The 57,671-nt window shown below is 37.1% G+C and carries 56 protein-coding genes; 27 read left to right on the top strand and 29 right to left on the bottom strand.

Going from position 1 to position 57,671, the window contains the following annotated elements:
- Nucleotides 1–200: 200 nt before the first annotated feature.
- Genes LW139_RS00280 through LW139_RS00240 form a run of 9 tightly spaced genes read left to right on the top strand, consistent with a single transcriptional unit; the run spans nt 201 to nt 8,975 of the window.
- Entirely contained in the window at nt 201–1,373 is a 1,173-nt protein-coding gene (locus tag LW139_RS00280; RefSeq protein WP_247850488.1) for a hypothetical protein, read from the top strand.
- Complete coding sequence (locus LW139_RS00275; RefSeq protein ID WP_247851239.1) at nt 1,366–2,496, top strand: glycosyltransferase family 4 protein; 1,131 nt, start codon at nt 1,366–1,368, stop codon at nt 2,494–2,496. The genes LW139_RS00280 and LW139_RS00275 overlap by 8 nt, the downstream gene beginning before the upstream one ends.
- 18 nt (nt 2,497–2,514) lie before the next feature.
- A complete protein-coding gene (locus tag LW139_RS00270; RefSeq protein ID WP_247850487.1) occupies nt 2,515–3,681 on the top strand; it encodes a nucleotide sugar dehydrogenase in 1,167 nt (388 codons plus the stop codon).
- A 25-nt stretch (nt 3,682–3,706) separates the two neighbouring features.
- Nucleotides 3,707–4,717, top strand: coding sequence for an NAD-dependent epimerase (locus LW139_RS00265; protein WP_247850486.1), 1,011 nt, complete (start codon nt 3,707–3,709; stop codon nt 4,715–4,717).
- A gap of 3 nt (nt 4,718–4,720) precedes the next feature.
- Entirely contained in the window at nt 4,721–5,221 is a 501-nt protein-coding gene (gene trmL / locus LW139_RS00260; RefSeq protein ID WP_247850485.1) for a tRNA (uridine(34)/cytosine(34)/5-carboxymethylaminomethyluridine(34)-2'-O)-methyltransferase TrmL, read from the top strand.
- Between the two features lie 5 nt (nt 5,222–5,226).
- Nucleotides 5,227–5,691 (top strand): acyltransferase, encoded by a 465-nt coding sequence (locus LW139_RS00255; protein WP_247850484.1) that lies wholly within the window; start codon nt 5,227–5,229, stop codon nt 5,689–5,691.
- Nucleotides 5,692–5,698: 7 nt separating this feature from the next.
- Complete coding sequence (locus LW139_RS00250) at nt 5,699–6,925, top strand: oligosaccharide flippase family protein (protein WP_247850483.1); 1,227 nt, start codon at nt 5,699–5,701, stop codon at nt 6,923–6,925.
- Nucleotides 6,922–8,019 carry a glycosyltransferase gene (locus LW139_RS00245; RefSeq protein ID WP_247850482.1) on the top strand — a complete coding sequence of 366 codons (1,098 nt, stop codon included), beginning with the start codon at nt 6,922–6,924 and terminating at the stop codon, nt 8,017–8,019. Before LW139_RS00250 ends, LW139_RS00245 begins: the two co-directional genes overlap by 4 nt.
- Nucleotides 8,020–8,024: 5 nt before the next feature.
- Nucleotides 8,025–8,975 (top strand): glycosyltransferase, encoded by a 951-nt coding sequence (locus LW139_RS00240; protein ID WP_247850481.1) that lies wholly within the window; start codon nt 8,025–8,027, stop codon nt 8,973–8,975.
- Between the two features lie 155 nt (nt 8,976–9,130).
- Here LW139_RS00240 and LW139_RS00235 read toward each other — a convergent pair whose 3' ends face one another.
- From LW139_RS00235 to LW139_RS00215, 5 genes are all read right to left on the bottom strand, one after another.
- Nucleotides 9,131–9,688, bottom strand: a complete 558-nt coding sequence (locus LW139_RS00235; RefSeq protein WP_247850480.1) for a serine acetyltransferase — start codon at nt 9,686–9,688, stop codon at nt 9,131–9,133.
- The gene (cysE, locus tag LW139_RS00230; RefSeq protein WP_072064676.1) at nt 9,688–10,509 is read right to left on the bottom strand and encodes a serine O-acetyltransferase; all 822 of its coding nucleotides are present in this window, start codon (nt 10,507–10,509) and stop codon (nt 9,688–9,690) included. Before cysE ends, LW139_RS00235 begins: the two co-directional genes overlap by 1 nt.
- 90 nt (nt 10,510–10,599) lie before the next feature.
- Nucleotides 10,600–11,616, bottom strand: a complete 1,017-nt coding sequence (gene gpsA, locus LW139_RS00225) for an NAD(P)H-dependent glycerol-3-phosphate dehydrogenase (RefSeq protein ID WP_088494106.1) — start codon at nt 11,614–11,616, stop codon at nt 10,600–10,602.
- On the bottom strand, nt 11,616–12,086 hold the full coding sequence (gene secB, locus LW139_RS00220; protein ID WP_006534205.1) for a protein-export chaperone SecB: 471 nt from the start codon (nt 12,084–12,086) through the stop codon (nt 11,616–11,618). The genes gpsA and secB overlap by 1 nt, the downstream gene beginning before the upstream one ends.
- A 69-nt stretch (nt 12,087–12,155) precedes the next feature.
- Nucleotides 12,156–12,593: a rhodanese-like domain-containing protein gene (locus LW139_RS00215; protein ID WP_023583406.1), complete on the bottom strand. Its 438-nt coding sequence runs from the start codon at nt 12,591–12,593 to the stop codon at nt 12,156–12,158.
- Nucleotides 12,594–12,946: 353 nt separating this feature from the next.
- Here LW139_RS00215 and rimO point away from each other — a divergent pair, with 353 nt between their 5' ends.
- The 3 genes from rimO to LW139_RS00200 all read left to right on the top strand — a co-directional run bounded on the left by rimO (nt 12,947) and on the right by LW139_RS00200 (nt 16,751).
- On the top strand, nt 12,947–14,275 hold the full coding sequence (gene rimO / locus LW139_RS00210; RefSeq protein WP_072070442.1) for a 30S ribosomal protein S12 methylthiotransferase RimO: 1,329 nt from the start codon (nt 12,947–12,949) through the stop codon (nt 14,273–14,275).
- A gap of 215 nt (nt 14,276–14,490) precedes the next feature.
- The gene (gene envC / locus LW139_RS00205) at nt 14,491–15,783 is read left to right on the top strand and encodes a murein hydrolase activator EnvC (protein WP_109409876.1); all 1,293 of its coding nucleotides are present in this window, start codon (nt 14,491–14,493) and stop codon (nt 15,781–15,783) included.
- A 2-nt stretch (nt 15,784–15,785) separates the two neighbouring features.
- Entirely contained in the window at nt 15,786–16,751 is a 966-nt protein-coding gene (locus LW139_RS00200; protein WP_166539311.1) for a divergent polysaccharide deacetylase family protein, read from the top strand.
- Nucleotides 16,752–16,801: 50 nt separating this feature from the next.
- Here LW139_RS00200 and tdh read toward each other — a convergent pair whose 3' ends face one another.
- Together tdh and kbl are read right to left on the bottom strand one after the other, a co-directional pair.
- Nucleotides 16,802–17,827, bottom strand: coding sequence for an L-threonine 3-dehydrogenase (tdh, locus tag LW139_RS00195; RefSeq protein ID WP_247850479.1), 1,026 nt, complete (start codon nt 17,825–17,827; stop codon nt 16,802–16,804).
- A 9-nt stretch (nt 17,828–17,836) separates the two neighbouring features.
- Nucleotides 17,837–19,036 (bottom strand): glycine C-acetyltransferase, encoded by a 1,200-nt coding sequence (kbl, locus tag LW139_RS00190; protein WP_247850478.1) that lies wholly within the window; start codon nt 19,034–19,036, stop codon nt 17,837–17,839.
- 271 nt (nt 19,037–19,307) lie between these two features.
- On the opposite strand from kbl, the gene rfaD reads away from it, so the two are divergent.
- The 4 genes from rfaD (at nt 19,308) to LW139_RS00170 (ending at nt 23,290) form a co-directional block, all read left to right on the top strand.
- Nucleotides 19,308–20,246: an ADP-glyceromanno-heptose 6-epimerase gene (rfaD, locus tag LW139_RS00185; protein ID WP_247850477.1), complete on the top strand. Its 939-nt coding sequence runs from the start codon at nt 19,308–19,310 to the stop codon at nt 20,244–20,246.
- Between the two features lie 9 nt (nt 20,247–20,255).
- Nucleotides 20,256–21,308, top strand: a complete 1,053-nt coding sequence (gene rfaF, locus LW139_RS00180; RefSeq protein ID WP_247850476.1) for an ADP-heptose--LPS heptosyltransferase RfaF — start codon at nt 20,256–20,258, stop codon at nt 21,306–21,308.
- Nucleotides 21,305–22,261, top strand: coding sequence for a lipopolysaccharide heptosyltransferase RfaC (rfaC, locus tag LW139_RS00175; protein ID WP_247850475.1), 957 nt, complete (start codon nt 21,305–21,307; stop codon nt 22,259–22,261). The genes rfaF and rfaC overlap by 4 nt, the downstream gene beginning before the upstream one ends.
- Before the next feature lie 123 nt (nt 22,262–22,384).
- Nucleotides 22,385–23,290, top strand: a complete 906-nt coding sequence (locus LW139_RS00170; protein WP_247850474.1) for a glycosyltransferase family 2 protein — start codon at nt 22,385–22,387, stop codon at nt 23,288–23,290.
- Between the two features lie 434 nt (nt 23,291–23,724).
- Here the strand turns inward: LW139_RS00170 and LW139_RS00165 are convergent, their stop codons facing one another.
- From LW139_RS00165 to rfaQ, 5 genes are read right to left on the bottom strand one after another with little or no spacing between them, the layout of a single operon-like run.
- Nucleotides 23,725–24,600, bottom strand: a complete 876-nt coding sequence (locus LW139_RS00165) for an antimicrobial resistance protein Mig-14 (protein WP_247850473.1) — start codon at nt 24,598–24,600, stop codon at nt 23,725–23,727.
- A gap of 11 nt (nt 24,601–24,611) precedes the next feature.
- Nucleotides 24,612–25,577 (bottom strand): polysaccharide deacetylase family protein, encoded by a 966-nt coding sequence (locus LW139_RS00160; RefSeq protein WP_247850472.1) that lies wholly within the window; start codon nt 25,575–25,577, stop codon nt 24,612–24,614.
- 39 nt (nt 25,578–25,616) lie between these two features.
- Nucleotides 25,617–26,717 carry a glycosyltransferase gene (locus LW139_RS00155; protein ID WP_166539303.1) on the bottom strand — a complete coding sequence of 367 codons (1,101 nt, stop codon included), beginning with the start codon at nt 26,715–26,717 and terminating at the stop codon, nt 25,617–25,619.
- Nucleotides 26,714–27,844 (bottom strand): glycosyltransferase family 4 protein, encoded by a 1,131-nt coding sequence (locus tag LW139_RS00150; RefSeq protein ID WP_210813263.1) that lies wholly within the window; start codon nt 27,842–27,844, stop codon nt 26,714–26,716. The genes LW139_RS00155 and LW139_RS00150 overlap by 4 nt, the downstream gene beginning before the upstream one ends.
- The gene (gene rfaQ, locus LW139_RS00145; RefSeq protein WP_210813264.1) at nt 27,841–28,905 is read right to left on the bottom strand and encodes a putative lipopolysaccharide heptosyltransferase III; all 1,065 of its coding nucleotides are present in this window, start codon (nt 28,903–28,905) and stop codon (nt 27,841–27,843) included. The genes LW139_RS00150 and rfaQ overlap by 4 nt, the downstream gene beginning before the upstream one ends.
- 201 nt (nt 28,906–29,106) lie before the next feature.
- On the opposite strand from rfaQ, the gene waaA reads away from it, so the two are divergent.
- The 3 genes from waaA to coaD are packed head-to-tail and all read left to right on the top strand — an operon-like array spanning nt 29,107 to nt 31,638.
- The gene (gene waaA / locus LW139_RS00140) at nt 29,107–30,384 is read left to right on the top strand and encodes a lipid IV(A) 3-deoxy-D-manno-octulosonic acid transferase (RefSeq protein WP_247850471.1); all 1,278 of its coding nucleotides are present in this window, start codon (nt 29,107–29,109) and stop codon (nt 30,382–30,384) included.
- Nucleotides 30,384–31,163 (top strand): glycosyltransferase family 2 protein, encoded by a 780-nt coding sequence (locus LW139_RS00135; RefSeq protein WP_247850470.1) that lies wholly within the window; start codon nt 30,384–30,386, stop codon nt 31,161–31,163. Before waaA ends, LW139_RS00135 begins: the two co-directional genes overlap by 1 nt.
- The gene (coaD, locus tag LW139_RS00130; protein WP_210813267.1) at nt 31,153–31,638 is read left to right on the top strand and encodes a pantetheine-phosphate adenylyltransferase; all 486 of its coding nucleotides are present in this window, start codon (nt 31,153–31,155) and stop codon (nt 31,636–31,638) included. Before LW139_RS00135 ends, coaD begins: the two co-directional genes overlap by 11 nt.
- On the opposite strand, the gene mutM is transcribed toward coaD, so the two are convergent.
- The gene (gene mutM, locus LW139_RS00125; protein ID WP_247850469.1) at nt 31,635–32,459 is read right to left on the bottom strand and encodes a bifunctional DNA-formamidopyrimidine glycosylase/DNA-(apurinic or apyrimidinic site) lyase; all 825 of its coding nucleotides are present in this window, start codon (nt 32,457–32,459) and stop codon (nt 31,635–31,637) included. The two genes, coaD and mutM, sit on opposite strands and share 4 nt — an antisense overlap.
- 99 nt (nt 32,460–32,558) lie before the next feature.
- On the opposite strand from mutM, the gene rfaL reads away from it, so the two are divergent.
- Nucleotides 32,559–33,815, top strand: a complete 1,257-nt coding sequence (rfaL, locus tag LW139_RS00120) for an O-antigen ligase RfaL (protein WP_247850468.1) — start codon at nt 32,559–32,561, stop codon at nt 33,813–33,815.
- A gap of 1 nt (nt 33,816) precedes the next feature.
- Here the strand turns inward: rfaL and LW139_RS00115 are convergent, their stop codons facing one another.
- The 7 genes from LW139_RS00115 to radC form a co-directional block, all read right to left on the bottom strand.
- Nucleotides 33,817–34,986: a glycosyltransferase family 4 protein gene (locus LW139_RS00115; RefSeq protein ID WP_247851238.1), complete on the bottom strand. Its 1,170-nt coding sequence runs from the start codon at nt 34,984–34,986 to the stop codon at nt 33,817–33,819.
- On the bottom strand, nt 34,986–36,089 hold the full coding sequence (locus LW139_RS00110) for a glycosyltransferase family 4 protein (protein ID WP_247850467.1): 1,104 nt from the start codon (nt 36,087–36,089) through the stop codon (nt 34,986–34,988). The genes LW139_RS00115 and LW139_RS00110 overlap by 1 nt, the downstream gene beginning before the upstream one ends.
- Nucleotides 36,090–36,092: 3 nt before the next feature.
- Nucleotides 36,093–37,094: a glycosyltransferase family 9 protein gene (locus tag LW139_RS00105; protein ID WP_247850466.1), complete on the bottom strand. Its 1,002-nt coding sequence runs from the start codon at nt 37,092–37,094 to the stop codon at nt 36,093–36,095.
- Between the two features lie 215 nt (nt 37,095–37,309).
- Nucleotides 37,310–38,437, bottom strand: coding sequence for a glycosyltransferase family 4 protein (locus tag LW139_RS00100; protein WP_247850465.1), 1,128 nt, complete (start codon nt 38,435–38,437; stop codon nt 37,310–37,312).
- A gap of 149 nt (nt 38,438–38,586) precedes the next feature.
- Nucleotides 38,587–38,754, bottom strand: coding sequence for a 50S ribosomal protein L33 (gene rpmG / locus LW139_RS00095; RefSeq protein ID WP_006534250.1), 168 nt, complete (start codon nt 38,752–38,754; stop codon nt 38,587–38,589).
- An 11-nt stretch (nt 38,755–38,765) separates the two neighbouring features.
- Nucleotides 38,766–39,002 carry a 50S ribosomal protein L28 gene (gene rpmB, locus LW139_RS00090; protein ID WP_036914542.1) on the bottom strand — a complete coding sequence of 79 codons (237 nt, stop codon included), beginning with the start codon at nt 39,000–39,002 and terminating at the stop codon, nt 38,766–38,768.
- 247 nt (nt 39,003–39,249) lie between these two features.
- The gene (radC, locus tag LW139_RS00085; RefSeq protein WP_247850464.1) at nt 39,250–39,921 is read right to left on the bottom strand and encodes a RadC family protein; all 672 of its coding nucleotides are present in this window, start codon (nt 39,919–39,921) and stop codon (nt 39,250–39,252) included.
- Between the two features lie 296 nt (nt 39,922–40,217).
- Between radC and coaBC the strand changes: the two genes are divergently transcribed.
- The 3 genes from coaBC to slmA all read left to right on the top strand — a co-directional run bounded on the left by coaBC (nt 40,218) and on the right by slmA (nt 42,586).
- Nucleotides 40,218–41,429 (top strand): bifunctional phosphopantothenoylcysteine decarboxylase/phosphopantothenate--cysteine ligase CoaBC, encoded by a 1,212-nt coding sequence (coaBC, locus tag LW139_RS00080; protein WP_166539291.1) that lies wholly within the window; start codon nt 40,218–40,220, stop codon nt 41,427–41,429.
- Nucleotides 41,413–41,871, top strand: coding sequence for a dUTP diphosphatase (dut, locus tag LW139_RS00075; RefSeq protein ID WP_109409849.1), 459 nt, complete (start codon nt 41,413–41,415; stop codon nt 41,869–41,871). Before coaBC ends, dut begins: the two co-directional genes overlap by 17 nt.
- Nucleotides 41,872–41,983: 112 nt before the next feature.
- Entirely contained in the window at nt 41,984–42,586 is a 603-nt protein-coding gene (slmA, locus tag LW139_RS00070) for a nucleoid occlusion factor SlmA (protein ID WP_166539290.1), read from the top strand.
- A gap of 307 nt (nt 42,587–42,893) precedes the next feature.
- On the opposite strand, the gene pyrE is transcribed toward slmA, so the two are convergent.
- Both pyrE and rph read right to left on the bottom strand, forming a co-directional pair.
- Nucleotides 42,894–43,538, bottom strand: coding sequence for an orotate phosphoribosyltransferase (gene pyrE, locus LW139_RS00065; protein ID WP_166539289.1), 645 nt, complete (start codon nt 43,536–43,538; stop codon nt 42,894–42,896).
- 80 nt (nt 43,539–43,618) lie between these two features.
- Complete coding sequence (rph, locus tag LW139_RS00060; protein ID WP_072070469.1) at nt 43,619–44,335, bottom strand: ribonuclease PH; 717 nt, start codon at nt 44,333–44,335, stop codon at nt 43,619–43,621.
- A gap of 125 nt (nt 44,336–44,460) precedes the next feature.
- Between rph and LW139_RS00055 the strand changes: the two genes are divergently transcribed.
- A complete protein-coding gene (locus LW139_RS00055; RefSeq protein ID WP_247850463.1) occupies nt 44,461–45,324 on the top strand; it encodes a YicC/YloC family endoribonuclease in 864 nt (287 codons plus the stop codon).
- Between the two features lie 102 nt (nt 45,325–45,426).
- On the opposite strand, the gene murQ is transcribed toward LW139_RS00055, so the two are convergent.
- Nucleotides 45,427–46,326 (bottom strand): N-acetylmuramic acid 6-phosphate etherase, encoded by a 900-nt coding sequence (murQ, locus tag LW139_RS00050; RefSeq protein WP_247850462.1) that lies wholly within the window; start codon nt 46,324–46,326, stop codon nt 45,427–45,429.
- Nucleotides 46,327–46,431: 105 nt separating this feature from the next.
- On the opposite strand from murQ, the gene LW139_RS00045 reads away from it, so the two are divergent.
- Nucleotides 46,432–47,169 (top strand): tetratricopeptide repeat protein, encoded by a 738-nt coding sequence (locus LW139_RS00045; RefSeq protein ID WP_247850461.1) that lies wholly within the window; start codon nt 46,432–46,434, stop codon nt 47,167–47,169.
- Between the two features lie 90 nt (nt 47,170–47,259).
- On the opposite strand, the gene LW139_RS00040 is transcribed toward LW139_RS00045, so the two are convergent.
- Nucleotides 47,260–47,718 (bottom strand): GNAT family N-acetyltransferase, encoded by a 459-nt coding sequence (locus tag LW139_RS00040; protein WP_247850460.1) that lies wholly within the window; start codon nt 47,716–47,718, stop codon nt 47,260–47,262.
- Nucleotides 47,719–47,845: 127 nt separating this feature from the next.
- Here LW139_RS00040 and LW139_RS00035 point away from each other — a divergent pair, with 127 nt between their 5' ends.
- On the top strand, nt 47,846–49,333 hold the full coding sequence (locus LW139_RS00035; protein WP_247850459.1) for a PLP-dependent aminotransferase family protein: 1,488 nt from the start codon (nt 47,846–47,848) through the stop codon (nt 49,331–49,333).
- Nucleotides 49,334–49,388: 55 nt separating this feature from the next.
- Here LW139_RS00035 and LW139_RS00030 read toward each other — a convergent pair whose 3' ends face one another.
- Nucleotides 49,389–49,958 (bottom strand): class I SAM-dependent methyltransferase, encoded by a 570-nt coding sequence (locus tag LW139_RS00030; protein WP_166539283.1) that lies wholly within the window; start codon nt 49,956–49,958, stop codon nt 49,389–49,391.
- 473 nt (nt 49,959–50,431) lie between these two features.
- Here LW139_RS00030 and asd point away from each other — a divergent pair, with 473 nt between their 5' ends.
- Entirely contained in the window at nt 50,432–51,538 is a 1,107-nt protein-coding gene (gene asd, locus LW139_RS00025) for an aspartate-semialdehyde dehydrogenase (protein WP_247850458.1), read from the top strand.
- Nucleotides 51,539–51,627: 89 nt separating this feature from the next.
- On the opposite strand, the gene gyrB is transcribed toward asd, so the two are convergent.
- Genes gyrB through dnaA form a run of 4 tightly spaced genes read right to left on the bottom strand, consistent with a single transcriptional unit; the run spans nt 51,628 to nt 57,671 of the window.
- The gene (gene gyrB / locus LW139_RS00020) at nt 51,628–54,042 is read right to left on the bottom strand and encodes a DNA topoisomerase (ATP-hydrolyzing) subunit B (protein WP_166539282.1); all 2,415 of its coding nucleotides are present in this window, start codon (nt 54,040–54,042) and stop codon (nt 51,628–51,630) included.
- A gap of 20 nt (nt 54,043–54,062) precedes the next feature.
- Nucleotides 54,063–55,151, bottom strand: coding sequence for a DNA replication/repair protein RecF (gene recF, locus LW139_RS00015; RefSeq protein ID WP_072070479.1), 1,089 nt, complete (start codon nt 55,149–55,151; stop codon nt 54,063–54,065).
- Nucleotides 55,152–55,162: 11 nt separating this feature from the next.
- Nucleotides 55,163–56,266: a DNA polymerase III subunit beta gene (dnaN, locus tag LW139_RS00010; protein ID WP_166539281.1), complete on the bottom strand. Its 1,104-nt coding sequence runs from the start codon at nt 56,264–56,266 to the stop codon at nt 55,163–55,165.
- 4 nt (nt 56,267–56,270) lie between these two features.
- On the bottom strand, nt 56,271–57,671 hold the full coding sequence (gene dnaA, locus LW139_RS00005) for a chromosomal replication initiator protein DnaA (RefSeq protein WP_247850457.1): 1,401 nt from the start codon (nt 57,669–57,671) through the stop codon (nt 56,271–56,273).

Here is a 57,671-nt window from a genome sequence, read left to right as displayed (position 1 = left end):
GTTTTTAGCATATTGATAAAGTATGCTTATATAATAAAATCCTTATATTACAGATAGATAAGGTTTTTTGAGATGGATTTTGGCGCTCTGGGGGCCGTAAACCCAGTGCGGTAGCTTTGTTATAATACCAATATAATATTCTTTATAGTTATAAAATTAGTTATCAATCTATATTACATTATGAGAAATATATCTACATTATGGAAAAAACACAGAAAAAGAATAGCATTTTTATATTTCTTATTATCCTATCTTTAATTTATTTCCCTAAAATAGGAGTGTTGGATTTTACTGTTTTTTTATTAGCTCCGCTTTCATTATTTTTATTTATTACAAAAAAAATACATATAAAAAAAGAAATAATATTTGCTACTATAATTCTATTATTGATTCAATCATATGTTATTATAACAAGCACAGTAAATGGAGTATTTATATCAAATGTAGTTTTGATTCCAATTAGAAATATAATCATCATTATTTCATTATATATAATAATATTATATTATAAGTTAAATTTTGATAAATTTATTAAAATAATATTATATGCACTCCTTATTAATACTATTTTAATATTTATCCAATTTATTCTTCACCTTAACTTTGGAATTATTGATTATTTATATAACCCTCAATTTCCTTTAGAAATGATAAATACTGTTAGAAAACCCGGGTATTTTACGGGATATCCAGTTGCTGGTTTCATTTCCAACATGGGAGCAATATTTTCTATATATATATATAGCAACAATAAAAAATTAATATACATAAATATATATATATTATTTTTCATTACATCATTAATTACTGCCAGAACAGCGCTTCTATTCAACATTTTAATACTTCCATTTGTTATTTTATCTTTAAATAAAAGACATTTCTTTTATCTAATAATTATATGTATAACATCAGTTTCCTTATTTGTTATTTATAGTAATAATTATACGATAGCTATATTTAACAAATTTAAAGTTGTATTTGAATTTCTAATAGAACAAAAAGGCGATCATAGTACTAATGATTTAATAAAAAACCATTATAAACTGCCTAATGATTTACTAACTTTTTCTTTTGGAAATGCCTTAGACCCTCAAGAGTTCTCAGATGTAGGATATGTTCAAGCGATATTTAAAGGTGGAATGACTCTATTTACAATTACTTTGTTTTTCTATTTCTATTTGTTTACATCAATATTCAAAAGCATATCAAAGAATAAAAAAGATATGTTTTTCATTCTTTCAATAATATTATGTTTTATTTTTTATAACTTTAAAGGTCCTTATTTACTATCAAGAACTGTAGGTGATTTTATTATAATCATTTTTACTTCCTTACTTGTATACAAAGCGTCAAAAAATGAAAATCATGAATAGTAAAAAAGCTATTAGAACGATCGCAATAACATCAAATACTAGTTGGTATTTATATAACTTTAGAAAAAACACCATTATTTCATTAATTAACACTGGTTTTGATGTATATACAATATCACCACTTGATGATTACTCAGAAAAATTAGTTAATTTAGGTGCAAAACATATCAATATAAAAATTGATTCAGCAAGTAAGAATCCTTTTATTGACCTCTATACATTAATTTCTTTCTATAAAATATGTAATCAATTTAAATTTGATGTAGTACTTAATTTTACACCTAAAAATAATATTTATGGAACTTTAGCTGCCAAGTTAAATAAAATAAAAGTCATAAATAATATTGCAGGATTAGGAACGCTTTTTATAAATGATAATCTCAGTTCTAAGCTTGCACGCAATCTATATCGCTATAGCCAAAAATATGCTAACAAAATATTTTTCCAAAACAATGATGACTTAACTCTATTTTTGGAAAGAAATTATGTAAAAGAATCACAAATAGATAGGCTACCAGGTTCTGGTGTGGACTTATCGCGTTTTACTCTTTCATTATCTGAAAATAAAGAGAAATTAAGATTTATTTTAATTGCAAGAATGTTATATGAGAAAGGAATTACTTTTTATATTGATGCAGCTCGTATTTTGAAAGAAAAGTATGACAACAAGGTTGAATTTTGTCTCTTAGGTTTCGTTGGTATTAATAACCCATCAGCTATAACTAATGAACAAATGAATAACTGGGTTTCTGAAGGTATTATTAATTATTTAGGTACCTCGGATACTGTGGAGCAAGAAATAGCTAAAGCTGACTGTATAGTATTACCTTCTTTTTATCGAGAAGGTGTACCTAAAACATTACTAGAAGCAGGAGCTATGGGAAAACCGATAATTACTACTGATAATGTTGGTTGTCGAGAAACTGTTACCCATGGATTAAATGGATACTTATGCCAACCTAAATCTGTATCAAGTTTAGTTGATGCAATAGATACATTCATTAAATTACCCTATGAGAAGAAATTAGAAATGGGTAAAAATAGTAGAAAAAAAATCGAAACTGAATTTGATGAAAAAATTGTTATTAATAAATATCTAGATGCTTTAAAAGAAATTTTATAAAATTAGGATTAAGAAAAAATGAAAATCACAATCTCTGGTACCGGCTATGTCGGTCTATCTAACGGGGTACTTCTTTCCCAAAACAACACAGTTGTTGCGTTAGATATCAATAAAGAAAAAGTTGAATTACTTAACAAAAAAATCTCTCCTATTTCTGATAAAGAGATTGAAGAATTTTTAGCCACCAAAGAGCTCGATTTTACTGCAACCTTAGATAAAGAATTCGCTTATAAAGATGCTGATTTTGTTATCATTGCAACACCTACTGATTACGATCCTAAAACAAACTATTTTAACACCTCTTCTGTAGAGTCTGTTATCCGTGATGTTTTAGAATATAATCCAAACACGACAATGATTATTAAATCAACTATCCCTGTTGGTTTTACAAAAGAAATGAGAGAAAAATATAATACGGATAATATTATTTTCTCCCCAGAATTCTTACGTGAAGGTCGTGCACTTTACGATAACTTATACCCTTCTCGTATTGTGATTGGCGAGCAATCAGAAAGAGCACAAAAATTTGCAGACCTTTTACAACAAGGCGCACTGAAAAAAGATATTGATGTTCTGTTCACTGACTCCACAGAAGCAGAAGCGATTAAACTATTTGCTAATACTTATTTAGCACTGCGTGTTGCTTACTTTAATGAGTTAGATAGCTACGCTCAAGCTTATGGCTTAAATGCAAAACAAATTATTGAAGGCGTCTGTTTGGATCCTCGTATCGGTAACCATTATAATAACCCATCATTCGGTTATGGCGGTTACTGCTTACCAAAAGATACTAAGCAGCTATTAGCAAACTACGACTCGGTGCCTAATAATATTATTAGTGCCATCGTTGAAGCAAACCGCACACGTAAAGACTTTATTGCCGACTCAATTATCGCTAAATCGCCAAAAATCGTGGGTGTTTATCGTTTAATTATGAAATCTGGTTCTGATAATTTCCGCTCTTCTTCTATCCAAGGCATTATGAAACGTATTAAGGCCAAAGGTATTGAAGTAGTGATTTATGAGCCTGAAATGCAAGAAGAAGCCTTCTTTAATTCAAAATTAGTTCGTGATTTAAATGAATTTAAATCAATCTCTGATGTTATTATTACCAATAGAATGTCATCAGTGCTAAACGACGTTGAAGAAAAAGTTTATACTCGAGACCTATTTGGTAACGATTAATTAATAAATACGGGTTAATTACGTAATGAAATATTTAGTCACTGGCGCTGCAGGATTCATTGGTTTTCATCTAATAAAAAAACTAATCCAACAAGGTGAAATTGTTGTTGGTATCGATAATCTCAATGATTATTATGATGTCTCCTTAAAAGAATCTAGGCTTAACATTCTGAATAAACTACATAATTTCTCATTTTCTCTTATTGATCTAGCAGATAGAGAGAAAATGGCTCATCTATTTGCAACTGAGAAATTTGATAAAGTTATTCATTTAGCTGCACAAGCTGGGGTTAGATATTCACTAATTAACCCATTTTCTTACGCTGATAGTAATTTAACTGGCTTTCTGACAATCTTAGAAGGTTGTCGTCACAATAATATTAAACATCTTGTTTATGCTTCTTCCAGTTCTGTTTATGGCTTAAATGATGAATTGCCATTTTCACCTCATGATCAAGCTAATCACCCTGTTTCTTTATATGCAGCAACGAAAAAAGCCAATGAATTAATGGCTCATAGCTATTCCCATTTATATGGTATACCAACAACAGGATTACGCTTTTTCACCGTCTATGGTCCTTGGGGTCGCCCTGATATGGCATTATTTAAATTTACAAAAGCTATTATCAACGATGAGCCTATTGATATTTATAATAATGGTGAAATGAAACGAGACTTTACTTATGTTGAAGATATTGTGGAAGGTGTTGCTCGTATTGCGGATGTAATACCAACACCACAACAAGATTGGAAAGTCAGTACAGGCACTCCTGCTAATAGTTCAGCACCTTATAAAGTCTATAATATTGGTAATGGTTCTCCAGTTAATTTAATGGATTATATTAGAGCATTAGAAGCTCACTTAGGAAAAACTGCAGATAAAAATATGTTACCAATGCAACCTGGTGATGTTTACACCACATGGGCAGACACTGAGGATTTATTTAAAGCAACTGGCTATAAACCTCAAACAAGTGTAGATGAAGGCGTAAAACAGTTCGTTGATTGGTATAAAAATTATTATCAAGTTAAATAAACCATGCTCAATATTGTCTTATTTGAACCCGAAATTCCACCGAATACGGGTAATATTATCCGCCTGTGTGCTAACACAGGCTTTCATCTTCATCTAATCCAACCATTGGGTTTTACTTGGGATGATAAACGTCTGCGTCGTGCAGGGCTTGATTATCGTGAATTTGCTGATATTAAACAGCACCACGATTACTATGCTTTTTTAGAAAGTGAAGGTTTAAACCCTGATAATGCACAATCACCAACAGGTGCGCGTGTATTTGCGTTAACAACAAAAGGCACACCAGCACATAGTAATGTGAGTTACCAAGATGGAGATTACCTCCTTTTTGGACCTGAAACTCGTGGCTTACCACCTTATGTGTTAGATAATATGTCAACGCAGCAGAAAATCAGAGTTCCGATGCTTGCTGATAGTCGTAGTATGAATCTGTCAAATACCGTTGCCGTTGTCGTTTTTGAAGCATGGCGTCAACTAGGCTACCCAGGTGCATTACTGAAATAATTTTCATGAAAACATTTTTCCTAAAAAAACTAAGTTCTCTTATAGTAAAAATTTATGTCTTCATTTTTTACAATGAATTAATTTACAACAAAAATATTATATATTTTGGTTTTTTTACTATTAAAAACATAAAGAAATTATCTATCAAAGGCAGAGTAAATATTAATGATCATGTATATATTAATGCCAAAGGAGGTATTACTCTCGGTAATAAAGTAACACTCTCAGCCGGTTCAAAATTAATTTCAACAGGGTTGTTGATTAATGATAATGGAATCACTACTGAACATATAGATAAAGAAATTATAATTTCAGATAATGTACAAATAGGCGCTGGTGCCATCATACTCGCTGGTGTCTCTATATGTGAAAATGTTATTGTAGGGGCTGGCTCTATTGTAACTCGAAATATTGAAAAACCTGGTGTTTATGTAGGAAACCCAGCTAAATGTATAAGACTATTTAAATAACTAAAGAATGATTATTAAAAATGTTTTTTATCTACAATTCATTAAAGCAATCGAACTACTAATTCCCTTAATTGCAATTCCTATAGTTATAAAGTATCTTGGTATATCTAACTATGGCATTATAGCTTTGCTTCAAGCTATTTCAGCGTATATAATTCTTATCGGTGAATGGGGATATAATGCTAATGCAACAAGGGAATTTTCATCTAAAATTTCCACCTTTAAAAAAACATTGTTATATATAGAAATACAAAAAATAAAGATTTTATTCTGTATATTAATATTTATCTTTTTGATCTTATTGAAATTTATTGTTGAATTGACTTACTTACAAACACTCATATTATTTGTATGGTTTTCTACTTCAATACTTCAATGCAAATGGTATTTTCAAGCCACATATAAATTAATAAATTTAGTCGTTATATCTTTATTTTCTAAAATAATATATGTTATTTATGTTTTTCTATTTGTTAATTATGATACAAACATAGAGGAATACCTTCTTTTTTTAATACTCCCTAATATAATTTTATTTATATACTCTAATTGTTATATAATTAAGAGACTACCTATAAATAAAATAAAAAACAAAAAATACTTTAATCTATCAAAAAAAAGTAAGTTATTATTGAAAGAAGGTTGGCATCTCACATCAATGAGACTGATTACAGGTGCTATAAACCCCGTAGCACTAATTATAGCAAAATCAATATATGGCATTGAATTTGTTGGTTTTATTGGTGTAGCACAACGCATTGTATCAGCATCAGTATCTATATTAACACCAGTCATCGATGTTACTTTTCCCAAAATGAATTATTTTTATTTAAATAATAAAAATAATTTTTATAAATTTACAAACATTATCTTATTATTTTTCATATTTGTTCAATTTACAGGCATGTTAATCTATGAAATATTAGACCAATATATTTTTCATATATTAAACATTAAATACTCTGAAGAATTATCACTGATATTATTCTTTTATTTATTAATTATATTCTTTAGCCTTGCAAACTCTTTTTTAGTACATATGTTAGTTATAATGAAAAGATCAAAGTATATAAGCCCATTTTCTTTACTAAGTGGGATATTAACAATATCATTTATGTTATCAATTGAAAACTTCAATCATTCTCAATACAATTTTGTTTTTTCTATTTTGTTAGGTCAACTATTCTTATTTATCTCAATATTATATTTAAAAGGTAAAAATAATATTTCATGAAAAAAATTTTAATTTTATCAAACTCTCTTTCTAATGGTGGTGGTGAGAGAATAGCTTGTAACTTAGCCAATGGACTAAAAGAAAATAATTATAAAGTATACTTCTATATAATAGAAAACAATATCAGTTATGCTTTACATAAAGATATAATATTAATAAAAAACCCTATAAATATCAAAGTCCCTTTTATTGGAAATATAATAAATAATTTTTCCGCGGCTATCCATTTATTTTTTATTCTTAGAAAAGAAAAAATAAATACAATTATTAGTCATTTATTTAGAGCAAACTATATTAATATATCCTTATCACTATTTAAAAATCATAAAAGTATAGTTGTTACACATGGCTCAATTTTAAAATATTCCAATAAAAGTTTAAAATCAAAAATAAATCTATTTATAATAAAGAATATATTTAAATACGCCACTAAAAAAGTATTTCTTACTCAGAGAATGTTAAATGATTATTTACCTATTGTTGGAGAAAAAAACAACTTTGTTATCCCCAATTGTTATAACTTAGATAATATACTTGAATTATCTAAAGTAATTGTAGATGACAATCCGTTTTCTTCTGGTGAGTACTTCATCTTTGTAGGAAGATTTCACCCTGTTAAAAATATCTCTTTCTTATTAGATACATTTAAAAAAACCAATTATAAACTACTGTTAATTGGAGATGGAGCTCTATATGAAGATTATAAAGAAAAATATAAGAATAAAAACATAAAATTCCTAGGAAATAAAGAAAACCCTTACCCTTATATAAAACATGCTAAATATACAGTACTTACATCTATATCAGAAGGTTTTCCAAATGTATTAATTGAATCTCTTTATCTTGGTGTACCTATTATTAGTTCAGATTGTAGAACTGGCCCAAGAGAGATATTAAAAATAGATAATGAAATTATATCAGGAAGTATTGCATCTAATCAACTTGGTATATTATTTAACATAAATGATGAAAAAGGATTGATATTATCATTACAGGAAACAAATACTAAGGTAATAGAACCTAATTATTTAACAAAAGAAACAAAGCAATATAATATAAATCACATTGTTAGAAAATATATTGAGTTAATTTAAAAAACATGAAAAACGATAAAATATCTGTATTATTTTCCATATATAATGAAATCGATGAATGGATTATACTATCTATTAATTCGATAGTCGCTCAAAATACATATGGTAAATTTGAAATTCAATTAGTTATTGTTATCGATAACCCTAATAAATGTGAACATTATAAAAATATAATTAATAATCTAGAAATAAAAAACATTGAAATAATAATTGTAGAAAATAGCATAAATCTTGGATTAGCAAGTTCATTAAACAAAGCATTTGAACATAGCGATGGTAATTTTATTGCTCGGTTAGATGCTGATGATATTGCCGATCCAGAACGCTTAAATGTACAACTAAAATATTATAAATCTAATTCTTTTGCATTAATTGGTACAGGCATAAATAGAATTGATGAGCATGGTAAATTTATATCTACTTCCTGTTTGTCAAATGATTTTTTAAAACTAAAAAGTACCTTAGGTTATAAATCTGTTTGTTATCACCCCACATGGTTCATGTCGAGAGATATTTTTGAAAAAATGCAAGGATATCGAAATTACCCCAACTCACAAGATTTTGATTTTATTTCGAGGCTTATTGCTAAAAACTATACAATTTCAAATATTGAAAAACCATTAGTAATGTATAGAATAAATACGCAATCTTTATCTTTTAAAAATTCATTAAGACAAAGAAAATGCCAATATCACATAATAAAAATGAATAAAATTAGAAAAAAATATGGTATAGATAATTACAATGAACAAAGAATGTTAGATTATATAAAAGTGAATAAAATCATAAATGAATTACATTTTAAAAGTCAACTATTACTAGTAAGAGCACTTAGGATGAATAATGTAAATCCTAATAAATACCTACTTTTATTATGTTCAACATTTCTTTCTCCATACCAAACAAAACATATTTTAAGAATGAGTTATTTTAAAATTAAAAATTATTTTATATAAATATTTATTAGTTTTTATAACTACTATTGTGGTTTTTGAAGCATGGCGTCAACTTGGTTATCCTGGTGCATTACTAAGAGACTGAAATGTAAAAAGCGCTGATCATAAATAATGACTAGCGCTTTTTTTATTTCAAATGACTAAAATTTAATTTATTACACTGATGATTGTCTGATTTCGGCGACAACTTTAGTAATATACCGACACCCTTCCCCCACATCCTTTAATACCAATGCGTGAGCACCAATCACCGCATTATCACCAATCTCTATCTCTCCGCCGATAATCGAAGAATTACAACCAATATAAACATGGTTGCCAACTCGAATATCTGCTTTGCCATCCTTCTCTTTTACTCCAATGGTGACACCTTGCATTAACGTCACATTCTCACCTAACTGACAGTAATTAGTCAGTACAATCCCAATGGGATGAGGTAATGAAAGGCCTTTACCTATACGCGTTCTTAATGAGATATCGTTGCAATATTTACGATTGTTTTTAGCACCAATACGAATACCTAATTTTTTAAGAAAACGATTTTTAGAAAAATAAAAGAATTGGGCGACACGCCACCAAAATAGATAACGTGAACGTTGACAGAAAAAGACGCGATGAAATAGTCTTATCCAACTAAAAGGCTTGTTATCACCAATATACTCGACGTGTAAACAAGCCTTAAGTTCAGAGAGCATAACTTCAGTTAATGCCATTAAATGCCATCACCACATTCAAAACCAGGCACCACACCATTAAAGTGTTGATCCATATCGAGTGAAGGCTTGTCACTCGTTGGCTTACCGACAATACGGGCAGGAACACCAGCAACTGTAGTGTGTGCAGGAACTTCATGTAAAACGACTGATCCCGCACCAATTTTGGCACCGCGACCAATCTCAATATTACCGAGTATTTTAGCACCCGCACCAATCATCACACCTTCACGTACTTTGGGATGACGATCACCACAAGTTTTACCTGTTCCACCTAAAGTCACGGATTGTAAAATAGAAACATCGTTCTCTACGATAGCCGTTTCACCAATGACAATGCCCGTTGCGTGATCAAGCATAATACCGTGACCAATACGTGCAGCAGGGTGAATATCGACACCAAAAGTCACAGAGATTTGATTTTGCAGATAAACGGCAAGCGCTTTACGATCTTGGTTCCATAACCAATGGGCTATACGATAAGCTTGTAGCGCATGAAATCCTTTTAAATAAAGTAGTGGCGTAGAGTATTTATCAACTGCAGGGTCGCGTAAACGAACGGCTGAAATATCATAAGCCGCTGATTCAATCATAGAATTATCGCTACGATATGCTTCTTCAACAATCTCACGAACAGCGATCGCAGGCATCGTCTGGGTTGCCAGCTTATTCGCCAACATATAACTTAAGGCGCTACCTAAGTTTTCATGTTTGAGTAATGTCGCATGGAAGAAACTCGCCAAAATTGGCTCACAATCTGCCAAACATCTTGCTTCATTTTTAATATGATCCCAGACTCTTTTTAGCTCTTCTAGCGACATACTCACTCTCATTCTTTTTACATTGAAGCCTAAGTAAAAACTTAGGCTTTTTATGTTTAAAACAGAAATAAATAACTATCTAAAATAGACTTAGAAAAGATTGCTGTCTATCTCATCTTTAGTGGCTCGACCTAATAAAGATAATGCGGCTTCTTTCGCGTCTTTATGCTGATATAAAATTTGGTAGATCTGCTCTGTAATAGGCATTTCAACACCGACTTGTTCTGCTAATGCGCGAACTTCTTTGGTATTGCGATAACCTTCAACGACTTGCCCAATTTTTTCTTGGGCAGTATCAACATCAAAACCTTGGCCTAGCATCATACCAAATCGACGATTACGAGATTGGTTATCGGTACAGGTTAAAACTAAATCTCCCAATCCTGCCATTCCCATAAACGTTGCGGCATCTGCACCTAATGCTTTACCTAAACGGCTCATTTCAGCAAGGCCACGAGTGATTAGTGCTGTACGTGCATTCGCACCAAACCCCATACCATCAGACATACCTGCGCCAATAGCAATCACGTTTTTTACCGCGCCACCTAATTGCACACCGATAAAGTCAGGATTTTTATACACACGGAAACTTTTGCCACAATGGAACAACTGCTGTAACTCTTCAGAGAAGGTATTGTCCGTTGATGCAACTGAAATAGCAGTAGGCAGACCTGCTGCAAGCTCTTTGGCAAAAGTAGGGCCTGATAAAACTGCTAGCGGGATTTCATTACCTAATACTTCACGCGCTACATCTTGCAACAAGCGACCAGTATGAGCCTCAAGTCCTTTTGTCGCCCAAACAACACGTGCATCCTGACGTAAAAAGGGTTTGATCTGTTGTAATACATCACCAAAAACATGGCTTGGGATCACAACAAGAATATTACGGCTGGCTTCAATGGCTTTTTGCAAAGAAGCTTCCATGTATAAACTATCAGGAAAGGAAACATCGGGCAGAAATGCCTGATTACAGCGTGCTTGCTCTAATGCAGCAACATGCTCAGGATCATGACCCCAAAGTACAACATCATGACCATTGCGCGCTAAGGTAATCGCTAAAGCGGTGCCGTATGAACCGGCACCGATAACTGTCATAGAAGCGTTCATTAAGCTTCTTCAGCCCCTTCATTAGCGGCATCAGTTTGTTGCTGTTGTAAATAGTTCATAAACAACGCATCAAAGTTAACTGGTGCTAAGTTCAGTTGTGGGAAAGTACCACGGCTGACTAAGTTAGTGATACATTCACGAGCATAAGGGAACAGAACATTAGGGCAATATGCACCTAAGCAATGTGCTAATTGAGTGCCTTCAATACCTTCAACAGTGAAGATACCTGCTTGTTGCACTTCGCACAGGAATGCAGTTTCGTTATCCATAGTTGCAGTTACAGTGACACGCAAAATAACTTCATACACGTTTTCAGCTAAAGTATTAGAAGATGTATCTAAATCTAATTTAACTTCTGGTTGCCACTCTTTTTGGAAAACTTGTGGAGCATTAGGTGCTTCAAAAGAGATATCTTTTGTATAGATACGCTGAATTTGAAAAGTCATCTCTTGGTTTTGCTGTTCTGACATAATAATCTTACCTTTTTATATCCTTATTAATTGAATAGCAGTAAGTATAGAACTCAATCTGCTCGCTCGTTATTTTTTACCCTTAGCCAGTGGTAAATTTTCACCACTCCAGCCTGAAAGACCATCTTTTAAGATAAAGACTTTTTCAAAACCGAGTTTAATTAGGCTTTCAGCAGGTTTTGCACCTTCAATGCCTGACGGTGATACAACAATAACTGGCTGTGATTTATATTTCTCCAGCTCAGCAATATTATTATTTTTGATTTCAGAAGGCGTTAAATTGATAGAATCAATGATGTGTCCTTTACGGAATTCATCACGGCTACGGATATCAACACATACCGCATTCTCTTTATTTATCAAAGAAATCGCTTCTGTACGGGAAATATTTTTCGTCTTAGAAAAAAGCCCTTTAAAGGTCAATACAATGACCGCCACCAGCAGCGCAACCCAAACAAAACTTAACAGGGTGTGCCGGTTGAAAAATTGCATTACTTCTTGCAGCATAGGATGCAATCACTCTCGTTAGTTAAAAATAGTATCAAAGAGCCAAAGTATACCTTTGTCATGGCGCAATTACAGCCTATTCCTGCGTTTCTCTTTCAGTTTTTGCGGAAAGTTTCTCAACAATCATTTTTTTTATTGACGGATTTATGTACCATTAGCATCGGATTTATGAAAAATGATGAATTAAAAAGGTCACCCCTTTTTACTCTACAAGATCCCTCTTCAGGCAAGCTATTAATAAATCAGCATCCCTTATAATGGCTATTTACGTAGAAATCACCCTTTGCGTAAAATTCACACCTGTCTGAGAAACAACAATCTGTTATTTATTTAAAAGTATTGAGAACACGAGCATGTCGCAAACAAATCAAGTGCCTAAAATTGGATTCGTTTCGTTAGGTTGTCCTAAAAATTTAGTGGACTCTGAACGTATCCTAACCGAACTGCGTACAGAAGGTTATCAAGTTGTTCCTACCTATAATGATGCTGATTTAGTCATCGTCAACACCTGTGGGTTTATTGACAGCGCAGTACAAGAATCACTAGAAGCAATTGGTGAAGCACTCGATGAAAACGGTAAAGTCATTGTTACTGGTTGTTTAGGTGCAAAAGAGAATCAAATTCGTGAAGTGCACCCAAAGGTACTCGAAATCACAGGACCTCATAGTTACGAACAAGTTTTATCACATATTCATCACTATGTACCAAAACCTGATCACAACCCTTTTATCAGCCTTGTACCCGAACAAGGTGTCAAGTTAACACCTCGTCATTACGCCTATTTGAAAATTTCTGAAGGTTGTAATCATCGTTGTACATTCTGCATCATCCCATCAATGCGTGGTGATTTAGACAGTCGTCCAATTGGTGAAGTATTAAATGAAGCCAAAAGATTAGTCAACGCAGGGGTAAAAGAATTACTGGTTATCTCACAAGATACGTCTGCTTATGGTGTTGATACTAAGCATCAAACAGGATTTTGGGATGGAATGCCAGTTAAAACCAGTATGGTGAGTCTATGTGAACAGCTTGCAAAATTAGGGATTTGGGTTCGTTTGCATTATGTTTATCCGTATCCACATGTTGATGATGTTATTCCTTTAATGGCTGAAGGCAAAATTTTGCCTTATTTAGATATTCCATTACAACACGCAAGCCCGAAAGTTTTAAAACTGATGAAACGCCCAGGCTCTGTTGAGCGCACCTTAGAGCGTGTAAAACGCTGGCGTGAAATTTGCCCCGAATTAACCTTACGTTCTACTTTTATTGTTGGTTTCCCGGGTGAAACAGAAGAAGATTTCCAAATGTTATTGGATTTCCTCACCGAAGCACGCTTAGATCGTGTTGGTTGCTTTAAATACAGCCCTGTTGATGGCGCGAAAGCGAATGAATTAGCCGATCAAGTACCTGAAGAAGTGAAAGAAGAACGCTATCACCGTTTTATGAAACTACAACAACAAATTTCGACTGAACGCTTACAAGAGAAAATTGGTAAAGTGCTACTTGTTATGATTGATGAAGTCGATGAAGAAGGCGCTATTGGTCGAAGTATGGCTGATGCACCTGAAATTGATGGTGCGGTTTACCTTAATGAGCAGTTTGATGTTGAACCAGGACAAATCGTTCGTGTTCTTATTGAACATGCAGATGAATATGACCTTTGGGGTACTATCGTCGAATAATATCTCTCGTGGACAGCGTGATATTTTATTGCGCTGTCACACGGATTGCCTCTTTTTTCCTCTCTCCTTCTATTATTGCTTTATAATCTCTTATTAATTGAATAGATTACCTGTTAGGTATTATCTGAAATTTCGGCTTTATTTCATGTTAGCTGGTCAGTTGTTTTGTGGCATGAAATAATCTTACAAACTGTTATGAAAGGTACGTTGGTCAGATGGCAGAGAAAATGGATCTTCAAAAAAAAACACATCAGTCTTATCGTGTATTTTCTTTACCGTTAATCACGTTGCTTATTAGTACAACTCTCTTTTCAGCCGCACCTGTTTTTGCCAATTCATTAACAGATAATCGCAATCAATTAAAAGATCTACAAACCACGATTGCGGAAAAAGAGAAACAAGTTCAAGAGCAACAAAAACAACGTACTGCGCTTCTTAATCAATTAAAAACGCAAGAAACACAAATCTCTAATGCAGGTCGTTCAGTGCATGAAACTCAAAGTCGCTTACAAACTTTAGGTAAAGAGATCAAAACCATCACCGCGAATATTGCACGTCTACAAAAACAATATCATTCACAACAAGAGTTATTAGCCCGCCAAATGGACGCCGCTTATCGTCAGGGTAAACACCAAGGTATTGAACTTCTATTTCGTGGGGAAGAAGGCCAGCGTGAAGAGCGTATTCTAGCGTATTACAGCTATATCAACGACGCACGAAAAGAGACAATGGCCGAACTGGCTCAAACCTCAAAAGAACTTGAGGCTGAAAAAACCGCACAGCAAGCAAAACAGAACGAACAAAAACAAGTCTTAACTAAACAGCAGCAAGAAAAACAAAAGCTTGATAACGCATTAGCAGCTCGACAAAAAACACTAACTCAACTTGAATCCACCTTAAAAGCGGATCAGAAAAATTTAGCCACTATGCGAGCTAACGAAGCCCAATTAAGAAATAAAATCGCTCAAGCAGAGCGAGAAGCTAAGGCCCGTGCAGAGCGAGAAGCTCGAGAAGCTGCCCGCATCGCCGCCAAACAACGTGAAGCCCAACAGCGAGGTTCAACCTATAAACCAACGGCTGAAGAACAATCATTGATGTCACGTACAGGCGGTTTAGGTAAACCTGCAGGACAAGCTATTTGGCCAATTAGGGGCTCTTTATTACACCGTTTTGGTGAATCTATTTCTGGCTCTGGTGAATTACGTTGGAAAGGAATTGTGATACCTGCAGCTCAAGGCACAGAGGTAAAAGCCATTGCTGATGGTCGTGTATTACTTGCAGATTGGCTTCAAGGTTATGGTTTAGTTGTCGTGGTTGAACATGGGAAAGGAGATATGAGCCTTTACGGTTATAACCAAAGTGCTTTAGTGAATGTCGGTCAGCAAGTAAAAGCGGGCCAATCTATTGCTTTAGTCGGTAATAGTGGTGGACAAGAGCGTTCAGCACTCTATTTTGAAATTAGACGTCAAGGAAAAGCAGTAAACCCTGTTCCTTGGCTTGGGAGGTAGGTTTGAAATTACTTGGCACATTACAACGCAAGAGTGCTTTTTTACTTAGTTTAATGTTGCTAAGTCTGGTTGTGAGCACACCTGCATTTGCGGCCAAATTAGCTATTGTGATTGATGATTTTGGGTATCGTAAAAAAGAAGATAACCAAATTTTGCAACTTCCAACTGCGGTTTCTATCGCCATTTTGCCTGATTCACCTCATGGAAAAGAAGTGGCGACTAAAGCCCATGCACAAGGACGGGAAATTCTTATCCATATGCCCATGGCCCCCATTAGTAAACAACCTCTAGAGCGCGACACACTAAAACCGTCAATGGATCAGGCTGAAATTAACCGTATTATTCAACATGCTATTAATAATGTCCCTTACGCTGTCGGTATGAATAACCATATGGGCAGTGCGATGACATCAGATAGACAAGCGATGGATAGAGTTATTAAAGCGCTTAATCACTCAAACCTCTATTTTTTAGATAGCGTAACCATTGGTAATACACAAGCTGCCATTGCTGCTAAAGCCGCAGGAGTTCCTTCTTTGCGTCGCCATGTCTTTCTCGATAACGTACAAACAGAAGCTGAGACTCGCCAACAACTTGCTCGTGCAATTGCTTTAGCGCGAAAAAATGGCTCAGCCATCGCTATTGGACACCCTCACCCTTCTACCGTCAGAGCATTGCAACAACAGCTGCCTTTACTACCTGCTGATATTCAATTAGTCGCACCAAGTAGCTTATTAAAACCACAAACAGAAAAACCAGCACAGCCTGAACCACCAAAAGTTGTACCACCAACAGAACAACCCAAAGAGCCAAAACCTGCGTCTTGGCTAAAGCCAGCACAAGAAGCCATTATTTCGATGAAAAAAAGTACACTGATTAATACGTTATCCAATGGATTTGACTCATCAGAAAAAAAGAAATTACCCTCTCCTCCTAATCCTAATTCAATGGATGAATTTGAAAAGTGACGCAATAAAAAAGAGCCTTAGAAGGCTCTTTTTTGCTTAATGATCACTCATTACTGCCAATCAAGAATCACTTTACCTGATTGACCGGAACGCATGATATCAAAGCCTTTTTGGAATTCATCGATTGGAAATTGATGAGTAATAATCGGAGAGAGATCAAGGCCAGACTGAATAAGTGCTGCCATCTTATACCACGTTTCAAACATTTCACGACCATAGATACCTTTAATAAACAGCCCCTTAAAGATAACTTGTCCCCAATCAATTGCCATATCGGAAGGTGGAATACCTAAAAGGGCAATGCGACCGCCATGATTCATGGTGTTAAGCATAGTACGAAACGCTAGAGGTGCCCCAGACATCTCTAAACCTACGTCAAACCCTTCGGTCATACCCAACTCTTTCATAACATCAGTCAGGTTCTCTTTGCTAACATTAACGGCTCGGGTAACACCCATTTTTTTCGCGAGATCAAGGCGATATTCATTAACATCGGTGATCACCACATGACGAGCCCCAACATGTTTACAAATTGCAGCGGCCATAATTCCAATGGGGCCAGCGCCAGAGACCAGTACATCTTCACCCACTAAATCAAAAGATAACGCGGTATGTACAGCATTACCAAAAGGGTCAAAAATAGCGGCTAACTCATCAGGAATGTTGTCTGGAATTTTAAACGCATTAAAAGCAGGAATAACTAGATATTCTGCAAAACAACCTGGGCGATTAACACCGACACCAATAGTATTACGACATAAATGAGTGCGACCACCACGACAATTACGACAATGCCCGCAAGTGATATGCCCTTCACCCGAGACACGATCACCAATATTAAAGCCTTTAACTTCTTGTCCTATTGCAACAATCTCACCGATATATTCATGGCCGACGACCATCGGCACAGGAATTGTTTTTTGTGACCACTCATCCCAGTTATAAATATGAACATCAGTGCCACAAATCGCTGTTTTACGAATTTTGATCATCACATCGTTATGACCAACTTCAGGTACTGGAACATCGGTCATCCAAATACCTTCTTGTGCTTTTAATTTTGACAATGCTTTCATATGGGAGCCTTATGCAATCACATTAAGTTGTTTACCAATTTTAATAAATGCTGCCACTGCCCGTTCAATTTGCTCTGGAGTATGTGCAGCCGACATTTGTGTACGAATACGCGCTTGCCCTTGAGGCACAACAGGATAGAAGAATCCTGTGACATAAATTCCTTCATCAAGTAAGCGTGTTGCAAACTCTTGCGCTAATTTAGCTTCACTTAACATCACTGGAATAATGGCATGATCAGCACCCGCCAATGTAAAACCAGCGGCACTCATTTTTTCACGGAAAAGAGAGGCGTTGCGCCATAAACGAGCACGTATTTCATCTCCTGATTTCAGCATATCTAAAACAGCAATAGAGGCTGAAACAATTGCAGGGGCTAATGAATTGGAGAATAAATAAGGGCGAGAACGTTGACGTAACCACTCAACAACTTCTTTACGTGCTGCGGTATACCCCCCTGAAGCACCGCCTAACGCCTTACCTAAAGTACCCGTGATAATGTCAACTCTGCCCATTACATCGCAATATTCATGGGTGCCCCGACCTTGTGCCCCTACGAAACCCACGGCATGAGAATCATCAACCATGACGAGAGCACCAAATTCATCAGCTAAATCACAAATAGATTTTAGATCAGCAATAACACCATCCATTGAAAACACACCATCAGTGGCGATCATGATATGACGGGCATTATCTGCTTTGGCTTTTTCAAGTTGAACACGTAGTTCTGCCATATCGTTATTGGCGTAGCGATAACGTTTTGCTTTACATAAACGCACACCATCAATAATAGATGCGTGGTTTAAAGCATCAGAAATAATGGCATCTTCTGGGCCCATTAATGTTTCAAATAATCCACCATTGGCATCAAAGCAAGATGAATACAAAATGGCGTCTTCCATTCCCAAAAATTCAGCAATTTTATTTTCTAATGTTTTATGTGAATCTTGAGTACCACAAATAAAACGGACAGATGCCATACCAAATCCGTGGCTATCCATACCTGCTTTTGCGGCTTCAATTAATTTTGGATGATTAGCAAGACCTAAATAGTTATTAGCACAGAAGTTAATAACATGGCTTCCGTCAGCAACTGCGATATCTGCGCTTTGTGAAGAAGTGATGATGCGCTCATTTTTAAAGAGGCCATCTTGACGAGTTTGTTCGAGTTGTTGATTAATTTGTTGATAAAACGCGGGAGTAGACATACTTTCTCCTAAGACAGCAAGCTGAAAAGCGAAAACATAAATAGTTTGACTATAATATAGTCAATATTGTTTCTTATTCTATTCCTTTGTTCTATTAAAAACGACAAATGTAAATAAATAATGTTATTTATGTAATTAAGATCACTAATACACACTGCATTTTTTGAGAATTTCAGTCTGTTGTTCCGTGATGAATACTACCGTTAACGCTGTTCAGTGTTATTATAGACCTAGAGCTAATTTTAAGATTTTTATATGAAGGGGTAGCCACATGATTATCGTCACGGGCGGTGCAGGTTTTATCGGCAGCAATATTGTTAAAGCATTAAATGATGAAGGTTATACCGATATTTTGGTTGTTGATAACCTCAAAGATGGCACCAAATTCGTTAATTTAGTTGATCTAAACATCACTGATTATATGGATAAGGAAGATTTTATTGCGAGCGTTGTTGCTGGTGATGATTTTGGTGATATCGATGCTGTTTTCCATGAAGGTGCTTGCTCTTCTACCACTGAGTGGGATGGCAAATATATGATGGATAACAACTATCAATATTCTAAAGAGCTACTTCATTTTTGTCTTGAACGCCAAATTCCTTTCTTATATGCCTCTTCTGCAGCCACTTATGGTGGTCGCACTGATAATTTTATCGAAGGTAGAAAATACGAAGCACCTTTAAATGTCTACGGCTATTCAAAATTCTTATTTGATGAATATGTACGCCAGATTTTACCTGAAGCAGATTCGATGATTTGTGGCTTCCGTTATTTTAATGTTTATGGCCCTCGAGAAGGACATAAAGGTGGCATGGCAAGTGTTGCATTCCATTTAAATAACCAAGTGAATGCGGGTCAAAATCCAAAATTATTTGAAGGTAGCGAAACCTTCCAACGTGATTTTATTTATGTTGGAGATGTAGCTGCGGTTAATTTATGGTTCTGGCGTAATAATGTATCCGGTATTTTTAACTGCGGTACAGGCCGTGCGGAATCATTCCAAGCTGTTGCCGATGCCGTTATTGCTCATCATAAAGATAAAGATCTCTCTATTGAACATATTGAGTTCCCTGAGAAATTGAAAGGTCGTTACCAAGCCTTTACTCAAGCTGATCTAACAAATTTACGTAAAGCAGGTTATTCCGCACCTTTTAAAACAGTTGCTGAAGGCGTAGAGCTTTATATGCAATGGTTAAATCAAGGTAAGTAATCACTGTTTATGAAAATCTTTGTGGTAGGGCCGTCATGGGTCGGGGATATGATGATGTCCCAAAGTCTTTATCGTACATTGAAAGCATTACATCCGGCGGCAACAATTGATGTAATGGCACCTGCATGGTGCCGTCCATTACTGGAAAAAATGCCAGAAGTTGATAATGCGATCCCAATGCCATTAGGGCACGGTGCTTTAGCCATTGGTGAACGCCGTCGCTTAGGAAAACAATTAAAAGGGCAAGGTTATACTCACGCTTATGTATTACCTAACTCGTTTAAGTCTGCATTAGTCCCTTTCTTTGCAGATATTTCTAAACGCACAGGATGGCGTGGAGAAATGCGTTATGGGCTATTAAATGATTTGCGACCTTTAAATAAAGAAGCATTTCCTTTGATGGTTGAGCGCTATGTTGCGCTAGCTTATGACAAGCAAAAGGTGCAAAAAGCGACTGATTTACCTCAACCTTTATTATGGCCGAAGTTATCCGTAACCGAGAGTGATATCTCTACCACATTGCATCAATTTTCGTTATCTACTCAACGTCCTGCTATTGGTTTTTGCCCAGGTGCTGAATTTGGCCCTGCAAAACGTTGGCCTCATTATCATTATGCTGCTTTAGCGCAAAAACTTATCACAGAGCAAGGCTATCAAATCTTCTTGTTTGGCTCTCAAAAAGATAAAGAAGCCGGTGAAGAGATAAAACAAGCTTTAACACCAGATGCTCGAGAAGCGTGTTTTAATCTTGCTGGCGAAACCAGTCTTGAGCAGGCAGTTAATTTGATTGCATCTTGTAAAGCGGTCGTCAGTAATGACTCCGGTTTAATGCATGTTGCAGCTGCGTTAGAGCGCCCGTTAGTGGCACTTTATGGCCCAAGTAGCCCTGACTTTACGCCACCTTTATCACATAAAGCGCGTGTAATCCGTTTAATTACTGGTTATCACAAAGTGCGTAAAGGGGATGCTGAACAAGGCTATCACCAAAGCTTAATCGATATTCAGCCAGAGAAGGTTTTTGCTGAGTTAGCAAATTTACTGTCTACGGAGCCATCAGCGTGAAGCGGGTATTAATCGTTAAAACCTCCTCCATGGGTGATGTCTTACACACGTTGCCAGCATTAACTGATGCAATAAATGTTTATCCTGATATTCGTTTTGATTGGGTAGTCGAAGAAGGCTTTGCACAGATCCCTAGCTGGCATCAAGCCGTTGATACGGTTATTCCTGTGGCAATACGCCGTTGGCGAAAAAACTGGTTTAGTGCCCCTATTCGTGCTGAGCGCGCGCAATTTCGTCGCGCTATTCAATCTCATCATTATGATGCCGTTATTGATGCGCAAGGGTTACTGAAAAGTGCATTCTTAGTGACTCGATACGCCAAAGGCACTAAACATGGTTATTCTCGCCAATGCGCTCGAGAGCCTTTAGCAAGTTTCTTTTACGATATTCGCCACAATGTCAGTAAAGAGATGCACGCCGTTGAGCGAATTCGCCAACTATTTGCACTAAGCTTAAATTATCCGATCCCACCGTCTCAGGGGGATTATGGAATTGCACAACATTTTCTCTCACTTCCCGCCTTTGATGAGCGCCCTTATTTAGTCTTTTTACACGCAACTACGCGTGATGAGAAACATTGGCCTGAATCTCATTGGAGAGAGTTAATCGCCCTACTTGCAGATTCTGGAGTACGCATTAAATTACCTTGGGGTGCAGAGCATGAACATCAACGAGCCATTCGCTTAGCAAAAGATTTTGACTACGTTGATGTATTACCGAAGATGTCATTAGCCCAAGTTGCTCAGGTTATCGCTGGTGCTAAAAGTGTCGTTTCTGTGGATACAGGATTAAGCCATTTAACGGCCGCATTAGATAAACCCAATATCACCCTATTTGGCCCTACCGATCCCGGCTTAATTGGCGGTTATGGTAAAGCCCAAACCTCTGTAAAAGCGGAAGGTGGGGATATTGGGGAGATAAGTGCGCATGATGTTTTTCAATACTTTAACTAATCTTAGCTTCAGTAAACAGAAAAGTAATCTTAATTGACTCTATTGACGTTATGATTACACCTAAAAATATATTTCTGATTCTATGCATTACATCTTACCATCAAGATTATTTTAGGATTTATTATGATTTTATCTATTATCGTTAATATAAAAAATCTAGAAACACTAATAGAAAAATGTGTTAGTTCAATTAATTATGCTCTTAGAAATTGTAATCAAAATGACTATGAAGTGCTTCTTATTGATGATAACTCAACCGATAGAACAGAAGAAATATTAAGAGAATATGTAAATACACATCCTTCTTTTTACTATAAAAAAGTTTGTTTTAATAATGTTGGCAAAGCAAGAAAATACACTATTCCCTTATGTAAAGGTGAATATATTACTTTTGTAGATGGTGATGATTTTCTTTCTGATTTTGATATGCTAGATATTTTTTCTATTCTAAGTAAAGAAAAACCAGATCTCCTTATAACAAAAATACAAGAAGTATTTAATGTTAAACAAATAATAGAAAAACAAGAAAATATAAAATATAAAATAGAAAGCAAAGATGAGATTATATCTGAATTTTTAGTTCATAAAAAATTTCAAGCTCATCTTTGTAGTAAATTTTTCTTAAGAGAGCTGATGTTAAAAATAGAGTTTCCAGATGTTTTTTGCTATGAAGATGCTTTTTTCTTCCCAAAATATCTAAATCTATCCAATAGATTTCTATACTCTGATAGTATTTTATATAACTATATAAAACATCCAAGTAGTCTATCAAATAATTTAAGTAAAGAAAAAATAGAGTTGATGGCTGAAGCTATGATCTCCATGCTAGACACACTCCCCCAAAAACACCTCCATTTAAATATATCGCACTGTATAATTCATTTATATAAATATAAAAAGGAACTAAAAAAAGAAACTATCGAAAAATTAAAAAACAGGATTAATGAACTCAATATGCTTAGTTTTATTCTTGATAAAAAAATAAGACTAAGTATAAAGAAAAAATATTTAAAAATTAAATTCAGTTAATTAAGATAAGGGTTAAGTCCCTTATCTTTTTTAGTTAATGTATATAATACTTCATCAAGTTTACTTTGAATAACATGGCTAGAGGCTGGCAACAATCCATTCTTTAAACCAAATGTGAGATTACATCATAAGTATTACGTAAAATGTACTGACAACCAGCCATTACTACGCTGTCTATTTGATTATCATTTTCAACTAATAACTTATTTTTAGCTAGAAACCAATATGATATGTGCATCAAAATAGTGAGCTCGGACCACAGAAGTATTACACATAAAGTTCCCCGAGCATTGTCGTAGAGAAAATAAGAATACTATTAAATTGAATATCAGAAGAAAATGTACCTATTTTCTTCATTTTACCCAAAAGTAGATTGTAAAGATTAAAAAATATAATTTAATTTCAAGGTATTATGCATGAAAAAGCCAATCTAACTATATTGATATTACTCTTTGTAGAGAGGAACGGTTACACCATCTTTCTTTGTAATCAAATGTTGGCCTACCAAAACAATATCTTAATTCTAAATTTCTTTTATTTGTATATTCAATTGCATCACGGACATTTACCCAGGCAGCTATTGTTCCTAGAGATAAATCAGGATAACTCATATCCATTCCGCTATTAATATAATCAAAACAAACCCAGTTTGGTGATTCTTTCCTTATAACATATTGCATAGCAACTGGATTATTCTCTAGCCATAATATATTACCAAAGACTAAATCAGGGAATGTATTTAATATTTCCTGTATCTCTTTTTTATTCGAATGTTCATTTCGTCTTTTGAAATAAAGTTCATCATAAATATCCGTAAATTCTTCTACTGAATATTTAGATACATTAACAACACTCCCACCTTTTTTAATAAATTTATTTAATTCTCTATTTCGAGTACTAATTGTTTTTTTAGAAAATGATTTCACTAAACATATCTCGCGATGAGCATTAATTTTCTCAAATGCATTTATTACTTGCTCTTTATGTTTTTCGGATAAAAATTTACTTTTTGCAGGTAAAAATACTTTTTCCTCTGTCGACAATGGTAATATAATTTCATCGAAATTTAGCATATAACGATAAAGTCCTAAATTATGTGCTATTTTCTGTTCTCCCGCTAAATACTTATCATGCCAAGTACAAAAAGCACCTATAATTTGATTATTTCTATCTTTTCTTATATAAAATTTCTCATCCAAATTAAAGCGCTGATGAATAAAATTAAGCAAGTCAGGGGAAGTGATTACACTACCTCCAAATTTAGTATATGCTTCTCGGTATTCCAATTCTGAACCTTGTTGCCAACCCATCTTAAAAAACATTATAATGATGCCTTATTTTTTATTTTATAATACTCAGCTAACGTCATTCCCTGCACTTTATCTGACAAGAAACTAAATAACGTTTCTAAATCATGATATAACCCTTCAATATCTTTTTCAGTACGAAATGTTGGACTACCACCTGGCATAAATTCAGATGAGTGCAACATAAATTCAATATGAGAGTGGCCTTGAGCTAAGGATTTTTCAGCAACCTCAATCATCTGTTGAGCATTTCCGCCTTTAGGGCGAAGCCAATTTACTGAAGGGGCTCGTTGCTTACCTCTTAACTTATCGTAGCCTTGCTTAAATTTATTCATTAAAGGCGAGTGCTTATATTGAATACTCATTGGCACTTCTAGCAATGATGAATTTCCAGCTTTAGTGATATCCTGTAAGTCCATAAAATAAGCATGGCTTGGAAAATGGGTATAATTTGTTCCACCTGCTTGTGCCGGATCGCCTTTTGTAAAACGCCAATCTACTTTAGGCGTCACAGAGCAATCAACTTGATAACCAAATTCAACTAAAAGTTGTGCATAAATCTCATTAAATGCCCAACGACCCGCACGGTGGCTTAACATTTTGGTTTGCAGTTTCTCTTCAAGTAATTCAGTCATTAATGCGATTTTTTCTCGCATTTGATCTTTGGGGTATTCAATTAAATAAGGCTGATAACGTAAATCATCATCTGTTAAAGGCGTTAATGGTGGGCTATTCCAAGCATGTAAGTGCATACCAATTTCACCGGTATTACGCGCAATAACATCACGAGCAAACTCAATATAGGCATCATCCATTACCATTTCATAGTTTGTTAGCCAGACAGGTTTAAAATGAAAACGCTCGCAAAGTTGCTGAAAACGGGGAAGAAAGTGCGTATTTTGAGTGGTGATCTCACCCTTATTTTCCCAAAGATTATCACCTTCGGTATCTAATGTGATAATAAATGCTGGTTTAGTCATTGAAATACCTTACGCCTTCTTTAGAAATAAATAACTTTATTACTTAATAAGTGATATATACTGATCAATCACTTCATCGATATCAAATTTTTGGTACATCTCTGGTGTAATTTCAGGTGGCGTAAAATAAACCAACCGCATCTTTTCGGCTAACGATGCTGCATTTAGCTCTGCTTTATAATTAGCAAGCTCACCTTCCATAATTTCACCAATACCACCAGGACAATTGGTACTCACAATCGGTGTATTACAAATCAAAGATTCAACCAATACATTGCCTAAACCTTCGCTGTCAGAGCTTAAAACAACCGCTTTTGCATCATTAATAACAGCAAATGGGTTTGATAAAAAACCAATTAAACTCACCTTATCTTCTAAATTAAGCTCTGCTATTTTATTTTTAATTTTAGTTGTAACTTCAGAAGAGCCTTGTCCTGCAATAAATAATTTACAAGGTAAATCCGCTAACGCAAATGCTTCTAATAATCTGTCATGTCGTTTAACTTCATGAAAACGACCAATATGTAGTAAATAATCTTGCCCTTGATAAGAATTACTTTCTAAAGCTAAATTTCTAATTTCTTGAATATCAAACGGATTATAAATTGTTTTTAATTGTTGTGGTGATATCCCCACGTTTTGGATCAAATCCTGCCCAGCCGCATTGGAAACCGTAATAATATTTTTCCCTTGATATACTTTTTGGATCTTCTTTTGTTTTAACCAACGAGAAAAACCGGTTTTATTACCTAAATAAGATTGGGAAAATATACCATGAATGCAATACCACGTATTTTTATCTGCCAGCTCTTTAGATAAAGCAACAATCCTATCTGTCTTATGCAAATTCGAAACAACAAGTGATGGAATACCTTTACGTGCAAATAACGATTTTAGCGTATTATCCATTGATTTTGCCCGACGTTTCAGTTCAGTTTGTCGATGAAACAACCCACGGTAACTATCTGCATCAATCAATAATTCAATATTAGCGGGAATAGAATAATCACATTTTTCAGCTAAAGAGAGTAACGTAACGGTATAACCACGTTGGCTTAAACCATGACATAACCTGATAGTGACATTTTCAGCACCACCACCTGGTAATCCATCAATAATAAAAAGGATATGTTCCTTCATAAACTAAGAACCTTTTGGTAAAGCCCAATCAGTTGTTGAGATAAATGCTCTGGCGTATAAGGCAATATCTTATTTCGGGCGGCTTTAGACATTCTATTATCAAGATTATCGGCAGAAATTGTCTCTATTGCACTGACCATTGCCGAAATATCTAGTGCATCAGTGACAAAACCGTTAACACCTTGCTCAATAAATTCAGAGCCACCGCAAGTATAACTAGTGATCACTGGTAAACCACATGCCATTGCTTCTAAAACAACATTAGGAAAAGGATCATATAAAGTGGGTAACAATAAACCATCTGCCATTTGATATAAAGGTAAGGTGTCTTTTTGCACACCTAAAAAATGAACTCGATCATGACTTTTTAATTGATGAGCAAGTTGCTGATATTTTTTCTGCTCTTTATCTTGTCCAACCACAATCAAATGTGCACTTGTACAACTGATTGCTTCTATAGCCGCTTTTAAGCCTTTACGTTCAAACCCAGAACCCACATAAATAAAACATTTTGCTTCAACAGGAATATGGTATTGCTGGCGTAATTGCTCACGATAAAGTGTTGTTGCTGGAAAAAATCGCTGATTATCAATCGCATTATAAATTACACTAATGCGCTCACTTTCAATTCCAAAGTCTTCCATCACTTCACGTTTTACCATCTCTGAATTACATATAACGCGTTTTAGTTCTGGTGAATGATACATCTCTTTTTCAGCCTTCATTACATAGCGGTGATAACAACTATTAAGCAATAATTGACTACGTAATGGGCTTAAAACACGCGAACGTTGTAATAACCAGCGGTGATGAACACCATCTCCTGCACGATAAATATCGCATCCTGCGATACGTTCATGGCTTTGTACTAAATCGAACTTTTCTTTTTGCCAACACTGTCTTGCTGCTCGAGCAAAGCCTTTTTCACGGCTAATTCGCCCCCATTTCATTGGGTTGACAATATGAATATGCCACTGAGGTTGTACTGCACCAATCCATGAACGCGTGATCACATTAAGTTCTACAGCTTGATTATCTAATGCTTCAAGTGCTCGAGAAACAAATCGTTCAGCGCCTCCATCAGGTCGGTATTTTTGACGCACTATAGCCAATCGGAATGAATTCATTTTAGTTGTCCCCTTACGGCATTCAGTACATCTTCGACAGGTATTAAACTGAGATAACGCGTTTGTGTGTTGGTATTGACATCATCAGGATCGGGGAGTTCACCATAATTTCCCGCCCATAACACTTCGCCAATATGTTCCCATGGTGACCAATGAAATAATTTTGATGGCCCAAAGAGTGCAATAAGGGGGGTTTTAAGTGCTGCGGCCATATGCATGGGAACGGAATCAACCCCAATAAATAAACGAGCATGATCAATTAACGCAGCAAGTTGCGGTAAAGAGAGTTGTCCTGATAATGAAACCACACTATTTGAAGTACACCCTTTAATTATAGTTTCAACCATCTCTTGCTCTCTTGGATCGGGGCCAGATGTTAAAACAATTTGATTTCCTTCTTGTTCTAAAGCATCAATTAATTTCGACCATTTATTTTCATCCCAACATTTAAAAAACCATCGAGATGTAGGTTGAATAACAATATAACTACTCAATACTTTATGTACTTTTAATTTTTCGGTAACAATATATTTATCTTGTTCACTGTACGCCATTGATACTTGAGTATCTATTTTAGGTAACTGTAATGGTTGCAAGAGCGCTAAATTTTGCTCAACAATATGTTTTTCATCTACAGAGCCTAGCGGGATCAAATGGGTAAAACATTTTTTCCAGATAGGGCTTTGACGTTTATAAATATCATATCCAACACGAATTTTAGCCCCCGTAAAACGGGTTATTATTGCACTGTTCCATTGATCAGCTAAGTTTATAACAACATCATATTGTTGATTTCTTAAATCGGTTATTAACTTCCATTCATGGCGTAACCTTGCCAGCTTCCCTTCATTTTTCCATGCTTTGTCTAGTACAAAGATATGATGAATAGAGGAAAAATGCTCGATCATTGGCATCGTTTCTTTATTGATTAAGATATCAACGTCAGCATTTGGAAAGTTAGCTTTTAATGTATTAATAACAGGGGTAATCAACAAAGTATCACCATGATGTCGTAACTTAATAATAAGAACCCTTTGTATTAACTTCATTTTTTCACTCATAACATTCCAAATGGACTTGAATAATTAGCAATGTGATTTGATTATAAAAAAAATTCTATCAAGTTTCTTGAATAAAGCCTGTTAAAATTAATAAAAAAGCATTATACCGCGTTGTTTAATGCCACAACGTTTGTTTTTACACACTTTCTACTACACAGTGTGATACTATAAGCGTTCGTCCAGATAAGTGAATTTGATAGCATGTTGTTGCGTTTATATCAGGTACTTCTTTACCTTATTCAACCTCTGATTTGGTTGCGTCTTTTATTACGCAGCCGTAAAGCACCCGCCTACCGAAAACGGTGGAGTGAGCGCTATGGCTTTTGCAAAGGCAAAGTCGTGCCTCAAGGGATATTATTGCATTCCGTCTCTGTGGGTGAAACTCTCGCCGCAGTACCGCTTGTTCGTGCCCTTCGCCATCATTATCCTGATTTACCTATAACAGTCACTACCATGACTCCGACAGGTTCAGAGCGTGTGCGTTCTGCGTTTGGTGATGATGTTTACCATGTCTATCTTCCTTATGATTTACCAGGCTCAGTTAATCGTTTTCTTAAAACGGTCGATCCCAAATTGGTTATCATTATGGAAACAGAATTGTGGCCTAATCTGATTTCAAAACTGCATCAACGAAAAATTCCGTTGATTATTGCCAATGCTCGTTTATCAGAACGCTCTGCTGCCGGTTATCAAAAATTAGGTAATTTTGTCAAAACAATGCTCCAAAAAATCACCTTAATCGCGGCTCAAAACCAAGAAGATGGTGAGCGTTTTATCGAATTAGGACTCAAACGTTCACATTTACATGTAACGGGTAGCCTAAAATTTGATATTTCTGTCACCCCAGAATTAGCCGCAAGAGCCGTTGCTTTGCGTCGCCAATGGGCTGCTCATCGCCCTGTTTGGATTGCAACCAGTACCCATGAAGGTGAAGAAACAATTATTTTAGAGACACATAAAAAGCTACTGACACAATTTCCACAGCTTTTGTTGATCTTAGTTCCTCGACACCCAGAGCGTTTTCCTAAAGCTGAGCAATTAACACGCGAAGCAGGGTTAAAGTATACATTAAGAAGCACTGATGCTGTTCCTGATGCACAAACTCAAGTCGTCATTGGCGACACCATGGGCGAACTGATGTTGCTCTATGGTATTGCTGATCTGGCTTTTGTGGGGGGGAGTTTAGTCGAGCGTGGTGGTCATAATCCTTTAGAGGCCGCCGCTCATGCTATCCCGGTTATTATGGGACCTCATACTTTTAATTTTAAAAATATCTGTGCCAAGCTCGATCAAGCTGAAGGATTAATTACGGTTACAGACAGTCAATCAATGGCAACCGCGATCGCCTCACTACTTAATGATGAAGATTATCGTCGTTATTATGGTCGCCATGCTGTTGAAGTGCTTCATGAAAATCAAGGTGCATTACTACGTTTACTCACCTTACTTTCACCCTATCTTCCCCCTCGGAGTCACTAATGAGCCAGAGTAAGCGCCTTTCTGTGGTGATGATCAGTAAAAATGTTGCTGATGTCATTGGTGAATGCTTAGACTCCATACAATGGGCGGATGAAATCATTGTGTTAGATTCGGGAAGTCAAGATGATACCTGTCGTATTGCGACAGAAAAAAGAGCTAAAGTCTTTGTCAACAGTGAATGGCCAGGATTTGGTAAACAGCGTCAATTAGCACAACAATATGCCACGGGTGATTATATTTTTATGATCGATAGTGACGAACGTGTCACTCCTGAGCTAAAAAACAGTATCCTCGCGATACTGCAACAACCTGAAGAAAATGTGGTTTATAACTGTGCTCGCCGTAACTTGTTTATGGGGCGGTTTATGAAACACAGCGGTTGGTATCCCGATAAAGTCACACGTTTATATGCTCGTGAACATTATCAATACAACAATAATTTAGTTCATGAATCGTTAGAAACTCAAGGCGCAACAGTCAAAACATTGCAAGGTGATCTTTTACATCTAACTTGCCGTGATTTAATGGAGTTTCAGCAAAAACAGCTAAAATATGCCACCGAATGGGCAAAACAGCGTTATCAACAAGGTAAAAGAACCCGCTATGGCGCTATCTTAGGTCATACATTAGGTGCTTTTTTTAAGACTTGGTTGTTAAGAATGGGGTTTTTAGATGGAAAACAAGGTTTGATATTGGCATTTGTTAATGCACAGTATACCTTTAATAAATACGCTTCTTTATGGGAACTCAGCCAGAAGACGGTAAATCATGAAAAATAAAGCTATCTACCCCGGAACCTTTGATCCTATCACTTATGGTCATATCGATATATTAACTCGTGCAGCAGGTATGTTTGATACCGTGTTATTAGCTATTGCAGATAGCGCCCGTAAAAACCCAATGTTTACCTTAGAAGAACGCGTTGATTTAGCCAGAGAAGTCACAGATCATTTACCCAATGTTGAAGTGGTCGGTTTTAGTGAGCTAATGGCAAATTTTGCTAAACAGCAACAAGCAACGATTTTAATTCGTGGTGTTCGTAGCGTTTCTGACTTTGAATATGAATGGCAACTGGCGAATATGAACCGTCATTTTGCACCTGATCTTGATAGTGTATTTTTACTACCATCTCAAAACCTTTCTTTTGTCTCTTCATCTTTAATTAAAGATGTGGCACGCCATGACGGTGATGTTTCTACGTTTTTACCTGAAGTTGTCACCACTGCAATGCTAAAAAAACTCGGCAAAATTTAACGCTCGTTGTCACCATGTTGGCAATGTCGGCAGAAAAATGTGCTACGTTGCCCTTGCTTTATACTTTCAATCTGTTGCCCACAAATCAAACAAGGTTTGTCTTTACGCCCATAAACAAAGAGTTCTTGTGCAAAATAACCGGGCTTACCATCAGACTGCAGAAAATCTTTAAGTGTTGTGCCACCTTGCTCAATTGAGCGAGTTAATACCCGTTTGATCGCCGTAACAAGAACCTCACACTCTTCTTGCGTTAAGCTATTAGCTTTTCTATCAGGCATAATGCCCGATGAAAATAGCGCCTCATTAGCATAAATATTGCCGACACCAACAACTAATTTATTATCCATTAACCACGGTTTAATAGCTGTTTTTTTATTTTTCGACTGTTGATATAGGTATTCGGCATTAAATCCATCAGAAAGCGGTTCAGGTCCTAAATGGGCTAATACTGCGCTGGTTGTCAAATCTTCACACCATAACCAAGCACCAAAGCGTCGTGGATCGGTATAACGCAATACTTTACCATCCCGAAAAACCAAATCGATATGATCGTGTTTTTCCTCAGGCTGTTCCTCTAATAAAATACGCACACTTCCTGACATCCCCAAATGGATTATGATCCACCCAGTATTAAGTTCTATTAGCAAGTACTTAGCACGACGCTTCACACTTAAAATAGGTTCATCCAGTAACGTTTTTATTTTCTCTGAAACAGGCCAGCGTAATTTACTATTACGCACAATGGCATAGTGCAATACATTGCCCACAATGTGAGGTTCAATACCTCGGCGACTGGTTTCGACTTCTGGCAATTCAGGCACAGGTGGCTCCATTATTATCAGATAAGAGATACAGCGATAACATCATTTTTATTGTATGATCAGTTTCCCTAAAAGTAGAAAGGACGATAGCAGATTATTATGATGTTGTTTAAAGACTATAGTAAAAAATCCCTTTGGAATTTATCCATTATCGGGCTTTACATTATATTGATCTACTTACCAGATATCACCCGTTATAAAAATATTGTGATGGGATTAATTGGTGCAACAGCACTGTGGTATTTGGTACGTGATTTTAAGGCTATCTGTAAAATATTTAAAAATAATCTGTCATTCTCACTGCTATTTTTATTGCTGGTGATTGGTTATTCCATACTAATTTCTGTCGAGCCCAGCATTAGTATAAAAGAGATTAATAAGCCGATACTCAATGGATTACTGCTTTTTGCCGTTACCTTTCCGATTGTGCTGTACAAAGAGAAACCTGCTGATATTGCCAAGATGGTGATGGTGGCTTTTGCGATTGGGTTATTGGTAATTATGGCAAAGGAGTTAGTGCAGTATTATTTGGAATATCCTCAAGTAAAACCATTTACATGGCAAAGTCAACGACTGCACCGAGAAATAACCTATGCATTATTATTTTTTTTTCCTGTAAGCTTAATTTATTGGACATATAAAAAGAGACCAAGTATTTATGAGTGGTTGCTTTTTATAGTATTCAATTGCCTAATTATATTTATTATGCTTGGAACATTAGCAAGAGGAGCTTGGGTTACATTAATAGTAATTGTATTATCAATAATAATTATTGAAAAGAATTGGTTACTTGTAAAAACAAGTATAATTACAACTATAATTTTATATATAGTCATCATACAATCATCACCGAATATTATTATTAAAGCTAAGCTGAAGCAAAAACTAACTCAAACAAGTAGTGGCCTACGCTTTGATAATGGAAGTAATAGCTCAGCATTAAACCTTATTTTAGAACACCCCATAAAAGGTTATGGTTATGGTAACCAACTCTACCATAACGTCTATAATGAAAAAGTTAAAGATCACCCAAATTGGATATTTAAAAAATCCATTGGCCCTCATAATATCTTTTTAGCTTTCTGGTTTGCCGGTGGTGTGTTAGGACTATTTGGTATTCTTTATTTTTGCTCTTCGATTATTGTCCAAGGTATCCAGCTAATAAGAAAAAATCACGGGATTATTCGCCAAGTTTCCTTGGTGCTACTGATGTCTTTTTTAGGGGTCTATGTATTGCGAGGGTTATTTGAAAATGCCTATATCAATCAAGTGGGTATTTTGGTGGGATTAATGCTGGCATTGCGTCATGCCTTACTCAATAATCAATCAGTCTCACCATCAGATAAACAACAATAGGTTACTTAATTAACTTCTCTATTGTTTTTAATATAATCTCTGCCCGCTTATCCCAGTTGTAATAGTTTTCAACTAGAGAGCGGGCATGAGTTGTTTTTTCTTTAGCTCGTTGCGGGTTTTCTCTTAGCTGTATTATCTGTTTTGCAAAACTCTGCGCATCACCACTATCGGCAAAACTCACCGCTTTCTCATCCACAACATCACGAATTGAAGGAAAATCCGAAATTACTACAGGTTTTTCCATCGCCATATATTCAAATAACTTAAGAGGTGAAGTGTAACGACTTCCAATGCTAGTTAATGTAAGCGGAAGTACACAGATATCGTGTTGACCAATTGCTTCAAAGCGTTTTTTGGGATCAATAAATCCCAAGAAATTCACTTTATCTTTTACATCCATTTCTTGAGCTAATAAAGTTAATCCTTCAATCTGTTCTGGTGTACCACCCGCAATATTAAGTCGTGCATTATCAAGATATTTCATTGCTCGCATCATGGTTGGAATGCCTTTCCATTTATGCAAACTCCCTAAATACAATACCTCAGTAAAGTTTTTCTCAGAAATTAACGGCTTGACCTGATAATCAGCCACAGCATGTAAATCAACTCCATCAGGAACCACTGTTATTGGCGTAGTAACTTGATACTGCGAAACAATATCATCTCTTAACAATGAAGTAAGAACAAAAATACCCGTCGCTCGGTTGTAAACTAATTTCTCCATTTTTAATAGCTTATGATATTTAGCACGATTCTTTTTTTTCTCAAATGAATGAGACTCTGCAAAAGATTGAGCGAAAATTTCATGGCTTTCAAAAAAGAGAGGAGTTTCTGGATAATTTTCACAAAGATAACAAGCTAGTTTTAAATTACGGGTAAACAACGCATCAACGTTATTTTGCTTTACCCAGCGAGTGATCTGTAATGAGAAAAGTTTTTGTGAATTAAATGGAAAATACCATTTACGGCGAATATCTCTTAAAGAAACTAAACTCGCATTAGTATGAATTGAACGACCTAATATATCACTATCTCGATATTGCCCTTTAGGTGTGACTAATGTCACTTGAGCACCGGCTCGAGCAAATGCATCCACATTTTGTAAAATTTGTAATGAAGCCACACGTAAGTCAGGCACTGGATAAGGATCAAGATAGGCAATTTTCATAATTATGACGCCAATGCCTGCAATAAACGTTGCGCAGAGTGTTGCCAAGTATAACGTGATTCAATGCGTAGACGAGCCAGCTCTCCCATGCTTTTACCTCTATCTGGTAATGTGCGCAGATGATTAATCGCCATCACAATTTCATCGGCATTACCTGGTGCGACGAGAACTCCAGCGGTACCTTCATTACCTACCACCTCAGGAATACCCCCGATATGGCTTGCAATAACAGGTTTTGCACACGCCATCGCTTCTGCAATCGTAATACCGAAAGCTTCATCTCCTGTACTCGGAAAAATACCTGCGTCACTTGCTGCATAAAATTCTGGTAATACGTTATGTTCGACAGGTTGATGAAAAATAACTTGTTCTGCAATGCCTTTAGAAATTGCTTTCTTTTTTAATCGTTCAAGATCATCACCAGCACCGATAATCAGAAGTTTAACATCTTCACCTTTTAACTGCTCGATGGCATCAATTGCGACACTCAAGCCCTTCCAACCCACTAACCGTCCTGCAAATGAGAGTAAAAAAGTAGACTCATTGATCCCTAATTGCTCACGCAATGACGTGGTCATAGGTTTAAACTTTTCAATATCCACACCATTATAAATCACGTTTGGAAACTGCTTAAAATGATGTTGGATTTGCCAAGCATTAAAATGGCTACATGCAACCCATGCTGAAATCTTTTTACCTAACCTGCGATCGCCTTTAAAAAAACTGGTTCCCCCACTCATATAACAAAAGCGAGTTGATGATGATTTAGGCATCATAGAAGGCCAAAAAAAATCAAAAGGCTTCGTTAAAATCACCCAATCAAAATGTTGGCTGATCACCTCTTTTTTGGCATGTCGCGCAAAAGTATAACGCTCAACAATACGACGAAAACGCCCACCAAGATCAATCACTTTATCTCTTGGGGTATAAGGGTAAGTGTGAACCTGTATTTGGCGTCCTGCCAGATTGTGTCGAATATCGCCATTGCCACCATAAAGATGAACTTCATGACCAGCATCATGCAATTGCTTAGCCAGTTCCCAAACCGCTGTTTGGATCCCGCCATAAGACATGGTGATTGTGACATCAATTATACCGATCTTCATGAATTACTTTTTCACCTTCATTCCATCAATGATATTACGCACTGCATTCCACACTTCTTCAACTGATATTTCAGCCATATTGTCTTCGCGACGAGCATTTTCCAACGAGGTTGGGTGTTGGATAACCTGACAACAAGAATGTTGTAATGGCGCTAAATAGCATCCTGGGTGATAGCTATGGTATAACGCCACCATTGGGATATCTAAAGCCCCGGCTAAATGTGTAGGCCCTGTATCTACCCCTACATAAAGCGATAAATTCGCCATAATTGCCGCATTTTGTCGCATTGAAACTTGACCAGCTAAGGCTAAACAGCGCTCTTCACCCATTTTTTTAGCTAAATCAATGGAGAGTTGTTCACTTTCCTTACTACCTAATAGCAAGAAATACGTACTCGCGTCATGGGAAATTATCTGCTTTGCTAATTGTAGAAAATTTTCCACCGGCCAATCTCTATAGGCCTTAGCCGGAAAGCTCTGTAATTGAAAACCAATAATATTCTTATTAATTAATGAATTATCTTTTAAAAATTGTTGTGCAAAACTCGCTTCTTCATCACTGATAAAGTAACGTAACTGCCAACAACTCGGATAAATCCCTAACACATTAATTAATAAGGCACGTTCTTTTTGTGCAACCAGCGGCAATTTGGGACGTTCAACCCAAGTCACATCAGTTTGCTGTTGCGACTTATCAGAAAAAGCCACAGTATGGTGAGATTGACGACGTGCATAGTTCACCAACTCACTATCATTGCCATATACTAGCGCTAAATCATAAGGCTTATGAGGTAACCAGCCTGCCCAAATAGCTCTTTTTTTAGAAAAATGTCTAATACAATCAATATCAGGATTATGCTCAAGAATGCATGCACTACGTTTATGTGCAAGCACATGAATATGAGCATTAGGCCAACGCTGTTTTAATGCATGGATAACCGGTGTGATAAGTAATGTATCACCGAAACGGGCTATCGCTATAACCAATATATTATTTGGATCCATATGCTTTTTATTTGGCTTAAATGATACATTTACTTCTCAGACTATACACTAAAAAGTATTACAAATATTCATCAATAAGATGAATACACTAAGTTATAATAGAGACTCTAAGTCATTCAAGGTGTACCTAGTACGAATAAATGTAGTCAACCATACGACAACTTAAAGTATGATGAGTAGAGATAATCGTTTCACGACTTTATTATCAACATTAATCATACTGATTTATTTTTATCGTTAATTGCCTGAATAAAGATCCTTTCCATCTTATCTAGCATATTATCCAAGCCAAATCGTGAAACAGCATGTTCAAGCGCGGCTTTTCCCATCTGTTCACGTAATTGTTCTGAGCCCATTAATTTAGCTAAATGGCTTGTTAGTGCTTCTTGTTCTTGCGGCGCCAATGTAAAACCCGTTTTACCATCAATAACAGCTTCGCTAATAGCTCCCACCGTTGTAGAAACAACCGGTAAACCACAGGCCATTGCTTGCATAATGCCTTGAGGTACACCTTCATTACCAAAAGAAGGTAATGCAAAGAGATCCATTGCATTTAAACAATCAGGCACATCATTACGATTACCTAAAAAGAAAATACTTTGCGCTAATCCCGCATTTTTAACCATTGGCTCTAAATTTTTACGCTGAGGTCCATCACCGACAAAAATTAATTGCCAATCGGGAAACTGCTGATGTAATGATTTCCATGCTTCAACTAAATATTTATGCCCTTTCCACACTCGCATAGTCGCCACTATCCCTAATGTTGGTTTATTAGGGATACCTATTTTCGCTCTGGCATGCTGTTTATCCTGTGGAAAAAAACGTTGCAAATCAATACCAGTAGGTACTGATGTCATTTTTTCTAACGGAAATCGATTATGTTGATGCAGTGTATGACGTAATTTCTCACCTGTTGTCACAATGTGAGCACTAGATGAAAGATAGAGCCAGCGAGTAGGTAGTGAACGAGAAACATCAGTAGAAACATGTCGCGTACGGACAACAACGGGTGAATGGCGTAATGTGGCACAAGAAACAGCTACTAGCCATGCATCGGTAGAGCTGTGAGTATTAATAACATCAAATTGTTGATGATGTAATTTCAGCCACTGACGGAGTGCTTTTAATGCAGAGAGACGTTTTTTTTCAATAGGTAATGTAAAAACATCAATGCCATAATCAGGTGCTGCTTTAGCAATTTTAGATGTTGGGCAGCACACCAGTGCAACTTTATGCCCTCTACGGATCATGCCTTGAGCTTCTGTCAGTATACGAATTTCCTGACCACCCCACCCACAAGATGATTCTGTATGTAATATTGATAACACTGACTTACTCATCCGCAATCCATTCACCTGATGATTCAAAAAGAGCCACAGTATAACTAAAGAGCGAGCGAAGATCACAATAGCTTTACTTTGTTATACTTAGCAGGCTTCAGATAACAAAAAACCCGACACTAAGGTCGGGTTTTTTAAGAAAACTAAAATTATTTAATTTTAGCTTCTTTATAAAGCACATGTTGACGAACAACTGGATCGAATTTTTTCATTTCCAGTTTTTCTGGCATAGTGCGTTTGTTCTTCGTAGTGGTATAGAAGTGACCTGTACCAGCAGAAGAGACGAGTTTAATTTTCTCGCGAATACCTTTAGCCATTTTTCAGCTCCTTAGAACTTCTCACCACGGGCACGTAAATCTGCTAATACAGATTCGATGCCTTTCTTATCAATCACACGCATACCTTTAGCAGATACACGCAGAGTTACGAAACGTTTCTCAGACTCAACCCAGAAACGGTGAGAGTGCAGGTTTGGCAGAAAACGGCGTTTAGTCGCGTTTAATGCGTGAGAGCGGTTGTTTCCACTCACAGGACGCTTGCCGGTAACTTGGCAGACTCGGGACATGTCTATTCTCCAAAAATCTAATCAGCTCGAGCTTTAATATCAGGTTTGACCGCCTCGTCAGGCTTTGGAGCCCATCTCAGCAACTTTTAACGATTGAAAAACTGTGTAAACACCTCAGAAAAAACTTGCTGAGATAGGCTCTTCTCGCCAAACCCAAGATCCTCAAAGGTGGCGTAGTATACGCCCAATGGCCTCAACGCTCAAGACCCGTACAAATAAAGATTGACAATAATTACAAAAATATTTGCTACAACCAACCTCGTTCTGCGAAAGAAACACAATTATCATGCCCTATCACAAGGTGATCCAGTACATTTACACCCACTAATTGACAAGCAACAAAAATTTTTTCTGTTATTTCTTTATCTGCGAGACTTGGTTCGCAAATACCAGAAGGGTGATTATGAGCAAGAATAATAGATGTTGCATTCTTTTTTATTGATTGACGAACAATTTCTCTGGGATGAACTTCTACTCGATTAATTGTACCTTTAAACATCTCTTCAAATGCAATCAATTGATTTTGATTATCAAGAAACAGTACCACAAACACTTCTCTGTCTCGCCAATGCAATAATTTTTGTAAGTAATGCTTTGTATCTTCTGAAGAAGATAATACATTTTTATACATAAATTGTGTTGTGGAAAAGCGCTGTGCCATCTCATTAATCGCTTGTAGCTGGGTAAATTTACCGATCCCTACACCTTTAAAGCGCCCTAACGTTTCATAATCAGCATTAATAACATGATAAAGAGAACCACACTCTTTAAGTAAAAAAGCCGCCAATTCTAATACAGATTTTTCATAAGTGCCGGTGCGTAAAAAAAGCGCAAGTAACTCAATATCCGAAAGGGATCCCACGCCATAAAGTAACAATTTCTCTCTGGGTAAAAGCGCACTAACCGATTGATTTTCCATCCTTGGGCTCCTTATTAAGTAAAGGTTTTAGGGTTAGTAATTGATTTTATTTACATTAATCGCATTATTGTTTTTTCATTGCACATCATAAAACGCCAATCATAAAACAACTGTTGTTTTATACAGTCAATTTACTATAAACTGCTTATATTGTATGAAAAAGACACATATCAAAATTGTGCGAGATGACCCACAAAAATTTAATCAATAAAACATGAAGTTACATAGAATTCCGAATTCACGGATACCTTGTGGTAAAATTGCGGACAATTATTTATGTACTTAGGCATTTCATCATGACTACACTTCACAACAAAAAGATTATTCTTGGTATTAGTGGTGGTATTGCGGCCTATAAAGCACCTGAACTTGTCCGCCGTTTACGTGATAAAGGTGCTATTGTCCGTGTTGTAATGACACCTGCGGCACATGCTTTTGTCACACCATTATCATTACAAGCCGTTTCTGGCTTCCCTGTAGCAGATGACTTACTTGATCCTGCAGCAGAAGCCGCTATGGGGCATATTGAATTAGGCAAATGGGCTGATTTAATTCTACTTGCACCCGCTACTGCCGATCTTATTGCACGTTTGCGAGTGGGTATGGCAAATGATTTACTCACCACACTCTGTTTAGCGAGTAGCGCACCGATTGCCATTGCTCCAGCAATGAACCAGCAAATGTACAGAGCCACAATTACACAAGAAAATTTATCCGCTTTAGAGCAACGTGGCTGTTTAATTTGGGGGCCTGACTCTGGTAGTCAAGCTTGTGGTGATGTAGGGCCGGGACGAATGCTCGATCCTTTAGAGCTCGTCGCATTAGCTGAAAAACAACTTACTTTACAGCAACAAGATTTGGCGGGTAAAAAAATTACAATCACCGCAGGGCCTACTCGTGAAGCGCTAGATCCGGTACGTTTTATCAGCAACCATAGCTCTGGAAAAATGGGCTTTGCAATTGCACAAGCAGCCGCACTACGTGGAGCTGATGTCACACTTATCGCAGGCCCTGTCACATTACCGACACCCGCTTGTGTTAAACGTATCGACGTTGAAAGCGCACAAGACATGTATGAACAAGTGATGATGCTAGCGCCTTCACAAGATATTTTTATTGGTTGTGCAGCCGTTGCAGATTATCGCGCTAAACTTATTGCGACTGAAAAAATTAAAAAACAAGGTGATGAAGTCACCATCACTATGGTAAAAAACCCCGATATTGTCGCCAGTGTCGGAAAAATGATTGAGCACCGTCCTTTTGTTGTTGGATTTGCAGCCGAAACCCAGAATGTGGAAGAATATGCCCGCAAAAAACGAGAACAGAAACAGCTCGATTTAATCTGTGCCAATGATGTTTCATTAGAAAATCAAGGCTTTAACAGTGACAACAATGCATTACACCTTATTTGGGCTAATGGAGAAACGCGTTTACCACACAGTAGTAAAGCACAACTTAGCCATCGCCTACTTGACGAGATAGCCAAACACTATGATGAAAAAAATTGATGTTAAAATTCTTGATGCTCGTATTGGTCAAGAATATCCACTTCCTGCTTATGCCACAACAGGCTCTGCTGGTTTAGATTTACGTGCTTGCCTTGATGCACCATTGGTACTTGAACCAGGGCAAACTGAATTATTACCGACAGGTCTCGCTGTACATATTGCCGATGAAGGTTTAGCAGCAATGGTGCTTCCTCGTTCAGGCTTGGGCCATAAACACGGTGTTGTATTAGGTAACTTAGTTGGACTGATTGATTCTGACTACCAAGGTCAATTGATGGTGTCAGTTTGGAATCGTGGGCAGAAGGCGTTCACCATCGAACCAGGCGAGCGTATTGCTCAGATGGTTATCGTACCTGTCGTTCAAGCTGAATTTAATATTGTTGAAGATTTTACCGCAACGGAACGTGGTAGCGGTGGCTTTGGTCACTCCGGCCGCCAATAATAACGACGTCTTGCATTCATTATATCAATGACGATATCACTCCCTTTGCACTTAAAATTTGAGTGCAAAGGTTTACTGATTTGTTTTGCTTTTAGCAGGGGCCTTATCAGTCATGGCAGAAGAAAAAGAAACCAAAAAGAAAAGAAATAGACGGGATGAAATCTTACAATCACTTGCTCAAATGTTAGAGTCAAGTGATGGTAGCCAACGCATTACAACGGCAAAACTAGCTGCAACTGTCGGCGTATCTGAAGCGGCACTCTATCGACATTTCCCAAGTAAGACAAAAATGTTTGATAGTTTGATTGAGTTTATCGAAGATAGCTTAGTTTCTCGTATTAATTTGATCTTAAAAGATGAAAAAGAAACAATAGCCAGAATTCGCTTAATTCTCATCTTGATCCTCGGTTTTGCTGAAAAAAATCCAGGGCTATCCCGTATTTTAACGGGTCATGCTTTGATGTTTGAGCAAGACAGATTACAAGGCCGCATAAATCAACTTTATGAGCGTATTGAAGTTCAGCTTCGACAAGTTATCAAAGAGCGAAAAATTCGTGAAGGTAGTGCATTTTTACATGATGAAGCCTTACTTGCTTCACAACTACTCGCTTTTTGTGAAGGTATGTTAGCGCGTTTTGTGCGTACTGAATTTCGTTATCAACCGACCCTGGAATTTGAAGCTCGCTGGCCATTAATATTGGCACAATTACAATGAAATGATGGACTCGTGATTTAACTCAAGAATTTGAAATTGACATATATGCCGTTTTTTTCTTATTTGTGTTAACATGCGTCCTCTGGTACATAAGTACCTCAATGTATTTATCAGGAATGGCATTTGTGCAATTCCTACATTGTGGCATTAGCGAATCGCTTTGCCCCTGCTGTAAAAGTCCTTTTTATATTTCAATATCTGTGGTAATTATCACAGAAGATTCATTGTACTACTCACCCCGCCCATTATTGGGCGAGGGCTTTTTTTTACCTATAATCAACCATTTATTTATCGTATTTTAACTTTATTAATTAACGCCATAGCGCTCACGATAAGCTTTAACTGCAGGTAAATGCTCAGATAACGTTTCACTCTCACTTAGGTAGTTAATTAAATCATCTAGAGTAATAATCGAATACACTTGGCATTGATAGTCACGTTTTAACTCTTGTATTGCAGAAAGTTCTTCTCGCCCTTTCTCTTGTCTATCCAAGCTTAATAACACAGCAGAAAGCGTTGCATCATGCTGTTTAATAATTTCCATTGATTCACGAATAGCTGTACCTGCTGTGATAACATCATCAACAATCACAACATCACCTTTTAAAGGACTTCCTACTAATGTTCCCCCTTCACCATGATCTTTCGCTTCCTTACGATTAAAGCAATAAGGAATATCAATATCATGATGTTCAACTAATGCGACTGCCGTTGTAGTTGCAATGGGGATACCTTTATAAGCAGGCCCAAACAACACGTCACAAGGCACATTATTATCTAATAATGTTTGCGCATAGAATTGCCCCAGTAAAGCCAAATCACGCCCTGTATTAAATAAACCGGCATTAAAAAAGTAAGGACTCACTCGTCCTGATTTTAGTGTGAACTCACCAAATTTCAGCACATTTTTTGCTAATGCTAGTTCGATAAAGCGGCGTTGGTAGGCTTTCATTTTTTTCTCCTCTCTACGTTACTTGATGACAAATTTTAGGCATAAAAAAGGCGACTTTTCAGTCGCCTTAAATATAAAATCTATTGCTTAAGCGCCTCTTTTTGCGCTTCAAATATCTTCTCTAATCCCCCCTTCGCTAGGGCGAGTAAAGCAAGTAATTCTTCATGGCTAAATGGGGCGCCTTCTGCCGTACCTTGAACTTCAATCATACGACCATCATCAATCATCACCACATTCATATCAGTTTCTGCTGCAGAATCTTCAACATATTCAAGATCGCATAATGGTTCACCATCAACAATACCCACAGAAACTGCAGCTACCATTGATTTTAGAGGGCTTTTTTTCAGCTTACCTTCTTCAACCATTTTATTTAATGCATCAACTAATGCTACGCAAGCACCAGAGATAGACGCAGTACGTGTACCACCATCAGCTTGAATAACATCACAATCAACAGTGATGGTATATTCACCCAATGCTTTTAAATCAACCGCTGCACGTAATGAACGAGCAATTAAACGCTGAATTTCCATAGTACGGCCGGTTTGTTTACCGCGAGCCGCTTCGCGTGCATTACGGCTATTGGTGGCACGAGGCAACATACCGTATTCTGCGGTCACCCATCCTTGCCCTTGTCCTTTAAGAAAACGTGGTACACCGTCTTCTACAGTGGCGTTACACAAGACTTTAGTATCACCAAACTCAACTAATACAGAACCTTCAGCATGTTTTGTATAATGGCGAGTTATGGTAATAGGACGTACTTGGTCTGCTTGTCTGTCTGCTGGACGCATGGTGTTATCTCCGCTTTCTCTGACATATTGGGGGCGCATTATACGACCTAAAATGGCTTATGCCTATCCTGTATCGATGCCTAGGGTTATAATCGTATCATCTTTTACACTATTGAGACCCTATTATGATCCGTAGCATGACCGCTTTTGCTCGCCGAGACATCAAAAAAGACTGGGGTAGCGCTGCATGGGAACTGCGTTCCGTAAACCAACGTTACCTTGAAACTTATATTCGTTTACCTGAGCAATTACGTAGTTTAGAACCCGTTATTCGTGAACGTCTACGTAATCGCTTAACCCGTGGTAAAATTGAATGTAATTTACGCTTTGATCTTAACGCTCGTTTTCAAGGTGAACTTAATCTTGATGAAAATTTGGCAAAACAACTGATTGTTTCTGCCAACTGGGTAAAAAGCCACAGCCATGAAGGCACTATCAGCCCATTTGATATTTTACGTTGGCCAGGTGTTATCTCAGCACAAGAGCAAGATTTAGATGCCATTGGTACTGAGCTTTTAGCTGAATTAGATTTAGCAATTGACGCATTTATTGCTAGTCGTGAAGCCGAAGGCCAATCACTCAAGGAACTTATCGAGCAACGCTTAGATGCAGTTAGCGCAGAAGTGGTGAAAGTGAAAGCCCAAATGCCAGAAATCTTACTTTGGCAACGTGAGCGCTTAACCAGCAAATTAGAAGAAGCTCTAGTTCAAATTGATAATAATCGCTTAGAGCAAGAGTTAGTGATGTTAGCGCAACGTTTAGATGTTGCTGAAGAGCTTGATAGATTAGAAGCTCACGTTAAAGAAACACGCAAAATTCTTGTGAAAAAGGAAGCGGTAGGTCGTCGTCTTGATTTTATGATGCAAGAATTTAACCGTGAATCTAATACGTTAGCCTCAAAATCAATTAATACAGAAGTCACTAATTCAGCCATTGAATTAAAAGTTTTAATTGAACAAATGCGCGAGCAGATCCAAAACATTGAGTAAGATTTCTTAGCTGTTTACAACCCATCACCAAGCCAGTAGATACCTTGTATTTGCTGGCTTTAATCAAGAATAAAATTTAACTCTCTATTTAATAAATGAAAATCACTCACCCAATGCCTTTCTAATAAATCCTTTGTTTTGATTAAGTATCTGTGTGGCTTGCGGTGCATCTACATTTGCTAGGATCATTAAAATTGCCGTTTTACAATGACGATGACATTGTGATAACGCTTCTTCAGCGATAGTTCTTTCACACTCGGTTGCTTGCATCACAATACGAATTTGGCGTTCAACCAATTTGGCATTGGTCGCTTCAACATCCACCATTAAATTACTAAATACCTTGCCAATCTTTATCATCGCACCTGTGGTTATCATATTTAAGATAAGTTTTTGTGCTGTACCCGCTTTCATACGTGATGATCCGGTTATCACTTCAGCACCCACAACTGGTGTAATAGCAATATCAGCAAGTTTGGCAATCGGGCTTTCAGGATTACAACTAATCGCTCCCGTTATCGCCCCGAGTGATTTTGCATACTGTAAAGCGCCCATCACATAAGGTGTTCTACCACTTGCAGCAATACCCACTAAAACATCTTTCTCGTTAAAATTAAGCTGGCGTAAATCTTGTTCGCCTAATTGAATATTGTCTTCTGCATTCTCGACAGCTTGTAAAATAGCCTTGTGTCCACCCGCAATTAATCCAATCACCATTTCATGAGGAGTACCGTAGGTTGGCGGGCATTCACTGGCATCTAAAATCCCTAATCGCCCCGACGTACCAGCGCCACAATAAATAAGACGACCACCTTGAGAAAAAGCGGTCGCAACTTTATCAACTAATTGAACAATCTCAGGTAACGTTTTTTCGACGGCTAATGGTACTTTTTTATCTTCATTATTAATGACACTTAGCATATCCAACGTTGAAAGCGTATCGATATTCTCACTGTCATGATTCCTACTTTCAGTCACTAGATTGCTAAGATCAATAGCCATTTTGGCTCTCCCAATATTATTCATATGATTAAGTCGAAGAAATTAACTGCTTTTATACCATTATTATTGGTAAGATTTTCAAAATCATTACAAACGGTACTCTACATGACATTTATTAAATATATTTCGACTCTTATCAGCCTACTTACTCTTGTTTGCTCGTTTTCTTTACATGCTAATTTTGAAGAGCAAGATAAAAGAAAATTTGAAGATACTCGCAAAGAAGCACTAAACCATAATGCACAAGCTCAATATCAATTAGCTGAAATGTATTCGATGGGAGCCGGTGTAGAAAAAAACCTTCTTAATGCACAATTGTGGGCAAATGAAGCAATAAAAAATGATTATGCCGATGCCTACGCACTGCTTGCTGATATTTACTTATTTAATGCCGACCCTTATTTTAAAAATAATTATATCGAAGCAAAAAAATTAGCTACTCTCGCAGTAAATAAAGGAAGCATAAGAGGAAAAATAAGTTTAGCAACAGCTCTTATTGCGCCATTATCTGGAGAAACAGATCACAAAAAAGCGATTGTATTATTAGAAGAAGTCGCAGCGATTCATCAACCAGAGCTTGTTTACGCTCCGATTTGGTTAGGTGTTCTTTATAGTGGGGTTGGCAATGTGCCTGTAGATACAGAAAAAGCGAATATATGGTTTGCAAAAGCTAATGAAATGACTTTTGAAGGATTCGCTCAAGCAATGGCTTCTTTTATGTTCTCTGGCCAATATCATATTATTGAGCCTAACAAGCAAAAAGCAGATGAATTAATGAAACAGGCTTGTGAAGAAGCAAAAAAAGTTGGCAATGAGTTTTATTGCCAACAAGAGTTTAATTAACCCAAAATCAAATAAATAACCCTAACTCAGAAAAGAGATGGTAAATATCGCCATCTCTTTTATACCCGGCCTGTCCTATCTAACATTCTTTTATAGCGCCATACGGTATTCAATCACACCCGGTTTTTCTGCTACCCAATTATATAAGCGCTGACCACGTAAATTAGTTTCCTGTGTATGCCAATATAGACGAGCACAATCACGCTGTTTTGCTTGTTGATGAACAAACTCAATAAGTTGCTTACCTACATGGCGACCACGTGTATCTGGTGAAACAAATAAATCTTCTAAATAACAAAAATCACTTTCAGCCCATGTTGAACGATGAAAAAGATAATGAACAAAACCCAATACCTTTTCACCTTCCATTGCTATGGCACAATAAACAGGTTCTTTTTCATCAAAAAAACGTGCCCATGTTTTTAATGTTATCTCTTCTGATAACTCAACTTTATAAAATGCTTGATAACTTAACCAATGTGGCAACCATTGAGCATAATGCTCTTGCTCAACAAACTGGATTGAAACAGTTATTGGTGTTGTGCTCATCTCTTCACTTCCTTCTACTTTCATCAATGCTATAAAAAAGTATCACCTGCCTTTAATCGTGGTCATGGTACGTTTAATTTTGGTTCTCAATAAGGTACACTTTTTGTGTTTTTATAGGATCCACTTTATGAAACAGAAAAAAACTGCGTATTTCCCTAATCTTGTTTTAGAAGAAGGACCCATTGGTTCTCAGGTTTATCACGCGATTAGAAAGGCGATTTTAGATGGGCGCTTAACATCAGGTAGCCGTCTACCATCAAGTCGCACATTAGCCGAAATGATGTCGATTTCTCGTAACTCTGTTATTGCAGGCTTTGAACGTTTAATTGATGAAGGTTATTTATTTACTCGTCGTGGTGCAGGAACTTTTGTTGCAAACACAATCCCAGATGCCATTATTTCGGATAAGTGGGCCAAAACCATCCACTCTATTTCTTCATCACACATCAAAAACCCATTAGAAACACTAAACCCCAATATGCAAAAAGCACACGCTTTTTGGCAACAGTCACAACCCAATATCAATAGCAGTCCTATATTTCATGTTGGCGTTGGCTGTGTGGATCTTTTTCCTCATGAACTTTGGGGAAGATTATTAGGGCGGGTTTGGCGACAATCAAAAAAAGCACTCGCAACATTTAATTCGCCAACAGGCTACACTCCTTTAAAAGAGATGATATGCCAATATGTTCAATCAACTCGAGGGCTCACTTGTCAGCCTGAGCAAATCATTATTGTAAATGGTACGCAGCAAGCGATAAATCTCACCACTAGAGTACTATTACAAGAGGGAGATACCGTTTGGCTAGATGATCCTGGTTATGACAGTGCTCGGGGTATCTTCACTTCTTATGGTATAAAACCACATCCAATAAGTTCAGATATTGATGGAATGGATATTTCTCAAGGAATAGCGCAGTGCCCTGAAGCAAAACTTGTTTTTACCACACCTTCTCATCAATTCCCTTTGGGTAATACGCTCTCACTTTCACGCCGTATTGCGTTGTTAGAGTGGGCATCATCCAATAATGTATGGATCTTTGAAGATGACTATAACAGTGAGTTTCGCTATCACACTAAACCTATCCAATCCCTACAAGGGTTAGATAAATATCAGCGAGTTGTCTATGCTGGAACATTTTCAAAAATGATGTATCCCGGATTTCGTTTAGGTTTTTTAGTCGTACCTCAAGCCTTAATCGAAGCCTTTAAAGTCGCTAAATACTACACCGATTCACATTCAGGTTTTCTAGAACAAGCAACATTAGCGCTATTTATGTCTCAAGGGCATTACGCCCGCCATGTAAGAAGAATAAGAAAAACCTGCTATGAACGTTATCAAGTGTTAACTAATGCTATAAAAACACATTTATCTCATGTTTTTCATGTTGAGCCCACGGATTCGGGCATCCATATTGTCTGCTGGCTAAAATCAGGTTATACAGAAGAATATGTCGTTAAAAAAGCGCGAGAAATAGGATTAGCCATACAGCCTTTGGCGCGTTACTGTATTCAAACATATCCAAAGAAAGGTGTTTTATTAGGATATGCTGCTCATAATCCAAATGAAATTGAAAAGAGTATTATCTTGCTTGCTCAAACTTTATCTAAATAAATAACATCTATTCTTATTTGTTATTTGCAATATAAAAAGCGAGCAAGCCTTGCATTTACCCTATATTATTTTTAGGCGTGCAATAATAAACCCAAGCAGGAGGAACATTAAGCAAGACTAATTTCTTTTCTAAATGAAAATAACGAGATAACGTTTTTTCATATCGAGTAGTATATTGAAATAACACAAAACAACCTTGTGTTTTTAATAACTCTTTATGCACTCGTTTTAAAATTCTTAAGCCTGTTTTCTTTGGTATAGATAAAAAAGGTAATCCTGAAATAATCATATTATAATGACTGTCTAATTTCTCCGCAGATGCAGTGTAAACCTTTAATCGATTATCATCGATTTTATCTAATTCTGTTGCAAAACTAGGTTCTATTTCAAAAACATCTAATGAGGAACTCACCGACATTCTTTTTAAAATTTGTTGGGTAATAACCCCTGTGCCAGCACCTAATTCAGCAACTTGAATGTCCTGTTGCCAATTGAGTTTATCCAGCATTTCATAACATAACCAACGAGATGAAGGCGCGATAGTACCCATCGTGGTTGGTGAAATCACAAACCGTTTTAAATACGAGTAGTACGTAGATAATGGAATGACTGTTGATATATCCATTTCGCCTCCTAACACCACTTAATAAGCGGTAAAATAAAATTCAAATAAAATGAAGAACCTTCATCATTATTTTTTATTTATGAAAATACATCATCTATTAAACAGTAGCATTTAGTATAAAGCTTGGAGTGACCTCTAAGTAAATACGTTTTTCTTATATATTACACTATTTTACATTTTTCTATTTTTACTCTATTTTCTTAAACAAGAATATATTTTTGTTTATCCAAAAAAACAAAATAAGATATAACAGAATATTCTTACATTTTTATGGCGAACCTATTTTCTTTTTTAACAACTCATTGATATTTGTTCGTTCTGTGGCTTTCTTTTGTTAACTCTACGAAGACTATAAGAAACACTTCTAATTCTTTGGTAAATAATCAATAAATTCACTTGCACCTATCTCTATATTTTGTCAGGTTAGTGTGAGGTCTCTCACTATTCCTACAGACAAAGACAGGGTAATTACAATGAAAAATGTTGGTTTTGTGGGCTGGCGTGGTATGGTCGGCTCCGTTTTAATGCAAAGAATGGTTGAAGAACGTGATTTTGATGGGATAAACCCTGTTTTCTTCACCACATCTCAATTAGGTGAAGCAGCACCTGCTTATGGTAATCACCGTAGCACTCTGCAAGATGCTTATGATATTGATACGCTAGCATCACTCGATATTATTATTAGTTGCCAAGGTGGTGACTATACCAATGAAATCTATCCAAAACTGCGCCAAGCAGGTTGGCAAGGTTACTGGATTGATGCCGCATCTGCATTACGTATGAATGATGATGCTGTGATTATTCTCGATCCTGTCAACGGTCAACATATTCAAGACAGCTTAAACAAAGGCATCAAAGCTTTTGTTGGTGGTAACTGTACGGTCAGTTTAATGCTGATGTCATTAGGGGGTTTATTTACGAACAACTTAGTGGAATGGGCAAGTGTCTCCACCTATCAAGCAGCTTCTGGGGCTGGCGCTCGTCATATGAGAGAGCTACTGTCACAAATGGGTTCTCTACATAATCAAGTAGTAAAAGAGCTTGAAAACCCAGCATCAGCAATCTTAGATATTGAACGCAAAGTCACTAACTTTACACGCAGTGGTGCGATGCCTACTGAACAATTTGGTGTTCCTCTAGCAGGTAGCTTGATCCCTTGGATTGATAAACAATTAGAAAACGGCCAGAGCCGTGAAGAGTGGAAAGGACAAGCTGAAACCAATAAGATTTTAAACACAGGTTCAAATATTATCCCTGTTGATGGTCTTTGTGTTCGTATTGGCGCATTACGCTGCCATAGCCAAGCATTTACTCTAAAACTGAAAAAAGATTTACCTGTTGCTGAAATTGAACAATTACTTGCCAGCCATAACGACTGGGTAAAAGTCATTCCTAATGATCGTGAATTGACTATTAGAGAGTTAACACCTGCCGCAGTTACAGGTACATTGAGCACACCTGTAGGCCGTATTCGTAAACTGAATATGGGCCCTGAATTTATTTCAGCCTTTACTGTCGGTGACCAATTGTTATGGGGTGCCGCAGAGCCTTTACGCCGTATGCTGAATATTCTGCGTTAATCTTTCGATAAAATATCGTCTATAAATATAAAAAAAACCAGCTAATTAAATTAGCTGGTTTTTATTTTTCGTGATGAAATCACACGTAATTAGATATCAATATTTGCCGCTTTCAGCGCATTCTCTTCGATAAAGGCACGGCGAGGTTCAACCGCATCGCCCATTAACGTAGTAAATAGCTCATCCGTTGCAATCGCATCTTTAACGGTTACTTGCATCATACGGCGTGTATCTGGGTTCATGGTGGTTTCCCATAATTGTTCTGGGTTCATTTCCCCAAGACCTTTATAACGCTGTACAGCAAGGCCACGACGAGATTCTTTCGTTAGCCACTCAAGTGCTTCTTCAAAGCTTGAAATCACCTGACGACGCTCTCCACGCTCAATAAACGCACCCTCTTCAATTAGGTTACCAATAATGTCACCTAAATGGGTAATACGTTGATATTCGCTACTGTGGATAAAGTCATAATCCAATTTGTAGTCTGTATCTACACCGTAAGTACGAATACGTAATACAGGTTCGAATAGACGATTTTCATCGTTTTGAGCAATAGTATAGCTATAAGTACTGCCTTGATCTTCCGCTTCATTTAGACGGTTAACCAAGCCACTCATCCACTCTTCGACTTTAGCTTTATCAGATAACGCATCTTCTGTTAGCGTTGAGTGATACACCAAGCTATTTAACATACTCAGTGGATAAATACGCTCCATACGACGAATAATTTTATGTGCAGCATGGTAGTCAACAACCAGTTTTTCAAGTTGCTCACCGTGCATTGCTGGCGCATGTTCACTGATATAAAGTGCTGCACCATCAAGTGCTATCGACATCAGGTATTCGTCCATCGCGTCATCATCTTTGATGTATTGCTCTTGCTTCCCTTTCTTCACTTTGTAAAGTGGTGGTTGAGCAATAAAGATATGACCACGCTCGATAATTTCTGGCATTTGACGATAGAAGAATGTCAGTAGCAGAGTACGAATGTGAGAACCATCGACGTCGGCATCCGTCATGATGATAATGCTGTGATAACGCAGTTTATCTGGGTTATATTCATCGCGACCGATACCACAACCTAATGCTGTGATTAATGTTGCTACTTCTTGAGACGCCAGCATTTTATCAAAACGCGCTTTCTCAACGTTTAGGATTTTACCTTTTAACGGCAAAATAGCCTGCGTTTTACGGTTACGCCCCTGTTTTGCAGAACCGCCCGCAGAGTCCCCTTCCACTAAATACAGTTCAGAGAAAGCAGGATCACGTTCAGAACAGTCTGCTAATTTACCTGGTAAGCCACCTAAATCTAAAGCACCTTTACGACGAGTCATCTCGCGCGCTTTACGCGCAGCTTCACGAGCACGAGCAGCATCAATAATTTTTCCAACAACGATTTTGGCGTCATTTGGATTTTCTAACAGGTATTCCACCAGCTTCTCATTCATCAGCGTTTCTACTGCTGTTTTAACTTCAGAAGAAACCAGCTTATCTTTTGTTTGTGATGAGAATTTAGGATCAGGTACTTTAACAGAGACAACCGCAATCAGACCTTCACGAGCATCATCACCCGTTGCACTGATTTTCGATTTCTTATTAAAACCTTCTTTATCCATATAGTTGTTTAACGTACGTGTCATTGCAGTACGGAAACCAACTAAGTGTGTACCACCATCACGTTGTGGAATATTGTTGGTAAAGCAGTAAACATTCTCTTGGAAACCATCATTCCACAGCATCGCAACTTCTACACCAATATTGTCTTTCTCTGTTGAGAAGTAGAATACATTTTGGTGAATTGGCGTTTTATTACGGCTTAAGTATTCAACAAATGCCTTAATACCGCCTTCGTAGTGGAAATGATCTTCACGGTTATCACGTTTATCAATTAAACGGATAGAAACGCCTGAGTTTAAGAATGACAACTCACGAAGACGTTTTGCTAAAATTTCATACTGGAATTCAGTCTCGCCCTTAAAGGTTTCAAGACTTGGCCAGAAACGAACAAATGTTCCTGATTTTTCGGTATCGCCAATCACTTTTAAGCGATCATCAGGTACACCATGACGATAAATTTGCTGATGGATTTTTCCATCGCGATGAATAGTCAGTTCGAGTTTTTCAGACAACGCATTAACAACAGAAACCCCTACACCATGAAGTCCACCAGAGACTTTATAGGAGTTATCATCGAATTTACCCCCAGCATGCAGAACTGTCATAATAACTTCTGCTGCTGAAACACCCTCTTCTTGGTGAATGCCGGTTGGAATTCCACGACCATCATCTCGAACAGAGACGGAGTTATCTGAATGGATAGTGACAATAATCTCATCACAGAAACCCGCGAGGGCTTCGTCGATTGCGTTGTCGACCACCTCGAAGACCATGTGATGCAGACCGGTTCCATCATCTGTATCCCCGATATACATCCCCGGGCGCTTACGCACCGCATCCAGCCCTTTTAATACTTTGATACTTGAGGAGTCATATGTATTCGACATCAACGTTTCTCGCTTTATTCCTATGGTTTAACCTCTATTTTGCCACGTTCTACGCTAAATAGCCTGCTATTTACATCTAGCATATCTTTCACTTGCCCTTGTGTTATCGCACTGACAAACACCTGAGCTTGCGTAGATTTTAGACGCTCGGCTAACAACTGACGCCGACTTGCATCTAATTCGGAAGCAAAATCATCGAGCAGATACAGGCATCTTTGCCCATTCTTACGAGTGAAATATTCACCTTGTGCCAGTCTCAAAGCACACATCAATAGCTTGAGCTGACCTCGTGACAACATATCTTCTACTGGCGTGCCGTTTGCTCTAATGCGTAGATCTGCCTTATGAGCACCAAGTGAGGTATAGGCTAACATTTTATCACGTTCAAATTGACGTGCTAGCAACTCACCATAATCAGTTTCTTTATCCCAGCCCCGCTGAAAACTGACTTTCAGCGAAAATTCTGGTAAAAACAGACGACACGTTTCTTCAATATCTTTAGCGATATCTTCGGTATATTGAGCTCGCCATTCACTTATCTGTTGCGTTAATAAGATAAGTTCTTTATCCCAAGGCATTAGCTGTCGATAAGACGTTGCTTGCCTTAGTGCCGCATTACGTTGCTTTAAAACACGTTTTAAATCCGACCATGCAGCGAAAAATCGAGGTTCATTATGAAAACAACCCCAATCGATAAACGCGCGACGATATTTAGGTCCACCATTCAGTAAAGTAAAACCTTCAGGTGTAATTAATTGCATGGGTAATAATTTGGCTAATTCTGCAATTTTATGACCATCGCTTCCGTCAATGCGTACCGTGCTATTACCTTCGCGATCTTTACTCAATCCAATCGCATAGCCACGGCTCTCTTCATTAAGCCCACTTAAACGCCCATGAAGAATAAATTCATTTTCATCATGTTGGATCACGCGATTTGCTTGAGAACTACGAAATGCTCGTCCATGTCCTAAGGTGTAAATCGCTTCAAGTATACTTGTTTTACCACTCCCGTTTGGTCCAACAAGAAAATTAAAGCCATCCGCTAATGGCAGATCCGCCTGTTCGATATTTCTAAAATGGCGGATCAATAAACGGGATAAAATCATGTTAGTGACTATTATAAACGCATTGGCATAACAACATAAGCAGCCGCAGAACTTGCCACATTTTCAACTTGAACACTTGAAACGGCATCAGTTAGTAACAGCTTAACTTCTTCACATTTCAATGTATTCAATACATCAAGGAGATAACTGACATTAAAGCCAATTTCCATTTCTTCACCTTGATATTGAACATCAACTATCTCTTCTGCTTCTTCTTGCTCAGGGTTATTTGCTGTAATTTTCAATTGACCGTTGGTGAGGTTTATACGCACACCACGGAATTTTTCATTGGATAAAATTGCAGCACGAGAAAATGCCTGTTTAAGAATATCACAACCCGCAGTCACTGTTTTATTTGGGTTTTTCGGTAATACACGACGATAGTCAGGGAAACGACCATCAACCAACTTCGAGGTAAAAATAAAATCACCGACATGTGCCCGTATATTATTACTACCGATTTGCAGTTGTAGTGAACTTTCACCACCACCATCCAGTAGACGCATTAATTCAATAACACCTTTACGAGGAACAATAACCGAGTGACCCGGTAAAGATTGCCCGATATCCATCGAACATACGGCTAAACGGTGCCCATCTGTTGCAACTGTGCGTAATTCTGTATTTTCAGTTTCAAACAACATACCATTGAGGTAATAACGCACATCTTGATGTGCCATTGAAAACTGAGTGGATTCAATGAGGCGTTTTAATGTTGCTTGAGGCAAGGTAAATTCAACATCACTTTGCCAATCATCTAAGTTAGGAAAATCAGATGCTGGTAAGGTTGATAATGAAAAACGGCTACGACCTGAGCGCACTAAAAGGCGATCACCATCAAGCTCAACACTAATTTCTGCGCCTTCAGGTAACCCACGCCAAATATCAAAAAACTTACGCGCAGGAACAGTTGTGGCGCCAATTTCATGAGATTGGCTGAGGTTAACTCTCGCCACCATCTCCATTTCAAGGTCAGTTCCTGTTAGTGATAAGGTGTTTTCAGTCACCTTAAGCAATAAGTTACCTAAAATAGGTAAGGTAGGACGACCACCCAAAGGGCCACTCACTTGTTGTAGCGGCTTAAGAAGCTGTTCACGTTCAATGATAAATTTCATAGCGCTAGGATGATAATGTTCTGATTAAGTTAGAAAAATCTTCTTTGATATCGTGACTTTCTTCACGCAATTGCTCTATTTTACGACAAGCATGAAGAACAGTTGTATGATCACGACCACCAAAGGCATCCCCGATTTCAGGCAAGCTGTGGTTTGTGAGTTCCTTTGCCAGCGCCATTGCCATTTGCCTCGGACGGGCAACCGATCGGGATCTCCGCTTCGACAGTAAATCGGCCACTTTAATTTTATAATATTCAGCAACTGTTTTTTGAATATTATCGATAGTGACTAATTTTTCTTGTAGAGCGAGTAAATCACGTAATGCTTCACGTACAAAGTCGATAGTAATCGCACGACCTGTAAAATTCGCGTTAGCAATCACTCGGTTTAATGCACCTTCAAGCTCACGGACGTTAGAACGAAGTCTTTTAGCAATAAAAAAGGCCACTTCGTCAGGTAACTGAATTTGATTTTCATCCGCTTTTTTCATCAAAATCGCTACTCGGGTTTCAAGTTCTGGTGGTTCAATCGCCACCGTTAATCCCCAACCAAAGCGTGATTTTAATCTATCTTCAACACCATTAATCTCTTTAGGATAACGGTCTGAGGTTAAAATAATTTGCTGATTACCCTCTAACAATGCATTAAAGGTATGAAAAAATTCTTCTTGTGAACGCTCTTTATTGGCAAAAAATTGAATATCATCAATTAATAGTGCATCCACAGAACGGTAATAGCGTTTAAAGTCTTCTATCGCATTATTTTGTAACGCTTTTACCATATCTTGTACGAAACGTTCAGAATGCATATAAACGACTTTTGCATTCGCTTTACGTTCCATAATGCTGTTACCCACTGCGTGTAACAAGTGCGTTTTACCTAGCCCTGTTCCACCATATAAAAAGAGTGGGTTATAAGCACCACCAGGATTATCAGCAACTTGTCTTGCTGCAGCTCTCGCTAACTGGTTAGACTTACCTTCAACAAAGTTATCAAACTTATGTTTTGGGTTAACGTTAGAGCGATAATTCAGCTCAGGCAGTTGAGACGCGGGTTGATTATCCCAGCTAGGGCGAACGGACTGACTATACGTAGGTGCCGTATTTACTGTCGGATGTACGACAGTTTTAGGAACACTTTCCGGTGTACGTGTCGATGCAGGTTTATTACCCACTTCAAAACGCAAAGAAGGGACTTCAGAGCCACAAAAATCCACTAATAATGCGTTGATATTATTAATGTATTTTTCTCTTACCCAATCTAAAACAAAACGATTAGGTGCATACAGCGCCAGCGTATTATCGCTTAATTCTGCCTGCAAGGGACGTATCCACATACTAAATTCAGTGGCAGGTAACTCATCCTGCAATCGGGCAAGACAATGCTGCCAAAGCGAAAGTGACAC

Origin of the sequence: Proteus vulgaris (assembly GCF_023100685.1) — a bacterium.
In the GTDB taxonomy this organism is placed as follows: Bacteria; Pseudomonadota; Gammaproteobacteria; order Enterobacterales; family Enterobacteriaceae; genus Proteus.
This window is presented reverse-complemented; position numbering and strand designations above follow the sequence as displayed.

Excerpts from the sequence above, each read along its gene's own strand:
- envC (WP_109409876.1), top strand. The coding sequence starts at position 14,491 with ATGGCAGAGAAAATGGATCTTCAAAAAAAAACACATCAGTCTTATCGT.
- secB (WP_006534205.1), bottom strand. The coding sequence starts at position 12,086 with ATGTCAGAACAGCAAAACCAAGAGATGACTTTTCAAATTCAGCGTATC.
- LW139_RS00165 (WP_247850473.1), bottom strand. The coding sequence starts at position 24,600 with ATGGGTTGGCAACAAGGTTCAGAATTGGAATACCGAGAAGCATATACT.
- LW139_RS00265 (WP_247850486.1), top strand. The coding sequence starts at position 3,707 with ATGAAATATTTAGTCACTGGCGCTGCAGGATTCATTGGTTTTCATCTA.
- dut (WP_109409849.1), top strand. The coding sequence starts at position 41,413 with ATGATGAAAAAAATTGATGTTAAAATTCTTGATGCTCGTATTGGTCAA.
- coaBC (WP_166539291.1), top strand. The coding sequence starts at position 40,218 with ATGACTACACTTCACAACAAAAAGATTATTCTTGGTATTAGTGGTGGT.
- waaA (WP_247850471.1), top strand. The coding sequence starts at position 29,107 with ATGTTGTTGCGTTTATATCAGGTACTTCTTTACCTTATTCAACCTCTG.
- trmL (WP_247850485.1), top strand. The coding sequence starts at position 4,721 with ATGCTCAATATTGTCTTATTTGAACCCGAAATTCCACCGAATACGGGT.
- rfaL (WP_247850468.1), top strand. The coding sequence starts at position 32,559 with ATGATGTTGTTTAAAGACTATAGTAAAAAATCCCTTTGGAATTTATCC.
- LW139_RS00275 (WP_247851239.1), top strand. The coding sequence starts at position 1,366 with ATGAATAGTAAAAAAGCTATTAGAACGATCGCAATAACATCAAATACT.
- coaD (WP_210813267.1), top strand. The coding sequence starts at position 31,153 with ATGAAAAATAAAGCTATCTACCCCGGAACCTTTGATCCTATCACTTAT.
- LW139_RS00280 (WP_247850488.1), top strand. The coding sequence starts at position 201 with ATGGAAAAAACACAGAAAAAGAATAGCATTTTTATATTTCTTATTATC.
- rimO (WP_072070442.1), top strand. The coding sequence starts at position 12,947 with ATGTCGCAAACAAATCAAGTGCCTAAAATTGGATTCGTTTCGTTAGGT.
- kbl (WP_247850478.1), bottom strand. The coding sequence starts at position 19,036 with ATGTCTACTCCCGCGTTTTATCAACAAATTAATCAACAACTCGAACAA.
- slmA (WP_166539290.1), top strand. The coding sequence starts at position 41,984 with ATGGCAGAAGAAAAAGAAACCAAAAAGAAAAGAAATAGACGGGATGAA.
- LW139_RS00270 (WP_247850487.1), top strand. The coding sequence starts at position 2,515 with ATGAAAATCACAATCTCTGGTACCGGCTATGTCGGTCTATCTAACGGG.
- rpmB (WP_036914542.1), bottom strand. The coding sequence starts at position 39,002 with ATGTCCCGAGTCTGCCAAGTTACCGGCAAGCGTCCTGTGAGTGGAAAC.
- LW139_RS00055 (WP_247850463.1), top strand. The coding sequence starts at position 44,461 with ATGATCCGTAGCATGACCGCTTTTGCTCGCCGAGACATCAAAAAAGAC.
- LW139_RS00035 (WP_247850459.1), top strand. The coding sequence starts at position 47,846 with ATGAAACAGAAAAAAACTGCGTATTTCCCTAATCTTGTTTTAGAAGAA.
- LW139_RS00030 (WP_166539283.1), bottom strand. The coding sequence starts at position 49,958 with ATGGATATATCAACAGTCATTCCATTATCTACGTACTACTCGTATTTA.
- LW139_RS00040 (WP_247850460.1), bottom strand. The coding sequence starts at position 47,718 with ATGAGCACAACACCAATAACTGTTTCAATCCAGTTTGTTGAGCAAGAG.
- LW139_RS00160 (WP_247850472.1), bottom strand. The coding sequence starts at position 25,577 with ATGACTAAACCAGCATTTATTATCACATTAGATACCGAAGGTGATAAT.
- rph (WP_072070469.1), bottom strand. The coding sequence starts at position 44,335 with ATGCGTCCAGCAGACAGACAAGCAGACCAAGTACGTCCTATTACCATA.
- pyrE (WP_166539289.1), bottom strand. The coding sequence starts at position 43,538 with ATGAAAGCCTACCAACGCCGCTTTATCGAACTAGCATTAGCAAAAAAT.
- LW139_RS00150 (WP_210813263.1), bottom strand. The coding sequence starts at position 27,844 with ATGAATTCATTCCGATTGGCTATAGTGCGTCAAAAATACCGACCTGAT.
- LW139_RS00245 (WP_247850482.1), top strand. The coding sequence starts at position 6,922 with ATGAAAAAAATTTTAATTTTATCAAACTCTCTTTCTAATGGTGGTGGT.
- rfaQ (WP_210813264.1), bottom strand. The coding sequence starts at position 28,905 with ATGAGTGAAAAAATGAAGTTAATACAAAGGGTTCTTATTATTAAGTTA.
- radC (WP_247850464.1), bottom strand. The coding sequence starts at position 39,921 with ATGGAAAATCAATCGGTTAGTGCGCTTTTACCCAGAGAGAAATTGTTA.
- LW139_RS00155 (WP_166539303.1), bottom strand. The coding sequence starts at position 26,717 with ATGAAGGAACATATCCTTTTTATTATTGATGGATTACCAGGTGGTGGT.
- rpmG (WP_006534250.1), bottom strand. The coding sequence starts at position 38,754 with ATGGCTAAAGGTATTCGCGAGAAAATTAAACTCGTCTCTTCTGCTGGT.
- cysE (WP_072064676.1), bottom strand. The coding sequence starts at position 10,509 with ATGTCGCTAGAAGAGCTAAAAAGAGTCTGGGATCATATTAAAAATGAA.
- murQ (WP_247850462.1), bottom strand. The coding sequence starts at position 46,326 with ATGGCTATTGATCTTAGCAATCTAGTGACTGAAAGTAGGAATCATGAC.
- rfaF (WP_247850476.1), top strand. The coding sequence starts at position 20,256 with ATGAAAATCTTTGTGGTAGGGCCGTCATGGGTCGGGGATATGATGATG.
- asd (WP_247850458.1), top strand. The coding sequence starts at position 50,432 with ATGAAAAATGTTGGTTTTGTGGGCTGGCGTGGTATGGTCGGCTCCGTT.
- LW139_RS00045 (WP_247850461.1), top strand. The coding sequence starts at position 46,432 with ATGACATTTATTAAATATATTTCGACTCTTATCAGCCTACTTACTCTT.
- LW139_RS00240 (WP_247850481.1), top strand. The coding sequence starts at position 8,025 with ATGAAAAACGATAAAATATCTGTATTATTTTCCATATATAATGAAATC.
- LW139_RS00215 (WP_023583406.1), bottom strand. The coding sequence starts at position 12,593 with ATGCTGCAAGAAGTAATGCAATTTTTCAACCGGCACACCCTGTTAAGT.
- LW139_RS00105 (WP_247850466.1), bottom strand. The coding sequence starts at position 37,094 with ATGGATCCAAATAATATATTGGTTATAGCGATAGCCCGTTTCGGTGAT.
- LW139_RS00110 (WP_247850467.1), bottom strand. The coding sequence starts at position 36,089 with ATGAAGATCGGTATAATTGATGTCACAATCACCATGTCTTATGGCGGG.
- LW139_RS00250 (WP_247850483.1), top strand. The coding sequence starts at position 5,699 with ATGATTATTAAAAATGTTTTTTATCTACAATTCATTAAAGCAATCGAA.
- tdh (WP_247850479.1), bottom strand. The coding sequence starts at position 17,827 with ATGAAAGCATTGTCAAAATTAAAAGCACAAGAAGGTATTTGGATGACC.
- dnaN (WP_166539281.1), bottom strand. The coding sequence starts at position 56,266 with ATGAAATTTATCATTGAACGTGAACAGCTTCTTAAGCCGCTACAACAA.
- LW139_RS00100 (WP_247850465.1), bottom strand. The coding sequence starts at position 38,437 with ATGAGTAAGTCAGTGTTATCAATATTACATACAGAATCATCTTGTGGG.
- recF (WP_072070479.1), bottom strand. The coding sequence starts at position 55,151 with ATGATTTTATCCCGTTTATTGATCCGCCATTTTAGAAATATCGAACAG.
- rfaD (WP_247850477.1), top strand. The coding sequence starts at position 19,308 with ATGATTATCGTCACGGGCGGTGCAGGTTTTATCGGCAGCAATATTGTT.
- LW139_RS00135 (WP_247850470.1), top strand. The coding sequence starts at position 30,384 with ATGAGCCAGAGTAAGCGCCTTTCTGTGGTGATGATCAGTAAAAATGTT.
- gyrB (WP_166539282.1), bottom strand. The coding sequence starts at position 54,042 with ATGTCGAATACATATGACTCCTCAAGTATCAAAGTATTAAAAGGGCTG.
- LW139_RS00170 (WP_247850474.1), top strand. The coding sequence starts at position 22,385 with ATGATTTTATCTATTATCGTTAATATAAAAAATCTAGAAACACTAATA.
- gpsA (WP_088494106.1), bottom strand. The coding sequence starts at position 11,616 with ATGAACGCTTCTATGACAGTTATCGGTGCCGGTTCATACGGCACCGCT.
- LW139_RS00235 (WP_247850480.1), bottom strand. The coding sequence starts at position 9,688 with ATGGCATTAACTGAAGTTATGCTCTCTGAACTTAAGGCTTGTTTACAC.
- LW139_RS00255 (WP_247850484.1), top strand. The coding sequence starts at position 5,227 with ATGAAAACATTTTTCCTAAAAAAACTAAGTTCTCTTATAGTAAAAATT.